This window comes from Rhodococcus sp. C3V (genome assembly GCF_029269915.1).
In the GTDB taxonomy this organism is placed as follows: Bacteria; Actinomycetota; Actinomycetes; order Mycobacteriales; family Mycobacteriaceae; genus Rhodococcus_F; species Rhodococcus_F qingshengii.
In genome coordinates, this window is sequence record NZ_JARJBE010000018.1 from 1 (window position 1) to 57671 (window position 57671).

The 57671-nt window shown below is 59.4% G+C and carries 46 protein-coding genes and 3 pseudogenes; 14 read left to right on the forward strand and 35 right to left on the reverse strand.

Going from position 1 to position 57671, the window contains the following annotated elements:
- Window positions 1–194: 194 nt before the first annotated feature.
- From P3G66_RS29020 to P3G66_RS29090, 16 genes are all read right to left on the reverse strand, one after another.
- Window positions 195–638, reverse strand: coding sequence for a nuclear transport factor 2 family protein (locus tag P3G66_RS29020; protein ID WP_276117477.1), 444 nt, complete (start codon window positions 636–638; stop codon window positions 195–197).
- A 51-nt stretch (window positions 639–689) separates the two neighbouring features.
- Entirely contained in the window at window positions 690–1448 is a 759-nt protein-coding gene (locus P3G66_RS29025; protein WP_276117478.1) for a response regulator transcription factor, read from the reverse strand.
- Window positions 1449–3199: 1751 nt separating this feature from the next.
- Window positions 3200–3358, reverse strand: coding sequence for a hypothetical protein (locus P3G66_RS29030; protein WP_276117479.1), 159 nt, complete (start codon window positions 3356–3358; stop codon window positions 3200–3202).
- 559 nt (window positions 3359–3917) lie between these two features.
- Complete coding sequence (locus P3G66_RS29035; protein WP_276117480.1) at window positions 3918–5384, reverse strand: DHA2 family efflux MFS transporter permease subunit; 1467 nt, start codon at window positions 5382–5384, stop codon at window positions 3918–3920.
- Between the two features lie 284 nt (window positions 5385–5668).
- On the reverse strand, window positions 5669–6562 hold the full coding sequence (locus P3G66_RS29040) for an alpha/beta fold hydrolase (protein ID WP_346349167.1): 894 nt from the start codon (window positions 6560–6562) through the stop codon (window positions 5669–5671).
- A gap of 212 nt (window positions 6563–6774) precedes the next feature.
- On the reverse strand, window positions 6775–8181 hold the full coding sequence (locus P3G66_RS29045; protein ID WP_346349170.1) for an acyl-CoA carboxylase subunit beta: 1407 nt from the start codon (window positions 8179–8181) through the stop codon (window positions 6775–6777).
- Entirely contained in the window at window positions 8127–8354 is a 228-nt protein-coding gene (locus P3G66_RS29050; RefSeq protein ID WP_276117481.1) for a carboxyl transferase domain-containing protein, read from the reverse strand. The genes P3G66_RS29045 and P3G66_RS29050 overlap by 55 nt, the downstream gene beginning before the upstream one ends.
- Window positions 8351–9292, reverse strand: a complete 942-nt coding sequence (locus tag P3G66_RS29055; protein ID WP_276117482.1) for an aromatase/cyclase — start codon at window positions 9290–9292, stop codon at window positions 8351–8353. The genes P3G66_RS29050 and P3G66_RS29055 overlap by 4 nt, the downstream gene beginning before the upstream one ends.
- A 35-nt stretch (window positions 9293–9327) precedes the next feature.
- Window positions 9328–10107: an SDR family NAD(P)-dependent oxidoreductase gene (locus P3G66_RS29060; RefSeq protein WP_276117483.1), complete on the reverse strand. Its 780-nt coding sequence runs from the start codon at window positions 10105–10107 to the stop codon at window positions 9328–9330.
- A 30-nt stretch (window positions 10108–10137) separates the two neighbouring features.
- On the reverse strand, window positions 10138–10401 hold the full coding sequence (locus P3G66_RS29065; protein WP_276117484.1) for an acyl carrier protein: 264 nt from the start codon (window positions 10399–10401) through the stop codon (window positions 10138–10140).
- Between the two features lie 75 nt (window positions 10402–10476).
- Entirely contained in the window at window positions 10477–11685 is a 1209-nt protein-coding gene (locus P3G66_RS29070; RefSeq protein WP_276117485.1) for a ketosynthase chain-length factor, read from the reverse strand.
- Window positions 11682–12956, reverse strand: a complete 1275-nt coding sequence (locus P3G66_RS29075) for a beta-ketoacyl-[acyl-carrier-protein] synthase family protein (RefSeq protein WP_276117486.1) — start codon at window positions 12954–12956, stop codon at window positions 11682–11684. The genes P3G66_RS29070 and P3G66_RS29075 overlap by 4 nt, the downstream gene beginning before the upstream one ends.
- 56 nt (window positions 12957–13012) lie before the next feature.
- Window positions 13013–14761 carry a biotin carboxylase N-terminal domain-containing protein gene (locus P3G66_RS29080; RefSeq protein WP_276117487.1) on the reverse strand — a complete coding sequence of 583 codons (1749 nt, stop codon included), beginning with the start codon at window positions 14759–14761 and terminating at the stop codon, window positions 13013–13015.
- Window positions 14762–14808: 47 nt separating this feature from the next.
- Window positions 14809–15003, reverse strand: a complete 195-nt coding sequence (locus tag P3G66_RS31980; protein WP_346349168.1) for a ferredoxin — start codon at window positions 15001–15003, stop codon at window positions 14809–14811.
- A gap of 7 nt (window positions 15004–15010) precedes the next feature.
- The gene (locus P3G66_RS29085; protein ID WP_276117488.1) at window positions 15011–16222 is read right to left on the reverse strand and encodes a cytochrome P450; all 1212 of its coding nucleotides are present in this window, start codon (window positions 16220–16222) and stop codon (window positions 15011–15013) included.
- Window positions 16212–16925: a TcmI family type II polyketide cyclase gene (locus tag P3G66_RS29090; RefSeq protein ID WP_276117489.1), complete on the reverse strand. Its 714-nt coding sequence runs from the start codon at window positions 16923–16925 to the stop codon at window positions 16212–16214. Before P3G66_RS29090 ends, P3G66_RS29085 begins: the two co-directional genes overlap by 11 nt.
- A 366-nt stretch (window positions 16926–17291) precedes the next feature.
- Here P3G66_RS29090 and P3G66_RS29095 point away from each other — a divergent pair, with 366 nt between their 5' ends.
- Window positions 17292–17891: a TetR family transcriptional regulator gene (locus P3G66_RS29095; protein WP_276117490.1), complete on the forward strand. Its 600-nt coding sequence runs from the start codon at window positions 17292–17294 to the stop codon at window positions 17889–17891.
- Between the two features lie 176 nt (window positions 17892–18067).
- Here P3G66_RS29095 and P3G66_RS29100 read toward each other — a convergent pair whose 3' ends face one another.
- Window positions 18068–18868 (reverse strand): sigma factor-like helix-turn-helix DNA-binding protein, encoded by an 801-nt coding sequence (locus tag P3G66_RS29100; protein WP_276117491.1) that lies wholly within the window; start codon window positions 18866–18868, stop codon window positions 18068–18070.
- Window positions 18869–19197: 329 nt separating this feature from the next.
- On the opposite strand from P3G66_RS29100, the gene P3G66_RS29105 reads away from it, so the two are divergent.
- On the forward strand, window positions 19198–20187 hold the full coding sequence (locus tag P3G66_RS29105; RefSeq protein ID WP_276117492.1) for an ABC transporter substrate-binding protein: 990 nt from the start codon (window positions 19198–19200) through the stop codon (window positions 20185–20187).
- Window positions 20188–20275: 88 nt separating this feature from the next.
- On the opposite strand, the pseudogene P3G66_RS29110 reads toward P3G66_RS29105, so the two are convergent.
- From P3G66_RS29110 to P3G66_RS29125, 4 genes and pseudogenes are all read right to left on the reverse strand, one after another.
- Window positions 20276–20445: pseudogene (locus tag P3G66_RS29110) on the reverse strand (IS110 family transposase); the annotation flags it as partial.
- Window positions 20446–20573: 128 nt separating this feature from the next.
- Window positions 20574–20912, reverse strand: a pseudogene (locus P3G66_RS31985) (DDE-type integrase/transposase/recombinase); the annotation flags it as partial.
- A 3-nt stretch (window positions 20913–20915) separates the two neighbouring features.
- The gene (locus P3G66_RS29120) at window positions 20916–21287 is read right to left on the reverse strand and encodes an IS3 family transposase (RefSeq protein ID WP_276117493.1); all 372 of its coding nucleotides are present in this window, start codon (window positions 21285–21287) and stop codon (window positions 20916–20918) included.
- 145 nt (window positions 21288–21432) lie between these two features.
- Window positions 21433–22326, reverse strand: a complete 894-nt coding sequence (locus P3G66_RS29125; protein ID WP_276117494.1) for a LysR family transcriptional regulator — start codon at window positions 22324–22326, stop codon at window positions 21433–21435.
- On the opposite strand from P3G66_RS29125, the gene P3G66_RS29130 reads away from it, so the two are divergent.
- From P3G66_RS29130 to P3G66_RS29155, 6 genes are all read left to right on the forward strand, one after another.
- Window positions 22312–23406, forward strand: coding sequence for an aldehyde dehydrogenase family protein (locus tag P3G66_RS29130; protein WP_276117495.1), 1095 nt, complete (start codon window positions 22312–22314; stop codon window positions 23404–23406). The genes P3G66_RS29125 and P3G66_RS29130 overlap by 15 nt on opposite strands.
- Window positions 23403–25127: a hypothetical protein gene (locus tag P3G66_RS29135; RefSeq protein WP_276117496.1), complete on the forward strand. Its 1725-nt coding sequence runs from the start codon at window positions 23403–23405 to the stop codon at window positions 25125–25127. Before P3G66_RS29130 ends, P3G66_RS29135 begins: the two co-directional genes overlap by 4 nt.
- On the forward strand, window positions 25127–26128 hold the full coding sequence (locus tag P3G66_RS29140; RefSeq protein ID WP_276117497.1) for a membrane dipeptidase: 1002 nt from the start codon (window positions 25127–25129) through the stop codon (window positions 26126–26128). The genes P3G66_RS29135 and P3G66_RS29140 overlap by 1 nt, the downstream gene beginning before the upstream one ends.
- Window positions 26125–27087, forward strand: a complete 963-nt coding sequence (locus P3G66_RS29145; RefSeq protein WP_276117532.1) for a hypothetical protein — start codon at window positions 26125–26127, stop codon at window positions 27085–27087. Before P3G66_RS29140 ends, P3G66_RS29145 begins: the two co-directional genes overlap by 4 nt.
- On the forward strand, window positions 26991–27302 hold the full coding sequence (locus P3G66_RS29150; protein WP_276117529.1) for a RidA family protein: 312 nt from the start codon (window positions 26991–26993) through the stop codon (window positions 27300–27302). Before P3G66_RS29145 ends, P3G66_RS29150 begins: the two co-directional genes overlap by 97 nt.
- Window positions 27303–27424: 122 nt before the next feature.
- The gene (locus P3G66_RS29155; protein ID WP_276117498.1) at window positions 27425–28573 is read left to right on the forward strand and encodes an MFS transporter; all 1149 of its coding nucleotides are present in this window, start codon (window positions 27425–27427) and stop codon (window positions 28571–28573) included.
- A gap of 1080 nt (window positions 28574–29653) precedes the next feature.
- Here P3G66_RS29155 and P3G66_RS29160 read toward each other — a convergent pair.
- From P3G66_RS29160 to P3G66_RS29180, 5 genes are all read right to left on the reverse strand, one after another.
- A complete protein-coding gene (locus tag P3G66_RS29160; RefSeq protein WP_276117499.1) occupies window positions 29654–30427 on the reverse strand; it encodes a GAF and ANTAR domain-containing protein in 774 nt (257 codons plus the stop codon).
- 1036 nt (window positions 30428–31463) lie between these two features.
- Window positions 31464–32027, reverse strand: coding sequence for a sigma factor-like helix-turn-helix DNA-binding protein (locus P3G66_RS29165; protein WP_276117501.1), 564 nt, complete (start codon window positions 32025–32027; stop codon window positions 31464–31466).
- Window positions 32028–32226: 199 nt separating this feature from the next.
- On the reverse strand, window positions 32227–33252 hold the full coding sequence (locus tag P3G66_RS29170) for a DICT sensory domain-containing protein (RefSeq protein WP_346349169.1): 1026 nt from the start codon (window positions 33250–33252) through the stop codon (window positions 32227–32229).
- Between the two features lie 1496 nt (window positions 33253–34748).
- Window positions 34749–35588 carry a siderophore-interacting protein gene (locus tag P3G66_RS29175; protein ID WP_276117503.1) on the reverse strand — a complete coding sequence of 280 codons (840 nt, stop codon included), beginning with the start codon at window positions 35586–35588 and terminating at the stop codon, window positions 34749–34751.
- Window positions 35589–36458, reverse strand: coding sequence for an ABC transporter substrate-binding protein (locus P3G66_RS29180; RefSeq protein ID WP_276117504.1), 870 nt, complete (start codon window positions 36456–36458; stop codon window positions 35589–35591).
- Window positions 36459–36771: 313 nt separating this feature from the next.
- Here P3G66_RS29180 and P3G66_RS29185 point away from each other — a divergent pair, with 313 nt between their 5' ends.
- Window positions 36772–37395 carry a TetR/AcrR family transcriptional regulator gene (locus P3G66_RS29185; RefSeq protein WP_276117505.1) on the forward strand — a complete coding sequence of 208 codons (624 nt, stop codon included), beginning with the start codon at window positions 36772–36774 and terminating at the stop codon, window positions 37393–37395.
- Between the two features lie 48 nt (window positions 37396–37443).
- On the opposite strand, the gene P3G66_RS29190 is transcribed toward P3G66_RS29185, so the two are convergent.
- The 3 genes and pseudogenes from P3G66_RS29190 to P3G66_RS29200 form a co-directional block, all read right to left on the reverse strand.
- Window positions 37444–38073: an MFS transporter gene (locus P3G66_RS29190; RefSeq protein WP_276117506.1), complete on the reverse strand. Its 630-nt coding sequence runs from the start codon at window positions 38071–38073 to the stop codon at window positions 37444–37446.
- 1219 nt (window positions 38074–39292) lie between these two features.
- Window positions 39293–40064 (reverse strand): annotated as a pseudogene (locus P3G66_RS29195) (SigB/SigF/SigG family RNA polymerase sigma factor).
- A gap of 91 nt (window positions 40065–40155) precedes the next feature.
- Window positions 40156–40392 (reverse strand): hypothetical protein, encoded by a 237-nt coding sequence (locus P3G66_RS29200; protein ID WP_276117507.1) that lies wholly within the window; start codon window positions 40390–40392, stop codon window positions 40156–40158.
- A 324-nt stretch (window positions 40393–40716) separates the two neighbouring features.
- On the opposite strand from P3G66_RS29200, the gene P3G66_RS29205 reads away from it, so the two are divergent.
- Window positions 40717–41070: a helix-turn-helix transcriptional regulator gene (locus tag P3G66_RS29205; protein ID WP_276117508.1), complete on the forward strand. Its 354-nt coding sequence runs from the start codon at window positions 40717–40719 to the stop codon at window positions 41068–41070.
- Here P3G66_RS29205 and P3G66_RS29210 read toward each other — a convergent pair.
- From P3G66_RS29210 to P3G66_RS29235, 6 genes are all read right to left on the reverse strand, one after another.
- Complete coding sequence (locus P3G66_RS29210) at window positions 41004–41420, reverse strand: hypothetical protein (RefSeq protein ID WP_276117509.1); 417 nt, start codon at window positions 41418–41420, stop codon at window positions 41004–41006. The genes P3G66_RS29205 and P3G66_RS29210 overlap by 67 nt on opposite strands.
- A gap of 138 nt (window positions 41421–41558) precedes the next feature.
- The gene (locus tag P3G66_RS29215; RefSeq protein ID WP_276117510.1) at window positions 41559–41861 is read right to left on the reverse strand and encodes a hypothetical protein; all 303 of its coding nucleotides are present in this window, start codon (window positions 41859–41861) and stop codon (window positions 41559–41561) included.
- 503 nt (window positions 41862–42364) lie between these two features.
- Entirely contained in the window at window positions 42365–43378 is a 1014-nt protein-coding gene (locus P3G66_RS29220; protein ID WP_276117511.1) for a hemolysin family protein, read from the reverse strand.
- Window positions 43375–44760 (reverse strand): hemolysin family protein, encoded by a 1386-nt coding sequence (locus P3G66_RS29225; RefSeq protein WP_276117512.1) that lies wholly within the window; start codon window positions 44758–44760, stop codon window positions 43375–43377. The genes P3G66_RS29220 and P3G66_RS29225 overlap by 4 nt, the downstream gene beginning before the upstream one ends.
- Before the next feature lie 655 nt (window positions 44761–45415).
- On the reverse strand, window positions 45416–46372 hold the full coding sequence (locus tag P3G66_RS29230) for a 3-oxoacyl-ACP reductase (protein ID WP_276117513.1): 957 nt from the start codon (window positions 46370–46372) through the stop codon (window positions 45416–45418).
- 589 nt (window positions 46373–46961) lie between these two features.
- Window positions 46962–47663, reverse strand: a complete 702-nt coding sequence (locus tag P3G66_RS29235; RefSeq protein ID WP_276117514.1) for a TetR/AcrR family transcriptional regulator — start codon at window positions 47661–47663, stop codon at window positions 46962–46964.
- A 386-nt stretch (window positions 47664–48049) separates the two neighbouring features.
- Here P3G66_RS29235 and P3G66_RS29240 point away from each other — a divergent pair, with 386 nt between their 5' ends.
- From P3G66_RS29240 to P3G66_RS29255, 4 genes are all read left to right on the forward strand, one after another.
- Window positions 48050–49615 carry an acyl-CoA synthetase gene (locus P3G66_RS29240; RefSeq protein WP_276117515.1) on the forward strand — a complete coding sequence of 522 codons (1566 nt, stop codon included), beginning with the start codon at window positions 48050–48052 and terminating at the stop codon, window positions 49613–49615.
- 160 nt (window positions 49616–49775) lie between these two features.
- On the forward strand, window positions 49776–51392 hold the full coding sequence (locus tag P3G66_RS29245; RefSeq protein ID WP_276117516.1) for an amidohydrolase: 1617 nt from the start codon (window positions 49776–49778) through the stop codon (window positions 51390–51392).
- A 687-nt stretch (window positions 51393–52079) separates the two neighbouring features.
- Window positions 52080–53027 (forward strand): phospholipase D family protein, encoded by a 948-nt coding sequence (locus tag P3G66_RS29250; protein ID WP_276117530.1) that lies wholly within the window; start codon window positions 52080–52082, stop codon window positions 53025–53027.
- Between the two features lie 721 nt (window positions 53028–53748).
- Entirely contained in the window at window positions 53749–54006 is a 258-nt protein-coding gene (locus P3G66_RS29255; RefSeq protein WP_029256882.1) for a hypothetical protein, read from the forward strand.
- Window positions 54007–57671 lie beyond the last annotated feature (3665 nt).

Sequence of the window (57671 nt, forward strand, 5' to 3'; positions counted from 1 at the left end):
GATCAGGGCGGAAGGATTCTCATAACTTGCGGCTCACTTGATGGGGGTCATGCCAGTATCGACAAGACCTATTTGCGTTATGTCTGTGAGCTTGGGCCGACCGGACTACACCGCCGTCGCCGTCATACACTGCGCCGCCACAGCCGACGAACCTTCACTGGCGTTTAGTCCGTGTGTCACTTTCGTAATTCGTCCTATTCAAACATCTGTTGGTCATTCCCCGACTCCCATAACTTTGTAATAACGATGCGGGACAGCCACCAGGATCCATCATCTGCACGCTCGGCTTCAAATTTATAGCGGGCGCCGAAGTCATAATGCTCGGATGGTTTGCCTTTCTGTACATGGATCGCAACTAGGTTCGCGAGAATGGTTGCCCTGTTCCCCGCCACATCAGGTACTACATCTGTGTATAGATGCTGGGTAGCTCCCCATACGGGTTTGTCCCCCATCCTGACCAAATTCTCAACGCCGTGAATTACCATGCGCTCATCAATTTCCATGACCACTTCCTCGGAAAGCAAGGAATACAATCCGGTGTAGTTCCCACTGTCAACGGTGAACCCGAACCTGGAAATCAGCTCTCTTAGCGCATCCTTGTCGACAAGCGCCTCATGGTGTGCTGAACTACTGGTCATAATAGAAGCCCTTCGAGCGAGTTGATTTTCGCGGACACCGCAATCATGAATTTATAACGCTAATTTGAACCCGACTCCCCGGATCGTAACTATCGTGTCGGAACTTCCCAGCTTACTGCGGAGGCTACTAATATGTGTATCGACCGTGCGTCCCGACCACGATTCTTTCCACACTTCTTGCATGATATATTCGCGCGTCACCACCCCACCGAAAGAGCGGGCTAGGATCAACAAGAGATCAAACTCTTTTCTGGTAACGGAAATTACTCGTCCGTCCATGACCACATCGCGGGAGTACCGGTCAATATGAAGCGGTCCGCAGTCCACAACGCTATCGGAAGGTCGCGCCAGATCAGGAGTAACTCTACGCATTACCGCTTCAAGTCGCGCGATGAGCTCACGGCGGCCGTAGGGTTTCGTAATGTAGTCGTCGGCGCCGGCCTGTAGCGCCAACACGCAATCCAGTTCTGTGTCGCGCGATGTGACAACGACAATAGGGGTGTCACAAGAAGATCGAATTAGCCGACAGACTTCTAGACCGTCGAGGTCAGGAAGGTCCAGATCCAGAACTATAAGGTCCGCATCGTGATGAACGGCGACCCCGTCCGCACCCGATGTACTGGACCGAACGCTGTGGCCACTTCTGGTGAGCGCCTCAGCCATACACGTGCTGTGCTGTCTGTCGCCGTCAATGATAAGGACACTCCAGCGCCCAATAAGAATTTCACCGCGCCCTGAATCGCCGATACCCCCCGGCCCTTCTCCGGCATCACGGCACTTCGCAACGGATAATACACACTCGGAAGTCACGACACGCCCCCCTTCCTGTCATGCACTCAAGGATTGCCTTACGATTTCTTGAACGCTAGTCTCGGGTCGGTATATCGATATCTGGTTTATTCGATTGCCATACCTGATCAAAAGTGAGGTGCGTCAAGCGCCACCCGTCGCGAGTGCGTGCAGCATTTCCGGTCATGTACGTACCAGAATAGTGGTTAGGACTTTTCACTATTTTGTCCGCAGCCTTCGGAATATGCACTGATAGCAGATTGGCTCTGATGGACGCGCGCTCTGCCACGACTTCGACTATTGGATTCGTGACGATGTGATGAGTCGCCGCCCAGAGCCCTAAGGAAGACGTCTGAAACTTAACTAGTCCATCTAGCCCGCGATGACGACTGACCGGATAGACAATCTCGACGTCGACACTGAAAAGTGACCTAGCCCACTCCTCCGTGATTTCATCGTAATCAATTCCAAGCATGTATCGCTCGATAAGTTGCTGAACCTCGAAGACTGCCTCCTGGGCTACACTCATATCTTATATCTAGTGTAGGAAACTATCATTCGCAACCGAAATTCGGACAAAGTGACTAAGCTCACAAGATGTTGTAATCCCTTGAAGCGCAACACTTTTCGGGAACAGGAAACCAATAAATGCGCATGGCTGAGTGGACATTCTTTAAGAAAAGAATGCCTTAATTTTGCGCTTCAGCGCGCTTTACTTTCGGGCCGTTCGAACAAAAACACAATTCGGAGCAGAGTCGCGGCCTTCTGCCGGCTACTCAAACTCGCCAGCGGCGACGGTGCGTTAGACAGCACTACAGTAGGCGATGCCACCACAAGTATGCAAGTCGACCAAAAATCGACTCACTCCACAATTGCACTCACACCGGATTGGCGGGGCCATCGAGGCGATACTCGGGATGCCGACATAGCTCAGTCACTACACCATGGGTCACCGCGTAGAACATCTTCTGCCCCAGCCTGTTTAGCCGCACGATTTCCGGAGGCAGGGCCTCGGATTGAGGGGACTTCACATGACGCGTGGCCGGTGCAACGTCAGCAAAACTAGTGCCATCGTGCGCGCACAGGAAGTGGTGGACATCCAGATTCAGCGCTAGCGCGATCCCCACGACGTTACGAAAGCTGGGGTTACGTATACGTCCACACCGTATGTGTGAGACTGCGGCCGTACTGAGTGGATACCCAAGAAGAGTCGCACGACAGGCGATCGCCTTGTTCGTATACGTTCGCCCTTCGCGAGCCTCGACTCCCGCAATCAGCTCGTTCAGCCGATCGGCAAGTATCGGATCGCAAGCCGTGCGGGCGACAGGCGGTGTTTCCTGCTGCGAGTGATCCACAATCCCACTCCATTCCGGGCACTCACCCTGCCTCAGCAACATCAGTACCTAAAGTCGTATTAACTACAATTATATAGTAACTACACGTTTAGGCGTGCGCAAAGATCCGGAGAGGTAGCCTGCCGGTCATCGCCCCAAGATCTACGACTCTCTCAGGGACACGCGATGCGTTCGAGGGGTTATTCGCCCCTTGCTGCCCGCTGGGGTCTGTGACGATTGCGCCTTCTTGGACTCTCGGTAGGCCGCTGCGCGAGCGTCACTTGCCAGGTGGATACGGGAGTAGGCGTTGCGCCAGTTGAAGGTGCGGGTTGAATCGTTCGACTTTCCGTTGGTCCACGACCTGTACCGCCGACTCGTTTTTGCCTGACGCTGATGCCTAGGGTTGCGGCGAAGAGCACTAAGCGGCAACAGAGGCACTCAGCTGTCTGCGAGCACTTGTTTGACGACGAGCCAAGGAGAGCGAAGAGGACGTTGGCGCAGATCGAAGAACCGTGCGACGGTCTTGAGTTCGCCGCAGAGAATCTCCGTATACGCCAACTGGCTGTGATGATCCCGCCCGTGGTGCGCTAACGCCACGGGCCTTCCTTGTCTGCGGGCTACCTATCGTGTACTCGAGCATGCGACGTCCCACTACTGACGGGGCTACGGCCGAGATTCTTCATGGTGCCGTGGACCGGATCACCTGGCTCAGGGTGTTCGTAGCGGTGAGGCGCGACCGCCCAACCCATCTCCTGATCCACATGTCGCCACTGGGGCATCAAAGATCGTTCAGGACGGTATCGGGGGTCAGTCGTGGGTCGGCAGGCCCGGCTACCCATCGGCGGGAAGCACAGGACGATGATGTGACGCTCGAGCGGACGTGATCGCCCCCGCGCCGCCCGCCCAGTGGTATCAACCATTTCTTCGCTGTCGTGCCGAACACTGGGATCGCTTGGCAGCGTGTCGGCGCGTCAGCCCTGATCCACGATCGCGCCGAAGCAAGATTCAATCGTGGGCTGCCAGTGTTGTTTCTCGGATGAAATGTGATCAGTCGATGAACTAGTTCTGCGCGAGGCGGCAGTCTTGCACGAAGCCTGACCCGGGTCGGGCACTGAGTGCACAGGATGTCGGCGCTGTATATCTAGCCGCCGCAACGCTATTTCACGGAGCCGGCTGGTTGTTTTGTTGTAGCGGGGCTCGACGTCTTCGCGCGCGGCAGCAGCATGGCCAAGACAACCGGCAGCACAGTGAATGCGATAGTCCACCAGAATGCTGTTCCGAATGCCTGTGCAGTGCCGAGATCAGTCTGCGGTGCGCTCGCCGTGGCGCGAGCAAGGATCACTGCTATGACTGTAGTTCCGAAAGGGGCGCCAATACGCTGAACAATATTGAATGCCGTGGTACCCCGGGCAAGTTGATCCTTTGGAAGGCCCATCATGGCAACAGCATTGAGGGAGGGCGTACTAGCTCCGATACCGACGCCGCGGACGAAGAGAGCGACAATCAATAGCCATGTCATATCGCGCAACTCGGGGAACGCGAAGGGCAAGGTTCCGATCGCCATCAGTATGAAGCCCGCGATGACCTTCGTACGGGCGGATATGTTCTTGGTCAGCTTTTTGCCCCCGACGATTAGTGCTGCCGCGCCGAGACCTTGGGGAACTAGGAACAAGCCTGCCTCGACGATCGAGGAACCATGGACGGCCTGAAAGTACAAGGGCAGCAGAAGCATACCGGCGAACATCGTGAACCCGGATAAGACGCTGAGTCCGTTGGCCACGCTGAAACCACGGTCCGAGTAGAGGCGGACGTCAATGAGGGCTCTGGTGCCGTCGTGTAGCGACCAGCCGATAAATCCGAGGATTCCGATGACACCGAACGCAAGCGGTACCCAAACATTTGCAGGCGCGAGGCCGTGGTCGGCGGTGATGTTGCTCAGTGCGTATACCAGGGCGGCCAGTGACGGCGCGAGTAGCACGAGTCCGACCACGTCGAGTGACCTTTTCTGTGTTGCCCGGTCCCGGGGCGGGAGTATGAGTTGAGCCAAAATTAGCCCCACTACACAGAAGGGGATATTTACGAGGAAAAGCCATCTCCAGTTGGCGCCTTGCACCAGCACGCCGCCGATCACAGGCCCTAGGATGGGCCCGACCTGCACGAGCAGTGAAAAGCTTCCCATCGCTGTCATTAGCCTGGCTGGGCCGGCGACCTGCGTCATGAGTGTCATCAGCACGGGGATGATCAGACCGGCGCCGAGGCCCTGGACAATTCGGAACACAATGAGAGAGTTAAGGTTCCACGCCAGCCCGCAGGCAATTGAACCGGCAAGGAAGGTCGAAAGAGCGATCATCCAGGTGGTGCGACCGCCGAGTCGATCGATCATCCACCCCGACAGCGGAACGATTGCGGCCATCGCCAGCAGAAAACCTGTGATCACCCATTGGGTGTGAGTAAGGCTTGCCCCGAACACCTGCGACAGGTGGTCCACAGCGACGTTGACGATCGTCGAGTCGAGGATGCTGGCGATTGCACCAATTCCTAGAGCCAGGATTGTCAGATTGAGGCTTCGACTACTTGCTTCTTGCGGTGCACTGGGTGCGGCTGTCTGAACGGTCGAGCCCATCAGTGGCCTCCTTCATTCTTGAGTGCGGCATCGCCCACAATCTTCATTCTTGAGTGCGGCATCACCGACAATATCCGTAGTGACTACAATAATGCAATAACTACAGAATTTTGCGCGGGATGCGTATCTCGATGGATTCCGCTCGTGGGATCGGGCCGACAAGGGTGCGACCGGCGAGGTGGTGCGCAGAATTTTGACCCGCTGCCAGACAGGCAGGCCTGGCTTCAGAATGGTCGGATGGCCGCTCCTGAAGCGCGGGCCTGATAGTGGGTTTGGGGGTTTGGTCAGGCTGCAGCGCATTCATCAGCGAAGGCGAGCGCCTTGAGGTGATAAGCACGGGCGGACCACCCTAGGCTGATGTTGTGACCGGCCTGGCGATGGTGCTCGATTTCAACACGAGGAGAAGCAACGAGCAACTCACGTATCTCGCCGATTGCTCTCTCGTCATGCTGCCACCATCCCTCGTGCTCGGCGAAGGTCATACGAACTGGAACACTAAGCCGCGCAGCGATATCGGGTAGCCTCATCGCCCAGCTCGCGGTCTCGTTCAGTTCTCGTGCAGGCGCGAGAGTGACGATTTCCTTGGACGTCGTGAAGGTGTGGGGTGGGTATAGGCGAAGCGGACCCCAGTTGCGTTGCGGCGAGATAGCGGAGTATCCAGAATCGGCGAACCGGTATCCGCACCCCGATATCTCGATTCCCAACAGGTTCGGCACCAGCTGACGTGCACCCATCACCAGCGCGATTTTGCCGCCGAAGGAGTGCGCGACGAGCACTATCCCCCGGCCTTTCGACCGGGACGACAAAAAGTGTTGTACGCCATCCGATATGACATCGGCCTGTTCGTCGATAAGTAGTCCGTCGCTGAATTGGATGGCCGACGCTCCATAGCCTGGGCGGTCGACGCAGAGGACGTTGTAACCCAACTGGGCGGCGAGTGCCATTAACGACTGCCCTGGCAACAAGCGTCCGTGGAAGTATCGCGCGGTCATCCCCGCCCCGTGAAGCGCGACGATAGTTGCGCGGGGCGGACCGGTCGGAGCAACGAACAAAGCGGAAAGTACGCCGGCACTGGTCTGCAGGTGTACACGCTCAACCTCCGCCTCAGATGATGAAACAACAATCCTCTCAGAGCCCGGGGATAGCGGCATGCCAGTGGCTGGGTCGGTAATTGTCATCGCGGATCGCCCACTTGGCGCCAAGTGACCGGCCGACTCACTTCTCCCGAACGCCAGCGGATTTGGCCGACTTCGGCGTACGGACTGCCGTCCGTCGCGGTGCGTACGCTGCGCCGGCGCGATATAACTGCAAACAGGGCAGCAGAGTCCTCAGGTGAGAGCTCGGCACCGATCTGTGAATATGGGCAAGCTGGCATCTCTTGAGGTCCCTTCTACTGCGGCGGGTTTCCGTGTTTACGGGCTGGGAGATCTGTATGTTTGGTACGCAACATGTTCAGGGCGCGGATCACCAGCGGCCGAGTCTCGCCAGGCTCAATGACATCGTCGACCAGTCCCCGTTCGGCGGAGTAGTACGGATGCATAAGGTCGGCGTGATATTGATCGACCAGGCGTTGGCGTTCGGCGGTTGAGTCCTTCGCCGCTGCAATCTGTTTGCGAAACACCACGTTCGCAGCGCCCTCCGCCCCCATCACGGCTATCTCGTTGGACGGCCATGCCAGGGCGACATCGGCGCCCACACTTCGAGAATCCATCACGATGTAAGCGCCGCCATACGCCTTTCGTAGCACTACTGAAACCCTTGGCACCGTGGCATTGCAGTAGACGTACAGCAACTTCGCGCCACGACGAATGATGCCGCTGTGCTCCTGGTCGACACCTGGAAGGAAACCAGGGACATCGACCAGAGTCACCAGCGGGATGTTGAAGGCATCGCACATCTGGACGAATCGGGCGGCCTTCTCGCTAGCGTCGATATTCAGTGCGCCGGCCAGCACCTGCGGTTGGTTGGCGACGAAGCCGACCACGTGTCCGTCCATACGGCCCAGAGCGACGACGATATTTGCCGCCCAATGTTCATGGATTTCCATGAACTCGCCGTTATCAACGATCTCGGAGAGCACAGCGCGTATGTCGTACGGAACAGACCCACTGTCCGGCACGAGCTCGGCGAGTCGTTCGCTGGTACGGTGCGGCGAATCGCCACTAGGAACGCGCGGTGACCGTTCACGATTGTTTTGGGGCAGCATCGCCAGCAGGAAGCGCACATCATCAAGTGCCGTCTGCTCATCTTCGTAGTCAAAGTGAGATACACCAGACTTAGTTGCGTGAATCGCGGCACCGCCCAACTCTTCGGCGGTTACGCTTTGGCCCGTCACAGCAGCAACTACATCGGGTCCGGTAATGAACATTTGCGAAGTATCCCGGACCATGAAGACGAAGTCAGTGAGCGCGGGGGAATACGCTGCGCCACCTGCACAGGGCCCCAGCATTACGCTGATCTGCGGTATCACTCCGGACGCCTTGGTGTTCCGGACGAAAATCCCGCCGTATCCGGCAAGGGCGGTGACGCCCTCTTGGATGCGGGCGCCGGCCCCGTCATTGAGAGAGACCAGAGGTGCGCCAGCAGAGATGGCCAGGTCCATAACCTTGTGAATTTTGGCGGCATGCGCCTCACCTAGTGCACCGCCAAAGATGCGGAAGTCATGGGCATAGACGAAGACAGTCCTGCCGTGGACAGTGCCCCAGCCTGCTACGACGCCGTCGGTATGTGGTCGCCGGGTCTCTAGTCCAAAACCCTGCGCTCTGTGACGGCGTAAACCTCTAGTTCCGTAAATGATTCGGGATCTAAGAGCAAATCTATCCGCTCACGGGCGGTGAGCTTGCCCTTGCCGTGCTGGCGCTCAGTTGCTTCGGCATCACCATCTCGCACTACCTCCTTGAGTAGACGCAACTTCTCAAGCCTGCTGACGCCAGTGTCCGCTACCCCAGCCGGGGTGTTGGCAATAGTCATCGGTCCCCCTCCGCGTGAGCCTTGGCGTGGGCAAGCGTCGCAAGGCTGTTGGTACTCAAGGCATGGTGGACATACTGCTTTGCGGTCTCGATGTCGGTGCCGACACCGAGCACATCTTCGATGGCTTGAGCCCTGATGACGGCAGTGTGCTGTGACGACGCGACGACCTCGTCTGCCTCTTGTTCAAATAGCCATACACCGGTATGCAGCTCCATCAGGGCAGGCAAAGTGCTTTGCTTGTAGGCAATCTTGCTGCGCGGCACAACGACCCGAAGCGACTTGGTCGTGTGAGTCGATCCGTCAGGACTACGCGTGTCCATTTCGAGTGACTGCACCCCCGGAGTCGGCTCACCAAGGCGCACGGTGACTACGTGGGGGAGCCGGTCGGGCCACAGATGTGCGTCGTTCACGAAGTCGAACACGTCGTCAACAGAGCCGCGAATCCGAACGGTGTCGACGAAAGTTATGGTCCGTGATGCGGCGAGCACGTCCCGCTCGATATTGAATTTGAGCGAAGCGAGTTCCGCGCGCGAGTTCGTGTCGACGGCCTCGTCGATCCAGGCCGATGCACTCGTGTCGTCCGCAGTGTAGTCGTGAAGTAAGCGCACCCGCGACGAGCCGTTAGGCAGCGACTCAATGATCCAGCTCCCACCCATGGAGGCAATCGGACTCTGGCTGCGTTCTTGCCGGAAGTCAATCCGCGTATTGGCCGCGTCCAACACGCGCCGCGAGGTCCAGTTTTTGACATCGTCAACAGCCGTCGCCCAGATTTCGATCAGCTCCTCGTGATCTGACTTGGAGATGCGTTCTACGTGCAGGGTTGGTGGAAAAATCCTGGGCCAGTTGGTGACATCGGCGATGAGGGTGTAGATCTGTGCGGCTGGGGCGTCTATGTCGATCGCGTGCTCCGCGTGACGGCGCGTTAATTCTGCGGTCATGGCAGTCCTCTCGAAGAAGGGATCAAAACTCAGGCTCAGAAGTTGCCCAGGCCTCCACAGACATTGAGGGCCTGCGACGTTATCGACGCAGCCGCGTCGGTCGCTAGGTAACCGACCAGGCCGGCGACCTCGTCGGCGGTGCTGTATCGACCGAGGGGTATTTTCGCTTCGAACTTCTCCAACACCTCGTTTTCGGTAATTTCGTAGAGGTTGGCGTAGTTTCTCCGAACCTGCTGTGCCATTGGCGTTTCCACGTAGCCAGGGCAGACCGCATTGACGGTAATTCCGGTGGGGGCAAGTTCGTTGCCGAGTGCCTTCGTGAAGCCGACGACACCGTGCTTCGACGCCGAATAAGGGGCGCCAAGGACGACGCCCTGTTTGCCTGCCGTTGACGCGATGTTGATGATGCGTCCCCACGACTTGTCCCGCATGCCACCAACATTGAGGACGGCATGGGTCAACCGGAATACGCCGTTGAGGTTGGTATCGATGACGTTGTCCCACACATCTTGGGAGAGGTTGGCAGTGACGCCTCCCCCGCTGATGCCGGCACTGTTCAGCAGAACGTCGACGGGGCCGAACGTAGCGACGGCGCTTGCAACGAAGTTGCGAACTGAATCCCCGTCACGGACGTCAACCTCATATCCGGCGACAGAATATCCTTTCTCGCACAGGTCCTTCACTGCCGAGGACACGTTCTCGGCAGTGCGCGCGCCAATGTAGATTTTGGCACCTTGGGTGCCGAATAGTTCTGCGGCCGCTAGTCCAATACCACTAGTGCCACCGGCAATCAACACGACTTTCTCGTCGGTCATGGTTCCTCCGTGCTCGTCGATAGTTTCAGGTCAGGCGGCGGTGGTGTCCAAAGAGCGGACGAGATCGATGAACATTCTCGGCGTCAGGGCGTCGAGAAGCGCTGATTCATCGAGCGATACGCTGTACTCGCGCTCCACTCGTCCAGCAGTTTCCAGGATTGCCAGAGAGTCGTAGCCGAGCGCCTCGAACTCGGTGTCGAGAATGTCGTCGTTAAGGTCGACTGCGTCGTCGACGCCCGAGCCCTCGGTGAGAATGCGGCGAAGATCGTGAATTCCGAACTCGCTTGCGTTCATGGTTTTACCTCTTCATTCGTTGTGGGTGCCGGGACTGGCGCAAATAGGATGAATCGGGCTGTCGCCCAAAAACTCTCAGCGCGGTGCGGTAAGAACGACAGCAGAATTGAATCCCCGATAGCCTCGCGCTATGACGAGGGCGTTGTGCAACCGCGCTGCGCGTGGTTGGCACACGAGGTCAAGGCCGTAGGTATGGTCCGGCTCGACGTTGATCGTTGGCGGGATCGTGCTGTCACCGATCGCTAATAGTGCCGTTGCCACATCAAGTGGTCCGCCACCGGCGCAAAGGCGACCGTACGCTGCTTTGGGTGCAGTGACAGGTACGCGTCTTTTTCCGAAGATGTCAATGATGGCGTCGGCTTCCGCGCGGTCAAGTTCGGGGATGCCTGCCGCGTCGGCGAAAATGACGTCGATGTCGTCCGCCGCGACGTCAGCGTCGGTCAACGCGTTCGAGATCGCCCTGCGCAATCCATCCTTCCGTGGTGGGCCATCGCCCGGATCGAATGTCGCGCCGTAGCCGGAGATAACGCCATATACTTCACGACCGCGCTGGCGAGCGGAGTCTACTGATTCGAGGACGAACATCGATCCGCCTTCGCCCGGCACGTGTCCAGAGGCGTCTCGGTCGAAGGGAAGGTAGGCCCGGTCGGGATCGCCGCAGGTACTGAGCAGTCCGCTGGATTGGATTCCTACCAGTCCCCAGGCGCAGAGCGTCGAGTCAACTGCACCGGTAAGCGCGGTCGTCGTCCCCTTTCGGATCTGCCTACGGGCTTGAGCTATGGCGTCGAGGCCTCCCGCCGCATCCGAGACGACTACGCCGCTGGGGCCTTTTAGGCCGTTGCGGATCGAAATCTGTCCGGTGTTAACCGCGTAGAACCACGCAAACGACTGGTAAGCGCTGACGTACTGTCCGCCTTTACTCCATAACGCTTGGAGTTCACGCTCCGCAAATCCGAAACCGCCCGCGGAGCTGGCCGTAGAGACTCCGATGGTAAACGGATCGAGGGTGGACAGATCGAGATCAGCATCCTGCAAGGCCCAATCTGCTGCCACGAGCGATAGGCGAGTGACTCGATCGGTCTGCGGCTTGAGGCGGCCCGGCAGCAACTGCTCCGGGGCGAAGTCGCGAATTTCGCCGGCGAGGTGGTTCGGATACCGAGTGGTGTCGAAAGTTGTGATCGGGCCGATGCCGCTCTTCCCGATACGGGTCGATGCCCAGTAGTCATGTTTGCCGACCCCGGTGGGAGCCAACACCCCTAGACCAGTCACTCCCACCGCAGTCATCGTGTAACCGCCTTGTCAGGCGCGGCCAGAACCATTGCGCTTTGGAAGCCGCCGAAACCGCTACCCACCGTAAGCGCCACATCGACAACATGATCTCGTGCGGTTACGGGAACATAGTCCAGGTCACATAGTGGATCTGCAGTGTGCAGATTTGCGGTCGGTGGTACGACATTGTGTTTGATTGCCAAAGCGGTGGCGGCTATCTCGATCGACCCGATGGCCCCGAGCGAGTGTCCGACCATTGATTTTATTGAACTGATCGGGGTGCTGTATGCATGTTCGCCTAGGCTGCGTTTGAATGCAGCCGTCTCGTGGCGGTCATTTTGCTTGGTGCCAGACCCATGCGCATTGATGTAGTCAATGACGGTGCCGTCGAGTCTGGCTTCATCGAGAGCACCTGTAATGGCTTCGGCCATCTCCAGTCCGTGCGCACGCAGACCCGTCATATGGTAGGCGTTGCTGCGAGTGGCATAGCCGGCAATCTCGGCATAAATTTGTGCTCCTCGGGCCTTCGCTGCTTCGTAGTCTTCGAGGACGAACATGGCCGATCCTTCGCCGAGAACGAAGCCGTTGCGGGTGTCGTCGAACGGCCGTGAGGCGGTCTCCGGCTCCTCGGTTTGTGGGGTGGTTGCCTTGATGGCGTCGAAGCAAGCCATCGTGATTGGAGAGATTGGAGCATCGGCCGCGCCCGCGATCATGACGTCAGCGGTACCTTCACGGATGAGGTCGACGGCGTAACCCACTGAGTCGAGGCCTGATGTGCAGCCAGCTGAGACAACGGTTGAGGGTCCTCGCGCGCCTGCAGACTCCGCTACCTCGGCGGCGAATGAACTGGGTACGAAGTAGTCGTAGAAGAACTGGTCGGCATAGCGATGGTCGGCACAGTCGAGGGAACCGGAGTCGGTCTGAATGCGGTACTCCTGATCAAGCCGCGTGGTGGCGCCGACTGCACTGCCGACGGCAACCCCAATACGGAACGGGTCGATGGTGTCGACGTCGAGTCCGCTGTCGCGTAGGGCTCCGCGTGCGGTTAACAGCGCGAATTGCGCTGCCCGATCCATCCGCCGCTCTTCTCGGGCGGATATGCCATGTTCGGTGACTGATATGTCGATCTCAGCCGCGACCTGAGATCGAAACGGCGTGGGGTCGAAGAAGGAGATCCGACGCGTGGCAGTTCGTCCGGCCGTCAGTAACGACCAGAATTCGGCGGAACCAACACCGCCGGGTGCGAGCACCTCAAGTCCAGTAATGACTACACGTCGTCTGCTCATTATGTTCCTTCCCGTATTTGTCAGGCAAAACCAGGTAAAGGTGGAGATTCAGCGCATTAATCGCTGGGATCGATTCGGCAGAGCACGCTGCCTCCGCTAATCGTGCTGCCGGTGCGCACGTCCATTCCGGCAATCACGCCGGGGCGGTGAGCTTTTAGGGGTTGCTCCATTTTCATCGCCTCGATGACCGCAACGAGGTCACCTTCAGCGACTGTGTCACCATTTACGACAGCGACTTTCACGACTGTCCCGAGCATCGGTGCGATCAGCGCATCAGCCGATACTGCGCGCACTGTTGTTGATGATGACCGCGGACGACGTGCAGGCGCGCGTCGGTCGACCGAAGCATCCACGGGAATAGTGACCTCGACGCGTCTCCCGTTGACCTCGACGACCAGGGTTTCACTGTCGGGAGCGCTTCCGAGCGCCGTGGACAGTTGTTGGGGCGCAATTGTTTCGGTGAATTCGTCCTCGATCCACCGAGTGTGTACACGCATTGGTGCATTCACGAAGTCTGGTTCAGTGACGATGGCGCGGTGAAATGGGAGCACGGTCGGCACGCCGTCGACGGCGAACTCATGAAGCGCACGCCGCGCACGCCGTAACGCAGTCGCTCGGTCTGGTCCAGAGACGATCAGCTTTGCCAGCAGCGAGTCCCAAGCAGCTCCCAGTTCGTCTCCGACGACGACGCCAGAGTCAATACGTACGCCAGGACCCGACGGTATGTCGAATCTCGTGATGCGCCCTGGTCCTGGCAGGAAACTGCGGCCAGGATCCTCAGCATTGATTCGGAACTCAAACGCATGTCCGTGCGGAGGGGGGTCGGTGTATCCAAGAGGTTCACCCTCCGCGATGCGTAGCTGCTCGTCGACTAGGTCGATGCCGGTGACCTCTTCGGTGACAGGATGTTCAACCTGTAGTCGAGTATTGACTTCCAGGAAGGACAGCGAGCCATCAGATCCGACAAGAAACTCGCAAGTGCCGGCCCCGACGTAACCAGCACGTCGAAGGATGGCTTTGGACGCTGTAGTGATGCGTTCGTTCTGCTCCGCGGTCAGGAACGGCGCCGGCGCCTCCTCAACAAGCTTCTGATGCCGACGTTGCAGCGAACAATCACGTGTCGAGACGACCACTACGTTGGAGTGTTCATCTGCTAAGCACTGAGTTTCGACATGGCGTGGCTTGTCGAGGTAACGCTCTACGAAGCATTCGCCCCGTCCAAAGGTGGCAACCGCCTCGCGGCGAGCAGAGTCGAATAGCTCCGGGATGTCTCCAATTTCCCACGCCACCTTCAGCCCACGTCCTCCCCCGCCGAACGCTGCCTTAATCGCGACTGGAAGGCCGTGTGCATTCGCGAACGCCACAACGTCGTCGGCACACTCGACTGGATCGGCAGTACCAGGTACAAGTGGGGCACCCACTTCGGCAGCAATCTTGCGTGCGGCGACCTTGTCACCCAGCGCCCGGATTGCATTGGGCGATGGGCCGATCCACACAAGCCCCGCGTCGAGAACTGCCTGGGCAAAATCTGCGTTCTCCGAGAGGAAACCATAGCCTGGGTGGACTGAATCTGCCCCTGATGCGGCCGCGGCCTCAATGATCTTGTCGACAGCAAGATAGCTGTCGGACGGCGTAGAGCCGCCAAGCGAATATGCTTCATCGGCAAGCGTGACGTGGCGAGATGCACTGTCCGGCTTCGCGTAGATCGCGACCGACCGGATTCCGCGATCGCGGCACGTACGAATGATGCGTACTGCAATTTCTCCACGGTTCGCTATAAGGAGTTTCGTAATCTTGGACGACACTTGACGGCTCCATGAGAATGTTTAGCGCGAACGAACGGAATGTTCCCTTACTCGTATGCAAGCTTTAATGCCTGAGCTGGACATACGTAGGAGGCACGTTCAGCAGAGTTCAATTTTCCTTCTCCAAGATTGGCATGGAGGATTTTTACGAGCCCATTTTCGTCCTGATCAAATAGGCTTGGGTCGGTGCGCACACATTGCCCCGCACCGATGCATACTCTGTGATCTGCGATGATCCTCATAGTCCCTTTACCACCTCACCGGGAGTTCGTAGAGTCCATATACCAGCGCATCGCTTTTGAATGAGAGCTGCGATTCGTCTACAGCCAACTCCAGGGAAGGAATTCTTCTGAATATAGTCTCGAAAACAATTTGAAGCTCCAACCGCCCAAGATTTTGACCAAGACATTGATGAGGCCCGTAGCCGAAGGCCACGTGATGCCTTGTGTCCCGGTTGATATTTATGTTCTCAGGATTCTCGAATGCTGCGGGGTCACGATTTGCGGAAAATGTTGATGCAATTACAGCTTCACCCTTCATGACGAGAACGTCTCCGACCTGAACATCTGCGGTGGCTAAACGGTGCGCACCGAAGTCAGGAATCGTGTAAAACCGCAGCATCTCGTCGACAAAGGACGCGATCTTTTTGGGGCTCGATTTTATCTCACTAAGCATAGCGGGGTTAGACAGAGCGGTGTAGACGCCAAGGTTGATCATGTTCGCCGTCGTCTCGTGGCCGGCGAGCAATACGAGTAGCGCCAGGCTGGCGAGTTGAGGTCGGTCGATTTCACCGTCGTCGCGAAGTTGCAACTCGATCTGGCGGCTCAGCAAATCATCACCTGGGTTATCGAGCTTCTCTTCGATGAGCTTGTCCATGTAGTTTCTCAGTTTGACCGAGATGGCGATACGTCCCTGTTCATCGGTGGTCCGGCGCAGTAGTACGTCCGCCAGCTCCATGAAGTACTCATGACCCTCGTAGGGCATGCCCAGGATCTCTGACACGACCAAAGACGGAACCGGCAGCGAGAACGCCTGGTTGAGGTCAACGGGCTGTGGCAGGAGAAGCATGTCGTCGATAAATCCGTCGACGATTTCCTGTATGCGAGGTTTCATCGCGGCAACGCGTCGGACTGAGAATTCGCTGATCACTGGCCGCCGAGCAGCTGCGTGCTCGGCGCCGTCGAGAATGATCATGAACGGTGCATGCTTTGCGAGAGCAGCATTCTGCCCTGCGACAACAACGGGGAAGTCCTTATTCCGGCGGTCGGAACTTAGGTTGGGATTGGACATGACGGCTCGGACGTCGTCGTAGCGAGTGACCAACCAGGCCTTCCTTCCATCTGGCAGCACGACTTGGCTTACAGGTTCTTCGTCTCGCAACCGGGTGTATACCGGGGGGATGGCGTACGGGCATTCACGTTGAATCGGAAAGCGAACCTCGTCGTGCGTGTCAGATGTCATTGAGAAGCTCCGTTTCCGTTATGGAAGGTGTCGTTGCTGACCAGTGATAGAAGCGGGTCGCCATGGCGTCTGACGGCGAGCGCCATGTGTCCGGGTCGAAGACCTTGATATAGGGATTTAGGTCTTGACTTATTCGCACGAAGCGTGGGTCGGACTTCGCATCCTCGATACGCGACCCGCCGCGATGGTCATCGAAGTCTTGGACATGGAAATACAGCCCGTCGAGCGAAAACAGCTGACGCCGACGCGTTCCCATACGCTCGGGCAATTCTGTCGTTCGATCGAACTCCGAGAAAAGTCCCTCCACCGTCGATATATCTTCGGCAGCCAGCCTGGCGACGATGATCGTGCTGTGCATCGCCGCCGGCGAGGCGCCGAGGCTTCCCAGCCACTTATAGAACACTGATGCCGATGAATCCGCTGGAGAACTCCATGTTTCAGAATTCAGCGGGGTTACATATGGCGACAGATCTGCTGCGAGTTGACCCATCCTAGGATCCAACTTTACTGTCGCCAATGCCGATTCATCCGCGTCGTCTTCAAAATCGTAGACGTGCACTTGAATATCGTTATAGATAAACAGTTGTCGACGGACCAATCCGATCGCGGCGGGAATTTCTGTGCCGTCGAATTCGGCGAAAATTTCTGCCACACGATCCACAGAGTCGGGTTTCATCCTGGATGCGGTCACCATCGTGCCCATATAAAGCGATCCTCTCGAAGCGTCAGCGGGTTATGACATAGAGCCGATATTGCTTACGCGTGCTCGTACACAGAAAAAGAGTCACATAGCAGCATCACAAGTATCTACACATGATGCGAAAATCTTTCAGGACGTGAAGCTAACCGTGGCTGGTTCGCCTCACAACAGTGCAAAGTTCATGTCAAGATTTCCTGACGGAATGCTGTAAATCCGATACGCGGGGACTTCAGGTTGCTGGGTCACTGCAGGTGTATGCGATTCTTTTGGCGCCAAATCGGAATAATTACAAAAAAAGAGTCACTGTTTTAATGATCGTGCTGTATACTTGCAGTCGACTATCGTGTGGCGACTGGAGGAGTGTGCGTGATGACGGGGCTGCGCGAGAAGAAGAAGGCTCAGACCCGCAAACGCCTGGCCGACGCGGCGCTCTCACTGTTCTGCGAGCGAGGGTTCGACAACGTCACGGTCGCAGAGGTCGCGAGCTCAGTGGACGCTGCTGTCAGCACGCTTTTCTCTTATTTTCCCAGCAAGGAGTCTCTGGTCTTCGACGAGGACGACAGCTACGAGCAGGCGCTGGTTACGGCCGTTCGCGAACGTGACCAAAACGCGTCAATTCTGGACGCACTCGAGGGATTCTTCCTCGCGGTACCCCACCGCGGCAGCGACGAGGCCGCCGCGGCTTTTGTCGGTCTGGTGAATTCCACTCCAGCACTCCTGGACTACGCATCGAGGATGCAACGGCGGTGGGAAGCGTCTCTCGCCGCAGCCCTTGCCGACGCTGCCGGACTGCCACAGGGCGATATTTTGGCAACAGTCTTGGCACGGTACGTGCTAGACGCTGACTTCGTTGTCACCTACGGATCAGAACCGCGATCGACGTTAAGGACGATATTCGCCCGACTGCGAGAAGGTTGGTCGGATTTCGGAACGCCCGCCGAAGCATCAGCCATGCGCGTCACTACTTAGCGCGATTCCTGGGGCACCTATTTTCGCATCCGCCGTACCCTTCGGTGCGGATGTTGCGACAAAGCCTTGCGGGAGCGGCGGTTTCGCTCATCTGGCTGCCTTCCTGAGAGTCGGTGGAGTCACTCTCCTGTCACCATGTCGAGTGCTTCTGCCTCTTTCCGCAACCTCGAACAGGTCTATTCGTTTCCCGCTGTTGGCAATGTGAGCGTCACGGCAACGATGTAAAAACGATCGGCCGTGATGTCGATCCGATGAATCTGCCCGTCGGGGTCGAATGAGATGGTCATCAGGACAAGTAGACGCCCGAACGGGGCGATCGCGACGCCTGGTTCGCCATCGATGAGCACCACTGCTGCCTTCTTCGCGCGCGTGGTGAACTGCCGAGTCTCGTCCGCAACCTCTGCGAACCCACGGATGACCCTCGACGCTCCGGGCGCAACGAGAATTGGATCTACTGTTCGGATCACGTCCGGTGCAAGAAGTTCGAGCAAGGTGGGGATATCGCTTCCGCGTGAGGCGGCGAGGAACACCTTCACGATCTTGGTGTGTTCCGGTATTTGTGAGGACGCAGGGGTGGGTGCGGCGTGAATTTTGGTGCAGGCTCGGCTCGCCAACTTCTTACTTGTCGCCGCAGTGCGATCCAGGATGTTCCCGATTTCGTCGAAGGGCATGGCGAATACGTCGTGCATCGCGAACGCAACCCGCTCGGCCGGGGACAGACGTTCGAGGACCACCAGGAGTGCGCGACTGACAGACTCAGCGAGAAGCACTTCCGCGTCCGGGCCGCTTGTTTCGCCTTCGAGAGGAAGAGCGTCGCCCACCAAGGTTTCGCGGCGCCGGTGACGCGCTTTGAGCGTATCGAGTGCTGTTCGCGTGGTGATCGTGGTGAGCCAACCTGCAAGATTGGCGATCGCACCCGTATCCGATGAGGCAACCTTCAACCGCACGGCCTGGATTACGTCTTCCGCGTCAGGCATGGAGCCGACGAACCTGGAAAGCCACGGACATCAAGTGCGGGCGAAGTTCGTCGAATCGTCGGGCGAGGGTCTCACTGTCCATGAGTCACCTTTTGGGGAGCGGCAGTCGTCAAAGGAATGACCAAGTCCTTTGTCTACCGAAAGCGCATTGCACTTCGGATACACGCTTTCTTCGAGAGGAAAGGCAGTCAGACAAGAGTTTCACAATGGATCATGTGGCTCTATCGGCATAGTTCTTGTCCGATTCGGCGGCGTGGCCGGAGCAGCTTCTGTGTGAGAATTAGGATACCTAATTAATTCGTCGAAATTGCGGACCACGAGGAAAACAGATGAGCTGCACCACCGAGACATATGACCGCGCATGGAATGCGATCGTCGACGACCTGACTCGCCGCCAGTTCGGGATGGGAACAGCCACCGCCGGCATCGCCGCGTTCCTCGCTTCATGTAGTTCAGCGCAAACCTCCGAAGAACGTGACGCGCGGGAAACACGCACAGTGACCACCCCCGACGGGACCTTCGAGATTCCGGCAGCTCCGACTCGGGTCATCGCCATCGATTCCCGTCTCGACCTGGAACCGGCAGTAGCGCTCGAACTGCCCATCGTCGGATACACCTACGCCCCGGCAACACCTTGGGTGCCGGTCGATTCCGCCGCCCCATTCCTCGACGGTGCACCCAACTTGGAACGACTGCTCGCGCTGGCACCAGATCTGATCATCTGCTCGACCGGGTATGCGGAATCGCTGCCCTACTCCGATCTAGCGACCATAGCCCCGGTTCTGACAACGGACTTCACTCTCGACTGGCGCGCAAACCTCGACAGGTTGGCTGGATGGTTGGGACGGACAGCAACATTGGACAAACTGATCGGCGACTACGACACACTCATCGGCGACATCCGCACCCGTCACCGCGCGATGATCGAATCCACGAAAGTCGCCAGCATCTCCTATCTGCCCGACACGAGCATGCTCTACATCACGAGCATCCGGACCTCGCTCAAAGGTGACAAGCCGAGCGATATGTCCCTCTTCGACATCGGTGGAACATCGTTGACCGTTCCCGGAATCGACGGGCAAGGCGGAATCACCGCCGAGAGCATCGACCTCCTCAACGAATGCGACGGCTTCATGGTCACCGAAGAGCCAGACAGCGCCGCATACCGGGCGCTAGCAGAAAACCCTCTCTGGCAACGACTCCCCGCAGTGCAAGCAGGACACGTCACCACACTCGGCGGATCAACCTATTACGGATCGCTCTACACCAACACCTACGTCGCACGCGGATGGGACGCGCTATACACCAAGATGTCGTGAACATTGAAGACGTAACACACCCTGCGATTATCCTGGGCGAGGCTTATGCCACGGCCGCAGGTAACGGGGCCTGATAGAGGGCCCCGTCTCACAGCACATCGCCCACAACACATTGAATCTCCGTCTCGCCAACGCAAGGATAGCCTGCGTATGACGTTTCCCCTCGGCTCGGTTGCGATCGTAGAAAACCTGCGACTGGGCACTGTGCCGGATCTTGCGCTGCGCCGACAGATAGAACGCACGCAACAGCCTTCGGTCACACGCTCTCAACACCCGACCACGGAAACGACTCCAATGGCGAACCACCGCTGAAGCTTGGGACGAACACCTACGATCAATTCAACAGCAACGTGTTGCTTCGACCAGTTGAATCCACCTTGCGATCCGCGGTCGTTGTGGTAAATGAGCCCGGACAGGTCGATAATCTCTTCTCGGCGTCGGGTCCAGATTGCGTGCTCGAACGCGTCGAGCACCCATGGTGTCGTCATCGTCGTCGCGGTGCACCACCCGAGGATTCGGCGTGAATACGCGTCGATGACGAACGCAACGTACACCCAACCCGACCACGTCGAAACGTATGTAAAGTCAGCTACCCACAACATGTTTGGCGCGACCGGGTTGAACTTTCGCTGCACCAGATCGTCCGCACGGCGGCCTTGTGGATCGGCGATGGTGGTGCGCTTGATTTTCCCTCTTCGCGCCCCTTCGAGCCCGACTACACGCATCAATCACTGGACCGTGCACCGTGCCAGGTCGATACCCTCTCGACGCATTTCCAGCCACACCTTGCGGGCGCCGCGGACCGAGTAGTTCTCGGCATGCACACAGCTGATCTCGACCTCCAGTTCTTCGTCGCGCACGGCCCGGCGAGATGCGGCGCGGCCGCGGGCTTCGTAGTAGCTGGACGGCGCGATTGAACAGCCGTGCTCGGTGAGCACCCTGCAGATCGGCTCGACGCCGTACTCGCTTTTGTATCGGTTGATGTAGTCGATGATCACTTTGTTGCTGCGGCCCTGCTCCGCCGCGAAGAAAGCCGATGCCGACTTCAGAATATCGTTGGCACGCTTGAGTTCCCGATTCTCAGCGCGAATCTTGCGCATCTCCGCCACCATTTCGCTCGATCAACCAGCATCGACCAACCGGACACAAATTCGGGCGCACGTTGATCGTCTTATGTTGTCACCCAGAGGTGTTGGTGCGGTGATTGACGAGAATTTGACTTTTCGCAGCATTTTTCGTGAAACCTCACAGATGTGTTGCATCGAATGCGGTAGCCATGTCGAGGAAGTCACAGAGCGTTCGGGACGGGGGCCGATCCCCGCGGTACACCACGGATACGGTCGAGACCGCCTCTGGATCGGCGAGTTCGACATACCTCAGCTCAGACAATCCAAGTGCACGCAGGCTAGCCGGCACGATGGTGACTCCGGTATTGGCCGCCGCAAGTCCGAGCAGCGTGGTGAATTGCACCGCTTCCTGTGCGGCTTCGAGACGGAATCCGGCGTGGTGGCACAGTGCTGCGATGTGATCGTAAAGCCTCGAGACCTCACTCCGAGGAAACGTCAGGAAGGCCTCCTCGGAGAGTTCCGCTAAGTGAACCGATGATCTGTCTGCAAACCGATGCGACTCGTGCACGGCGAGAATCAGTCGCTCGCGCAGAAGCGGCCGCAGAATCAGGCCCGGGGCGCGGTCGACCTCTCGTACGAGACCCACATCGAGAACCCCCTCGGCCACCGCGCGCAGCTGCGGATCGGTGGTCGACTCAGTCAGGTCCACGTGCACTCCGGGATGCACCTGCCGCAGCACCCGCACTATCGCCGGCACGATCCGCAACGCTGCAGAGCTGACAAACCCGATGCGCAGCAGGCCAGCTTGGCCGTGCACCACCCGATCCACGGCCGCACGCGCAGTGTCCGCGTCATTGAGGACGCGTCGCCCCTCCGCCAACAGCGTGCGACCGGCTTCGGTGAGCTCGACCCGCCTGGTCGTTCGCTCGAACAGCGTTGCGTGCAGTTCTCGCTCGAACTTGGTGATCTGCTGGCTCAACGCCGGCTGCGCTATGTGCAGCCGTTCCGCTGCCCGTCTGAAGTTCAGCTCTTCGGCCACGGCCACGAAGTATCGCAATTGGCGGAGTTCCACTCGAGCAACCCGGACGAGTTGATTCGCAGCGTCCGCCGTCCGCTCGGCGTCGTCGCCGCCATCACCCCGTGGAACTTTCCACTCCAGATCCCCGCGTGGAAGCTGGCACCGGCATTGCTCTGCGGAAATGCTGTCGTGTGGAAGCCCGCCAGTGACACAGTCGCCGTCGCCGCGGCCTTCGCCGAAGTACTCGCCGACGCCGGCGTCCCGGCAGGCGTGGTGAACATGATCCTCGGCCCCGGCCACCTCGGCGCCGAACTCGTCGCACGCCCCGAGATCAGCGGCGTCACCTTCACCGGCTCGGTTCCCGTGGGCCGGTCCATTGCGGCCGCAGCCGTGCCGCGAGGCGCGAAGGTGCAGCTCGAGCTCGGCGGGCACAACGCCGCCATCGTCATGCCCGATGTCGATCCCGCAGCCACCGCAGCGATGTTGGTAGCCAGCGCAATGGGCACTACCGGACAGAAGTGCACCGCGACCCGGCGCATCATCGCGGTCGGGTCCGCCTACGACGACTTGTCAGCGGAGCTGATCACACGAGTGTGTGCACTGCAGGTCGGCGACGGCATGAACGACTCGATGAGTGTGGGAACGCTGGTCTCCGCTCGCGCGGCCAAAGAAGTATCGGCGGCGGTCGCTCAGGCCGAGGCCGAGGGCGCGCAGGTGCTCGCCCGTGCAGCGATCCCCGACAACTCCGCTGCGTACAGCGCTCCGACGCTGCTTGCCGGAACCACCGATCTGACCATCTGCTCGGAAGAGGTGTTCGGGCCCGTCACCACCTTGTTGCGGGCGGCAGACATCGACGAGGCGATCACCATTGCCAACAGCACCGCGTTCGGGCTGACCGCAGCAGTGTTCACCTGCGATGAGCGAGTGGTCCGACGATGCGTGAACGAACTCGAGGCCGGCCTGATCAAGGTCAATGCCCCCAACACCGGATCCGAGCTGCACGCCCCGTTCGGTGGTCTGAAGGATTCGTCCTTCCCTGCTCCGCGTGAGCAAAACGGCGCCACCAGCGCTGAGTTCTTCACCTGGAGCAAGACCGCATACGTGCGCACCGGAACCCCCCGGTCGAACTCATGAATATCCGCCCGACAGCGCTGCTCACCCGCGCTCAGGAAAGTGCCCGTGGCGCGGACGTCGCCCTCGACCCCGCCGAGCTCGGCACCTCGCGGTACACCCGGCACAGCTTCGCCAGAAGCTTCCTTCGCACGGCCGCCGAGCAGCGGTGGCAGGTTGGCGTCGAACGTTGGAATCTCGACGACAAGGGATGCGGCACTGCCGTGTTCCGCATCGCGGCGCAGGACCATACCTTCCATTTCGTACTGTTCTCGAAGACCTTGGCCGAATCGGAGCGAACGGATCGGGTGATCGCCAAGTCCTGGGATCTCACTGCCGCTCTCGTCGACGGTGAGATCGACGATCGGCACGTGCAGAAACTGAGCGAGCAGGTACCTCGCCAGGAGCAGGGACGAGCCGACGAACACACACTGATCTGGACACGTGCGAACAGAAGCAGCAGGTATTTCAACTACGTCGTGGACCGACTGGCGTCGGGTGCGCAGCCGGACATCGAGGCGATGGGCGACTCATCCTACGTGCTTCGATCGACCGCCTTCTACAGCAACGGCAAGTTCGGACTCGCCGATTTCGATCGATTCGACAACGACCACCCCTTGCATCTTCCATATCGGGCACACATGCTCGCAGCCTGGTTGCTTCGCGAATTCAGTTTCCGGCTCGTGGAGCATTGCGCTGCAGCACGCAACCCCCAGGCCGCCACTCTCTCGGGTGACTGGCGTCGATTCTTCGGTCTCGGCAACGCAACCGGTCTGGGCATGGTGCCGTACGTTGTCAACCACCCCCAGGTGCTCGACGCATGGTGCGCCGCACGTGAGCTTCCGCTGTCCTATTGCCTCGCGGTCAAGACCGAACCGTCCTGCCCCGGCGTGCGGCGGGTGGCTCAGCTCCTCGAACGGGCTCGCAGGCATTACGGCGAGCAGACTTCGATGGTGACCGAGCCATTCATCGCGGGCCCGCAACTCGCCGAGCAACTTGGCCGTATGTCCGAGCTGGTCGACGAATACGCCACGGCGGGAACCGTTCTCGGAACTTCGACCGATACCGCCTGGCGGGCACTACATGACGCTGCCGCTTCGATCGGCGCCGAGTGTCGCAGCGTAATGGACTCCATCATCGTCGAGGACCATCCCGAAATCGACGGCGACATCGAGAGGCTACTGCGTTGCGATCAGGTACAGAGCGTACATGCGGCGCAGACCTGCGGTCAGTTGCTCGAGTCGTTGCAGAACAACTACCACTGGGTGCGGCGCTACGATTTCAGCGACCCGGCACAGCAAGCCAACTTCTGGTTCTCCTCGGCAGATAACGAGGAGCCGCGACGCGGACGCCGTGGGACAGATCCCGGCGAGAACGTCGAGCACCCGATCGACATCGCCCGGGCGGTGGCCCGACTCTGGGACGATCTTGCCCTGAGCGACTCCGACACCACCGTCGCGGAGTTTCTCCTCGAATACCCCTGGAACCGCGGGGCTGTGGGCCGGGTGCAAGCACTGACAGGTCTCCCGTATTCCGAATGTCGTACCAACCTTTTGGCGGATGACTTCGTTCCACTCAATATCCAGCGTTTTCAACTGGCGCAGTACGGGATGGAGAACTACAGCCCGCAGTCCACCGATTGGCTGCGCGTCGTTCTCTACTCCGGTGCCCCACGCACCGAAGATGTCGCCCGCGGCATCGACGACGACTGGATCTTCAACTGCAAGCCCGGAAAGGACATCTGATGAGCACACTTGCGCATTCGGATCTGCTCGTCATCGACGGGCTGCAAATCAACAACTGGGACCGCAAGGTACTACAGGAATGCCACGAAGGCGGTGTCACCGCCATCAACGCGACCTGCGCGGTATGGGATGGTCCGGCCGAAACCCTTCGCGCGATTGCCGAATGGTATGAACTGGCCGCAGCGAACTCCGACATTGTCGTGCTCGCCGACAGTACCGAACACATTGCGCAGGCCAAGCGTGACAGACGGGTAGCAGTGATGCTGGGCTTCCAGAACACCTCCCCGTTCGGCGACGACTACCGCATGGTGGAGATCTTCCACAAGCTAGGTGTTCGAATTGCACAGCTAACGTACAACATTCAGAACCTGGTCGGCGGCTCCTGCTACGACGAACACGATTCCGGGCTCACCACATTCGGCAAAATAATCATCTCGGAGATGAATCGGGTCGGGATGCTCGTCGATCTCTCACACGTGGGAAACCGGACCTGCCTCGACGCCATCGACAATTCCGCGAGACCCGTAGCGATCACCCACTCGAACCCGACGTCCTTCGTGGACACGGCTCGAAACAAGCCCAACGAGATGATCGACGCTCTCGCCGCGCGCGACGGTGTCATTGGATGTTGCCTGTACCCCAACGTACTCGGCGGCGAACACACCACACGCGAAGAGTTCTGCACCATGGTTGCGCGGCTCGTCGACCGGATAGGCCCGGACCACGTCGCCATCGGAAGTGACTGCACGTGCAACTGGGACGAGAAGTTCGTCGGCTGGCTACGCAACGGACGATGGCGCCCGGCAGCGTCGAATCCGGTTCCACCGACATGGCCGGCGTGGCCACAGTGGTTCGCCGGCCCGGCCGACTTCCCCTCTCTGACAGAGGGACTACAAGAAACCGGACTGGACGACGGAACCATCGTGAAGATTCTCGGAACGAACTGGCTGCGCCTGTTCGAGGACTCAATGAAGCCCCGCACTGCGGAGGAGACACCATGAGCGAGATCGCGTTGGAACTGCCCACTGTCGCTGGCATCACTCCACTGCGTCCGATTCGGGTTACCTTGCGCGAGATACGCGAAGTTTCGTGGCGTGCCTTGTTGTCATCCGGGCTCAGTGCCGGTGAAGCAGCAACCGCCGCCGATCTCGTCACGGCCATGGAGCTCCACGAAGGTACCGGACTGCGGGCTCTCGACGAGCAGCTTCGTAGCGGAGCTCCGGGGCGTGTGTCGATCAACGTGACGCGTGACGCGGTCATCAGGCTCGACGATCCTGCAGAACGCAATTGCATACTTCTGGCACCGCTGGCGGTCGACCTGGCGCTGGCAACCGGTAAGCCGGTGATGACCGCATCGAACAAGCTCGACGCTGCCTACGAGTGGTATTGCGTCGACGCGTTCACTACGGATCAGCCTGCTGTAGCACTGCTCGAGGTCAGCGCCCATGCGGCGATCGGCAGCGCGTCCACCATCGGAGGTGCAACTCTGCAGAGGTCGATCGACATGGCCGCTCTGATCGCTGCCGATCCTTCACTGGCGCAGAGTATTTCAGCGGTGTCGGCGCTCGACGGCGGGGTGCTCGTGCACCCTCTCGCGCAGGCGCCCGGCGCTGCGTGCGTGCGTCGAGGTGAGCACCCTCGACGCACGCACGCAGCGTCGACGCGCGGCACTCTCACTCGGCATCTTCATAGAAGCACATGTATGGCGTCAGGCCCTCGATGCATCCCACAACTTCCTGGTGAAAGAGGACAACCATGCCTGAATCCACATCCCTCGAACCCATGTCACTGGAACCCGCCCTGCACGAGCATCCGTTGGGCCCCGGAAAGCCATACGCGGGCGCCGCGGTCCACGCGGGCACCATCTGGGCGTGCGGCCAGGTACCTACCACTCGCGAGGGCGAGACACCGCCGTCGCTCGGTGATCAGGTGCGCCTGGCACTCGACAACCTCGAGCTGACTCTCCGCAACGCAGGCGGTGGCTTGAATACGCTGCTCAAAATCACCGTGTTCATTGCCGATCTCGACGATTTCGACGAGTACAACACCGCGTACCTGTCGCGGTTGAGCAAGGTTCGGCTTCCGCCGCGTACCACCGTGCAGGTAGCGAGGTTTCGAGGCTCCAAACTCATCGAAATCGACGCCGTAGCAGCCGTATCCGCCATCGCTGATTGATACGCACCACGCAATGAACATTCGACGATAGATACTTCTGCTCAGCGGGTGTCGTTTCGTAGCGTGATCAGCACCACCCCCTGCGACTCTCCCCCGCCAGATAATTCGGATGGATCCTCGACATGACAATTCGCACACCACGCACTACTGCGCCAACGACTAACACTCTCGACTCGGCACACTTGAACGGTTTCCACGTCAAACTCGCCCTGTTCTCCTCCGGAGGACCATTCCTCGACGGCTACATCCTGAGCATCATCGGCATCGCCATGGTTCAGATTCAGTCGCAGTGGGATATGAGCGCGCTGTGGGCCGGTCTCATCGGGTCATCAGCCCTGGTCGGTGTATTCATCGGCGGAGCAGTGTTCGGCGCGGTCACCGATCACATCGGCCGGAAGCTGATGTACATGATCGACCTCTCGGTGATCATCGTCTGCTCTGTTGCGCAATTCTTCGTTCAAGACGAAATGCAACTGTTCATACTTCGGCTCATCATCGGTATCGCGGTAGGCGCCGACTACCCCATCGCGACCGCGCTGGTCACCGAATTCTCTCCAAAGGCATGGCGCGCCAAACTGGTCGGAGGTTTGAACGCGATGTGGTTCGTCGGCGCCACCGCGGCTGCATTCGTCGGCTACGCCCTGCTGAGCAATTCTGACGGCTGGCGTTGGATGCTCTTCTCCTCGGCAATCCCGGCCATCATCATCGTGATCGCCCGCACCAGCATCCCCGAATCTCCGCGGTGGTTGCTGAGCAAGGGCCGCACCGACGAAGCGTTGGCGGTTCTGCGCCAAACCGTAGGCCCGACAGCAACATTCGAAGACATGCCAGAAGAGGAAGAGGCCGGAAAAACCACTATCCGCAAGCTCATCCGCGGCGGCTACCTCAACCGCATCATCTTCATCTCGATCTTCTGGACCTGCACCATCGTCACCCTGTTCGCCATCTACGCATTCGGCCCCCAAATTCTCGAACTCTTCAACCTCGGCTCGGGCAATGCCGCTCACATCGGCTACGGGCTGATCAACGTGTTCTTCCTGATCGGCAACATCGTTGCCCTTCTACTCGTCGACCGCATGGGACGTCGTCCGGTGTTGATCGGCGGCTTCGCACTCTCCGCATTGGGCCAACGGCCACCAATACCGCTTCCGGTCTTTCCACTGCTGGGCTGCGCTGGAGGCGTCGTGAATGGTCGCGTCCTCGGATTTCATCGAGGTCGATCGAATGTGAAGAGGTACAACAAGATGTTTGCCTTCTGCTCATTAGCTTGACTTACGGTCGGTTACATCCGATTTCGCGGCGAAAAAGTTACACGCTCGGCGACATGACGTGACGTGACCCGCACATCTGAGTTCGCCCTCTCGTGCATCTACGCTTCGACATCGCATTCCCGCGTGTTCATCGCGCCTCAGCATTCGTTCTCTGTGGTCGTCGTGTGAGGTTGAGATGTCGGCGCCGCAACACATCAACCTACTGCGCCACTACTGTCCAGTAGTCGATGCCGACCCACGATCAGCACTCGGCCATAACTGCCCATCGGGCGTCGAACCCTCATCGCCCGACGCCCGATGCACTCGTTCTCCAATCTCACTACCCCGTTCTGATACGCGTAGGGATAGAGCCCGTCGGGTTTCGAGAGAGCGAAACCCGACGGGCAGTGTGTGCACCGCGGCCCGGCAGAGGTCAGGTACAACACAGGTGACCCACCGGTAACGAAGTTTGGGGGTTCGGCTACCGGTGGATCGCTCAGTTCCTACCCGGCATCACCTCGAGGCAAACATGTCCTTCGCACAGGTTCGCTGAATCGCGACCGGAAGGCTGACGATACTTATCGGCGCGAAGGTATCTGGCATGCTCGTCGCCTGTTTCCAGATCGTCGTCACCCATCGACGCGAACCCGCCACATGGACCGCTGATACCGGTCTCGATCTTCCCGGATTGAGAGCTGCCGACAACAAGCGGCATGTTGTGTTCGCCGCCGAGCCCAATATCGTATCCGCCCGTCTTCGCTCGCACGACCGATACCTTTGCGGCACTGAACGATCAGGGATTGTCCGACTTCGGTCCTCATCTTGCACGACGTGACGACACGCGAACCCGGCCCGTCCATCAGTAGTCGAGCGGATCGCCGAGTACGTCGCAGCGCCGCTGTCGCACTTCTACAGCCCCGCTGTTCCTTGCAGCGATGACGTGTACGCGGATCGAAACCACGATCACAATGGATCTAAGAAAAGAACGACAGCCTTCGCCGCCACTTTCTTGACGCTCACGGATTGACGACGCCGGGGCTTGGATTCCACACAGTTAAGCAGGCAACGAGGGCTCGTCAGGCCGTCGGGCTTTTCCCGCAACTAGAATCCCGTTTGTCCGCTCAACGCTCGGATGATCTCGGCGGCCACGGTGGTGACACGAATGTTCTGACGCTGCGATTGAGCTGCCAACATCTCGAATGCTTGGTCCTCGGTGATCGCGTGCACGACCATCAGCATTCCTTTCGCCTGTTCGATGTGCCCGCGCGATTTCATCGCTGCCCGCAGACCGGCGATCTCCACTCTCCATTCTTCTCCCCGCCTGGACTTCCACACCGCGCCCTCCACTGCTGCGATGAATACCTGCAGTAACACCCCGTCGATCTCAGCGAAGCCATGGTCGACGAAGCTGTACAGGCTCAGTACCCCGACCTGAACTTCATCGATGGATAGTGGGACGGAGAGATAACTGGAGACACCCATGCTTTCCGCGCAACGCGCGAAGTCAGGCCATTTACTGGCTACGTCCCCGCTGTTGACCCGCATTCGCTGACCAGTGCGCGCGGATTCCACGCCGGGCCCCTCATCCACTCGGTGTTGATCGAGTTCGATCTCGAGAACGCGAGCGTCCGTGCACGCTACCGTCTGTGGCGTCGTGCCTCGCTCGGGGATGAGCGCAACCCCTGCCATATCGACGGTGGGGATTGTTGCGACCATCTGCTCACAGAATGTCTGAATCTGCCCCTCGGGTGCATTCGTGTTCCGCACCAGTGCACTGAATCTGTCCAGCGCCTCGAAGATGTCGTCGGTGACCGGCTGCGCAGAAGATGTGGTGCTGGAGGTGTGAGGTTTGTGCGCCTCAGGTGAATCGTCCACTTTCGGTCCCATCCCGCACAGAACTGCGGGTGAGCATCCTGCGCGTACTCGTCGTCGCGCGGCGCTTTTTTCACCGAGATGCCTATTCTACTCCAGACGTGAACAGATGCGGGGGCGGGGCCGGCACCGACGCGCACATCGGAACCGATCTGAACCGCTTGCGAGACATCCATCGAAAATCGGCCCGCCCCCGGAATTTCCGTCGTCCAGGAGGCGGCCATTCGGGCCCGCCGCACTCGATGATTCGAACGGGCACACATACCGCCGAGCTCTAGCGCGGTACGCGTTCATGGTGGCCCACCGACGGTGTTGTGAGCATCCGGTCGGTGGGCCGTGCGTGCCAGCGACGACGAAGAGGTTGGCACGCAGTATCTGTAAGTCCGGAGCCGGATTCGTCGGGAACGCTGATCAAGCGTGCACTCTCGTGAAGCCTATCGCCCCAACACAAACGGCGCCCGTATGTGGACGAATGACGGTTCTCGGACTTTGTGCCCCGCCCACTGATTATCGAAACACAACTCCGGCATGTACCGACACCACCGAACGATCGTCGTATCCAACAGTGGTCTGCGTCGGTCCACCGGCCCACGGACAACCGGGGGTCTACACCGCCAACGAAACTTTCGAGGAAACCTGACTAAGGTGGTCGAGCCACTGTGCATGGCACCAGTCTTCAGTCTCCGGTAGCGCCGGGCCACCATACTGATCGAGGACCTGATCCGGGCGTCGAGTCAACATAGGGTCGGTCACACGCTCAGCGATCTCGGAATCTTCCCAGCCACACGAACAGTGCGCCCGCCAGCCAATTGTCTCGCTGTCTGCAACAAAAGTACCGTCCGCCAGACCCAGCCCACGGACACTGAATGACACGGCAGCACGGTTTCCTGTCACAATCGTGACAGGCGATCCTTCATGCGCATAATCGCTACTCTCCCAGCACATTCGATCCTCTCTCTGTCGCGGAACATCCGAACTGTCACGATACGAAACAGTCAACTTCTACTCAGAAATACTCGCAAGCCGACCGGCCAAAGTGTCACGGACGAGCCCGCGGTATCCCTGAACGCGCCGCTGCGGTGTGATCGAAAGATAGGGCAGACGCCGTTCTGAGGTAGTGAAGGTGCACCGCCAACAACGCTGATTTCATTCTCGATCGCACCACTTCTACCGGGATGTCGTCTGCCTGAGCGATCTGCCGAAATGTCATGGCACGGTAGTAACTCCGGTAGAGATCGCGCCTTTCCCGATGTTCTGCTGTCGGCCAGAACGGTTGCAACGTTACATCGCTGTCACCGGTGCGAGATTCCTGACCGTCAGCGGAGCCTCCTGCAACCGAAAGGACGTTTTCGCGCGTGTGACTTCTCATTTCTGTCACTGCCAGCCGATGAGCAAGCAGAAGTACCCATGCCGTCGGCGAAAGACATTCGACTCGATATCGACTGGCAGTCCCCCAGACCTCGGCATAAGTCCGGCGTGTGACCTCTTCACTGCGGCGCTGATCGTCGATCATATGAATAATCAGCCCGTACACCCGATCACAGGTGCGATCGTAGAATTCGGCGAACGAATCTCGGTTACCCGATGCCACCGCAATCAGCACCCGGACCAGGTAGCTGTCAGTCTCTGCTGCCACCATCGAGTTCACCGCACTCTAGGATCCGGTGGACTCATACGATAGTCCGAGGGCAACCTCCGCGCGGACTCCGTCCAGCGCACCGGGCAACGGCTGAGACCACCGCGGCCGGCGTGCGCGGCCGAAGTATCGACCAGCGAATCGCTTGTCCAGCAACTATTGTCGATCACGAGTTCGAGCTCGGGTAGCGGCGGAGGATGGCATGTGCTGCCTGCGTAACCGCGGAGCGTTCATACGTTTGTACGAAATCGAAGGTCCGCTCGTAGTCGGGGCCGTTGTCGTGGAGGTCGCGCGCGGACAGCAAGGCAGCGTGATGCGGACCTAATGCCACCACGGTCCACTCGTTGACCAGATCGTCTTCGGGATCGAGGGGAGCATGCTGCACGTTGCCGTCGAGCATCACGGACATGCCAACTCCGTAGACGCCCGCAAAACCCACCGCCTCAGCAAGGTGACGCCACCGAGATGAAGTGGCTGCAGTGAAGTGCTCAGCTTGCTGGAAGGTCCCCAGGACAACCATCGACGAACTCGCATCACGTGCTTGGATCTCGAGGGCTTTGCTGAGCTGAATCAACAACCGCTTCGTGCCGCGACGAACCTGTCCACTAGCGGAGACGATCGAGTACGGAGTGCCTTCGTCCGGAATCGTTGTTGTCCACACCGGTTCACCGGGCATCTCCACCACCGGTTCGGACAACAACGAACTCGCATCGTCGACGGCCGGGTACAGGTCACCGGTACCGTATGTGGCGCCAATGGTAATTGCCGCCAAGCGAGCGGATTCCGTGTCGACGCCCTCCGCGAGGATGACGGCATGTGTCCGCTCGACGTAGGCGCTGAGTGCATGCACGACCGCCCCCACCTCGAAAGTTGCTTGCTCGACAAGCATTTCACGAGCAGTGATGATGATATCGGGCTCGATGAGCGGCAGCAGCGTTGCCGAGTGCCTGTCGAGGCCGACGCCGTCGAGAGCGATCAGGTGGCGGTTCGCGCGGGCAGAGTGTATCCGCGGCAGGTAGCGGTGGGGATCGGCAAGGACGGTCGCACTATCGACGGTGACGACGATCCGCTGCAAACTGGTTGCCTCCCCGCCTTCGTCTGCGGCCTCGAGAGCTAGACGTGACCCGGAATCAATCGCTACCACGAGAGGGAGAATGTCGGCGACGTTTCCGGCGAGGGTCGTACGCGACATCGACACTTTGTGATGATCGAATTCTGATTGTTGCTGCATCAATTGTGCGGCATGGCGCAGTGCAGAAGCAGCATGCAATGGAGAACTCTCGGGTCCGCATAGTTGCAGTTCAACACCCGCGAGGGCGTGGTCGTCAAGGCGGCGAATCGGAGCGAACCGCATACTTACCTCCAGGCCGATTGCCTCGGAGAACAACGCCTTTGGAAAGCTCGATGCCTCTGTGTTGGTGGTGAGGTCATGTGCCATGAAGTGGCTCCCTCATGAGAGTTGGGGGCCACGTGGCGTTTGGTGACCGAACGCGTCAATGGCGGCGCCGGCTGCTCGACACTGAAACCCTACCCCAGGCAATCCCCGACGGCACGACGTCACACGGATCCGACGAGCGCCAAGCGGCGTAGTGAACGTCACCCGGCGGGGCGTTTACCTCACGAAGATGTCTCGCGACCGTTCAGTGCAACACGTCATCATGAAGCCGCCCATTGCGCCGAGCCGGCGCTAGAAAGCTCACGATCAGGTGCGATGCGAGGAGGGTCAGGTGCCAACTCGGTCAACGATAGTCGGCGCACCGTCCACGATCAGTTCGGGTGCCCCATGAACGCCGAAGATCATCGACGCCGCGGCAGTCGGTGTGAAAGCCGAATTCTGTTGTCGGAGCGCGCTGCCGCATCGAGGACCGCGTTCTCAATCCCCGACGGCATAAGGGTGACTCCGGAGAGTTTGATGTAGACATCGGTGCCCAGCCGAACTAGCCGGCCGAGCGTGCCTCCGATGCCTTGCCCATGTCTAACCTAACTCCCCGTCAGACGCAGCACCGCGCATTGAGTCCGTACAACTCAATATCAATTCTGTAGCGATGACTCTGTAGCGATGACCGGAGGGACCCTCCCCGATTAATCGATAACACTTGCAGGTGAAATTCGTTCACCAAGAAAGGTCATCAAAACCTAACGTCTGGAGAAAGCCATGATTTTCGTCTGCTGGCGTCGGCGAACACGAACAGCAGCACCCAAAAACCCGATTGCTCACCGCTCTCCCACGAACTGTGACACCTCGACATTTCGCCACCCCATACCCTTCAACGAAAGTCTCCGATATGGATCTTGCTTCGTTCCGCTCAGGAGTCGGGTTGCACCGCCGTACTCCGGACGTGTTTCGACGGCTCTTCCCCGGCGACGCAGGGAGACAGCTGTAACCAGCACTGCTGGTTGGGGAGTTCGAGTGCGGTCCATCCGCTCCTAGACCATCGATACCTGCCGATGAACTTTGCATGTTGGGGTGTCTTCACGGCCATTGCGGACTTCATGTGAGTACGTGCACATACGAACCAACGCCAAGTGGGTACACAGCGCGGCGCTGGTGAACGGCATTGGTGTCGCGGCGTTCGACATGCCCATGGAACTCTCGGCCGGCGCCCACATCCGCAGGTGGATGAGAGGGGCAGTGCGTGGTCGAATTGCACGCTGGGCACGAACTGTTCGAAAGACGCACTGTCTCGATCATTCGTACTCCGCACCCTCCGGGGTCTGCTCCAAGAAGGTCAGTCGTTCCAGGATGCCCGGATCCGTCATGTCGTGGCCCTCTTCCATGAGTTCCTGGAAAAGTGCGACCGACCGGTTGTAACTGTTCGTCCATGTTTCGGTACTGGACCAATATGCGCCGGCTTTGAGGTCGGTCAGGCTGACATGGCGATCGAGTATCACGGCTCTAAACTGTTGCGCGTATTCAGTTTCGGTGGCGACCCACCCTTGCCACCTGCCGGATGGCAACGACAGTAGTTTCACCTCGTTGAGCAAGGACTCGTGATCGGTGAGCCACCGCACATCCCAGTGAATCTGCGTACGGAGCAGGCCACGATCACCGTCCTGCGGTAGAGCCAACAAAGCTGTGACGGAGTCTGATTGATCGAGGCTGTCGAAAATGGTTGCCACAGCCGGAGCGGCGCTGGCGTCGCCCACGAACAGATAGCCGTCCACGTCGTCGGAGCGGTAGAACTCTGGACGCCGACCGGTGAACGAGACGCGCCGACCGGTATCCAGGCTCGACAGCCAACGTGCGCCGAGACCGATACCGTGGTCGTAAATGTCGAGTACCACCGTCAACTCGTCCGCGTCGAAGCCGCGAATCGTGTACACACGGTGCTCTCCCGGGATGAGATGAAGTTTGAGTGCATCTGCCGGCCGCGGATCGTGGTACTTCTCGAAGTCTTCGCTCCTCAACGTGACACGCACATAGCTGGCTCCCACGCGTGAGATGTCCGCAACCTCAGCTTCACCCTCGAAGGGCACCTCCGTCGGACTGGCAAGCAGTTGGTGCAACGCCTGGCGGATCGATGTCATTTACTCGCCTCGGTCGAGAGCTACGACAATTGGGGTCAACCGATCCAGAAGGTATTCGGAGGTCGCGGGGTTCGGAAAGAGCAGAGTGCTCGACAGTTCCTGATCGATCACCTCGAGGTTTCCTCGGGTCGTCAAAGCCAGACTCGCCACCGTGGGGAGCCCTCGAAATTCTTCTTCGGATCCTTCCCCGTATGTGCTGATCAACGCTACGTCGGCACTGTCGAGGACTCCGAAGTTCTCGGGCGAGAACTTCACGAACGCGGAGCTCGGGTCAGCGGTTGCTGCCGTGGCCACCTCGTCCGCGACCTTCAGCCCCAGGCGGGACAGGAATTCGACCGACGGATTGGTTGGTTGCCCGAGCAGATACAAAACGCCGCCCGCGTATTGGCCGTACGCGTAGGTTTTTCCGTTCAGGGCCTGGTGAGTGGTTCGGAATTGCCCGATTGCTTCGTTCGACCGGGCGGTCAGTTCTCTGGCTCGATCGCCTTTTCCGAGGGCGATGCCGATCAACTCCGTCAGCTCTTCGCCGGAATCTTGCAGCAATGCAGTCTTGTAGGAGACAACTGGTGCGATGCGACTGAGCACGTCATACGATTTGTCGTACTCAGCTTGCGCAGTCGTGGCGAGGATGACGTCGGGATTCAGTGCAGCGATCGCCTCGATGTCCGGTTTCGTCGAGTCCAAGGCGAGCACGGAGTCCGGAAGCGTTGTCCCTGTCCAGTTGCCGTCCGCAGAAGACGGATTACGCACTGCTCCAACGATGTCGGCACCTAACGCCGACGCGATCTGTGTATCTGCCGAGCCTAAGGTCACCACTCGCGTGGGAGCGGAATCGATGGTGACTGTTCCGTGCGCATGGATCACACTCACGGGAAATGTTGAGGAGGAATCGATTTCGCTCGGTTGGGTGGAAGCTTCGCCTCCACTTCCACAGCCCGCCACGACCGCTGCCGTGGCAACGGCAGCGAAGAGAACCCACAGCCGACGAGCCCGGGTGGGCGGCCGCGTCGGTGACACTTTGATCCCGTTTTCAATTACATCCATGGTCATTCGCTGAGGGTACCCTATTAATGAGGAATGCTCATAAACTATGGTACGGCTACGACGAGCACAAATGCTTCGACGAACAACGCCGGCTGTGGCCAGTGACAAGCATGGCGTGTATCTTGCATAGACTGGTTTCGTGGGTTCACCGCCGAGCAGACCTGGGAAACGCCCCGTGGGGCGTCCCCGCAGACTCGACATCGACACTCTTCTCGCTACTGCTCGCCACTTGGGGCTCGAGACTTTCACGATGTCCCAGGTCTCGGATCATCTCCAGGTCAGCGAAGGCACGATCTACAACTATGTACGGAGCAGGGAAGAGCTTCGAGGACGTGCTGCAGCGCAGGCAATGGAAAGTATCGACACCGCCCAGACAGCTCTCGACGACTGGGTCGATTACCTGATCGCAGTCAATGGTCAGCTACGCGAGATCGCCCAAGCCCATCCCGGAGTCAGTGTCTACTACCTGCACGGCCCGTACCGACCTCAGACCCTCGTTTATTTCAATCAGGTCATTTCCGGACTCGTCAGCAGGATGCCGGGCGCCGATGCCGACCTCGGTTTCGTGTTGGCCTCTCATGCCTCCAATACCACTCTGTCCTTTCTGTCTCTTGCTGACGAGCACGTGTTCCGTCGTGTGCTGACTGCGACGCTTCCGGCTCTGCACCATGCCTTGCACGGATCCGCTCCCACCGGGGTGAGCTGGGACAGTGTTGTGGAATCCGTTTCGCTCTCGATGGAAACCGAAGATTGCCGGGAATAGTCGGGTGTGAGGACCCGTGATAGCGCCGCACACGTCTCTAATTCGCCCTCAACTGAGTTCGCCTCTGTTCCTGGATGGAACCCCCGCCCGCGCCGTGCTGAGAGGCGCCGCGGCGATGGCGAGCAGCGCGTAGGTGTAGCTTCCAGTCTCGGTCTCGACGGCACCGGTGACATACGGGCCCACGAAACCGCTGAGGTTGCTCACCGAATTGATCAGTCCGATGCCAGTGGCCGCAGCGGCGCCGGTCAACGATAGAGCTGGAATGCGCCAGAACTGCGGCATGGCGGTGTAAATGCCAGAGATGCTGACACATACAGCGATGATGAACAGCACACCGTTCTGGGTGAACGTCGCGCAAACCAACCCGACGGCACCGAACGCCATGGGGATGGTGGTGGAGAAAACCGCCGACCGCCGCAATGCAATCCGCGACCACAGCACCATGACCACGATCGCCGCCACCGACGGTAAGGCCGCGAGAAGGACACTCGAGACGTTCGCCGCCGATCCGATAGTGGAAGAAAGGTTTTCGGTCATGGTCGGCAAGAAGAACGCCAACGGGTAGAGACCGAACACGATTGCGAAAAAGGCGACCGCGAGCGCCCATGTACGGCCGTTGGTCAACGCCTCACGCATACCGGTCATGGCGCCGTGGTCGACCTGAGAGCGCCTCGGCATCCAAAACCTCCTCCAGATAAGACTTTTCCTCCGAGGTCAACCATTCAGGAGCTCGGTGTCTCACAATTTTTCCTCTTGCCAATGCAAGCCGATTGCACACGAAGTGACCGAACCAGGTCAGAGCTTCGCGGCCGTCCCAGTTGAACCGCGCGCGCCCGATTTACCAACGCTGAGGACACGCGGTTTCGGGGCAGTCCGCTCCGGGCCGCACGCCGAACGGAGCGCGCCGATCGCGACGCGCGCCCAAGTGCCCACCGACGCTGAGCGTGACCGCAGCTCGGTGGGCGGCGCGCACGAACTGTCGGGGACGAACGCGCAGTCCTGGCGATCCACCGGGGAACAGGTGGGGGTTCATCCCGGCGGACCCGAATCACTATTGCCCCGTGCGTTTACTTTGCAAACATAGGTGGTCCGCTCAGTCGCTCGTCAGTAACGACCGAGCGGACCTTGCGCGCGCCTGTGGAATCGGTGGCACGCGATCACGCGCCCCCTCGGGTTCACGTGGTGACGTTTGCCCGAAGGTCCGATCCGATGCTGCCCGCGACTTCAGGGTGCTAAACATCAACGCCGCGCGGCTGTGGCCGATTAGTTGTTGCAGGGGGTATGGGGCAGCAATCAACCGATTACGATCGCAGGTTCATAGGCGCAGAGCACCACACGTTACTCATCTCCGTTGCCGAGAACGACCCAGTTGTTTCCGATTCGTGCCGCGAACACGATCATTACTCGGAAATGATGCAGCGCAGTGGCGACGACGCGAACACCGCCTACACAGCGGCAGGGATCAAGGTGAGGCTTTCGAACGCACCCGAGCTGACTTCAGGGTGGGAAGCACGATCAATCACCGACGACGGAGTTTCGAGGAAAACTCCACGGCTCGCTGATCCCCACACGTGTGCCCGTTGCGTGCCTGAAATTCGCTTCGGGAAGAAGCGAGGCCCGTTGAAGTACAGACATAGCACCACAACCGCGCCGGTATCTAGTGTTGCGGACGGCAACACTACGTCGCCACCGCAGTACCACCTATTATCCCAGCGAATTGTCCACTCGCACAACGTGATACGATATTGAACGCTCGGATCCGTGCTCTCCGGCCGCGTTCAGGCTGCAGCGACTGGATAAAGCGAAGGGCTCGCGATTCGCATGTTTTCGGCATTGCCGAAAGATCACAGCTTCGCGGCTCTCTCGCCGCAGTTCTCAGGCGAGCTCGTACGCTAGCTCATGCTGCGACCGTGCCCGGTTTGAGTGCAAAGGAGGGGGAGGTTCGGAGTTTTTCGAGTGTTTGGGCGAGGAGTCTTGAGACGTGCATCTGGGATAGGCCGATCTTCTCCGCGATCTCCGCCTGGGTCAGCTCCCCGAAGAACCGGTAAATCAGGATGGTGCGTTCACGTTCGGGCAGAGCGAGGAGCGCCGGCCGGAGCGTTTCGTGGTTGTCGATGCCGTCGAGTGCAGAGTCGAACTCCCCCAACGTATCTGCGATCGATCGCCCGTCGCCGATAGTGGCTGCATCGAGAGAAGCCGCGTGATAGGAATCGCCGGCGGCGACAATCTCCGGCGGGTTCGACTCCGAGCTCTTTCGCCAGCTCCGGCACCGCCGGCTCACGCCCGAGATCGTGCGTCAGTGCGGAGCGCGCTTTGGTGAGAGCAAGATAGTTTTCCTGCAACGAGCGCGGAACACGCACGTCCCAGCCACGATCCCGGAAGTGCTTGCGCACCTCCCCCATCATCGTCGGGACCGCAAAAGCGAGGAAGTCTTTGCCCTTGGCAAGATCAAACCGGTTCACCGCACTGACCAGACCAACGCTGGCGGCTTGAACGAGGTCCTCGTGCGCCTGTCCGCGGCCGCGGTACCGCAAGGCGATATGGCGGGCCAGCGGCAAACACGTCTCGATGATCTGCCTGCGCAGACGCTCGCAGCGTGCGTCGTCTCCCGGCAGAGACGCCAACTCTTCGAACATGACCGCAACCTGTGCATACTCTGCATCATTCATGTGCCTGCTCACAGGACTACCAACTTCTGTCGGTTGGTCGATGCTCGTACGCCTCGCACTGCGTGCACCATCGTCTCCTTCACGTTCATGTTCAGGCGTTGATCGCCTGCAGGACTACGCGGAATGCGGCGGCTGAGGCTAGGGCGAATACCACTCCGGTCAGCGGTCCTACAACGACGGAACCTACTCCGCCCAGGATCCCGGCGATCACGATCAGTAGGACGAGATCGATCGTCACCTGCCGCCACCACCTCCGCGGGGCCTCAGCCGTGATGGTCGGCGACCGCCGCTGCACACGGACGCCTGTGGGGGTCATGGCAGTAGTCATTCGCGCTCCCGAAGTCCAAGTCCTGACACACGCTGCTGTTCGATCCGATGCCGTAAATCTATATCAGCTAATGCAGATAAGCGACAATTCAAACGGCAGAGAATGTGGTATCCAGGCCTCCGCGAGCGAGCTACACCCAATCCACCTGCGCACTGAGGCATATTTTCGCCCTTTCCCAGGTAGCGACACCCAAGCCGTGACGACTAGAGATCACCACAAAATCTAACGTCATGGCTATCATATTTGTGACACCACAGCGCGAAGACATGGTGACAAGCCGTGTTAAAGTCGAGTGATATCCGGTTGGGCTGAAGGAGAAGTGCTGTGGCAGTGGACGAAGCAGCGCGCGCCCACCGCGGGGTGTACGGAATCTCTGTGATGTCGGAACTGTCCGGCGTCGGCCCGCAAACCTTGAGACTCTACGAACGTCGCGGACTGCTCGCCCCATCTCGTACCGGCGGAGGAACCCGCCGCTACAGCGAAGCAGACCTCGCCAGACTGCGACGAATCAGCGCGCTGATCAGCGACGGCATCAACCTGACCGGGATCGGTGTCATCCTCGACCTGGAAACCCAGAACGCGATCCTGGCCGAACGAATCGCGCAGCTAACTCAAATACCTGCAGAGGGGCCCTCTTCTGAAAGCGTCCCGGCCGGTGATCGCTCGTCGGTGCGATGAATCGCGCCGAAATCCGCATCCGCAGTGATCACATGCCCCTCTAATTCGAGTCGGTCGATCGCCGCATCGAAAGCATCAATGAGCCACGGCTTCTGAACCTGCGCGAGCAGCGTTTCCCTACCGCCGTCACCGGTCTGCACGATCCGCACCATCCACGTTCCGCTCGCGTCGGGTTCGTCCCACAAACCTCGCGGAGAATTGGTGGCCAGGACATAGCGGCCGTACTCGAGATCCACCCGAATGGCGTAGTGCTCGTCCACATTCACCACAGCAGCGGGCCGTTGCGACGCCGCAGCCATAGCGACCAGCGCATCGTCGTACATATCCGAGAACTTCTTCGTCAGAGGCATTGCCGTCCCTACTCATTCGAGGCCGCCATGCAGCACGCACAGCGGAAAGAGAGTCCGTTGCCACTGCCTATGACGAAGAACTGACATCCACCCTAACCCCACGGGGCGCAAATCACGGGAAAGCATTCCACTCCGCGATCACCTACTGTCAGGCCGGAAGCCAGTAGAGGACCGCACTCTGTCGAACTGCAGACCGATCTCGTAGCGTAGCTCCTCATCGCTGACGCCGGGGTCCCCGAAGACGATCGCATGCACCGGAGTCCCGCCGATGACAACCTTGTCCACGACACCGACAACCGAACCGTCGCCGCGACAAGCGATCTCCCGCCCTGCCTGGATCACCTGCTCGATCACCGACTCCCGGTCAAACCCTGCACCGCCGCGATAGCGGTGGACGCCGGTTTCCTCGTCCCTCACCGATATGAACCAGTCCACCTGCATCTTCCCTACATTCCTCCCCTGCACCCCTCAGCTACTTCTACCGCGTGGTGAGCGTATTCACCACTTCGTCAGCACGCATGTCACTCGAATGCTGCGCTGCTGAGACTGGGTGACCAACACCACGAACGCCGATCCGCCCTGATACCGTGCCACGAGCATTACCTTGGCCTGCTCGATCCGCGCGGGACGTCATCGCATTCTGCAACCCTACGACCCCGGCGCGCCACTGCTCCGCACGGCACGCATTCCAGATCGGGGTACCGAGTCCATATCTTCAGTCAATTCCCGTAATCGGGAACGTTCGCGAACACGAACCATCCTGATGTATTTTCGCCGACAAAACCCCTTCACATCTATCCAGGGCGCCGATTCCAACGAAACATTCCCTCGGTGCCCGTGGAGCGACGACGCTGCCCGCTCTGTGACACACCGAGCCCTTGCAGATGCGGGGTGCGGTCGAACGGCATCTTCAAGTGTTCGGAAAGACTCGACGCCGTCCAAAGTCACATGGCTGGTTCGGACCGCGGGAACAAGCGCGAGAGAACATCGGAGAGGGTGATGATGCCGACCGTTGTTCGTTCGTCTGTGACTACGGCGAGGTGATTTCGGCTCTCTCTCATCGAGGCGAGTGCGAGGTGGACGGGGGTATCGGACGCAAGGGTGAACGCCGGTCGCATGATGTCCTCGGCGCGGGTGTGGTCGGGTTGGAGCAGGGTGTCGCGAACGTGCACGATCCCGAGCGGAACACCGTTGTCGCGAACGAGGATTCGTAGGTGCCCTGATTGTTTCGATACCGATCGAACGTGGTTCATGGTCGCGGATGTGGTGACGGAGGTCGGAGCTTTGTTGCTCGGAAGCAGATCGCGGACGGTCAGGGTCTGCATGTCGAGGGCGCCGGAGAGTTGCGCGGAGTACCCGGCGTCGAGGGCTCCGACGTTGGTGGAGTGCTCGACCAGGTGCCGCAAGGCGTCGGGGTCCTGTCCACTGCCGACGTGATCGACCGGTTGCACACCGACTTTGACCAGAAGCCAGTTGGCCATCGAGTTCAGCGATTGCAATAGAGGTCGGGTGAGCCACATGAATCCGCGCATCGGGATGGCGAGCAGTGTGGCTGATTTCTCGGGGTGGGCGATCGCCCAGGATTTCGGTGCCATTTCGCCGACGACCAGATGCAGGAAAGTCACGATGATCAGCGCGAGAACGAACCCGGAGACGTCGGCGATCCACAGCGGCATACCCCAATTCGAGAAGGCAGGCGTGAGCCAGTGGTGGACGGCGGGTTTGGTGATCGCGCCGAGTGCGAGGGTGCAGACGGTGATGCCGAGTTGGGAGCCGGCGAGGAGCACGGTTAGTTCGGAAGCACTGCGCAGTGCAGCTCGGGCGGAGCGGCTGTTGGGGGCGGCGTCTTCGAGGCGGTGCCGTTTGGCGGAAATGAGGGCGAATTCGACGGCGACGAAGAAGGCGCTCGATGCGATGAGGCCGACGGTGATCGCAATGACGATCCAGGGATTGCTCATCGGTTCTCCTCCGCGGCTTCTGTCTCGGCTACCTCGGTGAGGTCGAGTTGTAGTCGTAGTGATGCCGGGACGTGCCGCTCGACGGACAGGACATCGATGACCAGTGAATGTCGGGGTTGTTCGCCGTCGGAAATCAGGTCGGCGGGATCAGGTGGCAATTCGACGCGGATTCGGGTTCCTTCGGGCGGAAGTTCGCCATGATGAGCGATGGTGAAGCCGGCGATCGTCTCGTAGTCACCGCTCGGGAGGTCGTGTCCGATGGTGCGTTCGATCTCGTCGAGGTGCACGCCACCGTCGACGGTCCACGATCCGTCCTCGCTGGGTAGTTCGAGTGGCAGATCGGGGTCGTGTTCGTCGGTGATTTCGCCGACGAGTTCTTCGGCGATGTCCTCGAGGGTGATAATTCCGGCGAATCCACCGTATTCGTCGATGACGCAGGCAAGTTGGTTCTTGCTGTCGGTGAGTTCGGCCAGGGCCTTCGGCAGAGGAAGTGTCGTCGGGAGGATCAGGGCGGAGCGGGTGAGTGCGCGCACAGTCAGATCAGTGGTCGGCGTCAGGCCGAGAACATCCTGAAGGTGGATGACGCCGACGATGTCCTCGGAATCTGCCCCCACGACGGGATATCTGGAGTGCCCTCGCCCCATGAGAGTCATGACGTGGTCGAGGGAGTCGTCAGCGCGGACGGTGTCGACATGGGTGCGCGGGATCATCGCGTGCTCCACCGGACGAGTGGGGAAATCGAGAATGCGATCGAGCATCGTCGACAACTCGGGCGGCAGAGTCCCAGTTTCGCGGGACTCGGCGACGATGTGCTCGAGGTCGCGGGCGGAGGCGGAGTGTTCGACGTCGTGCACCGGCTCGATCTTCAGGGCGCGAAGCAGCAGGTTCGACGCTTGGTCGAAGATCCAGATCAGCCAGCCGAACAGTTTGAGATAGAGGGTGGTCGAGCGAGCTAGCCACCGGGCCACCAGTTCGGGACGGGCGATGGCCAGGTTCTTCGGAAAGAGCTCACCGAGGAGCATCTGGACCAGAGTGGAGAACAGCAAAGCGAAGACAGCACCGATCGCGAGCCCGACGGCGGTGGGAATGCCGATGCCACCGAAGATCGTTCCCAGCGATTCACCGATGAGAGGTTCGGCGATGTAACCGACGAGCAGACCGGTGACCGTGATACCCAGCTGGGCGCCGGAGAGCATGAACGAGGTGCGTCGCGTCACCGCCAGAGCCCGCTGCGCCCCCGAATCGCCGGCCTGGGCGAGTGAATTGAGCCGGGATCGGTCCACGGCCATGTAGGCGAACTCTTGGGCAACGAAGTAGCCGGTCACTGCGGTGATCAGCAGAACGACCAGCACGCCGAGCAGCAGTGTCAGGGCGATCATCATGAGCCGGACACCTCGCCATCACATGCGTTCACGTAGTGGGGTGTGTCCGGCCTGGGTCTGTGGCTGTCCATGGGTCTCTCTGTCGATGCGAAAGAAGCTTTGTTCTTTACTCTACGTTTACCCTGCCGGAAAAGTTCCCACCGCTGAACGGTTTCCTCCGAGAAGCGACATCGGTAGCCGCGTCCGCGGGACCACGAGAGAACACACTGCCGTCATAGTTCATCTCCGTTCATCTCCGATCCGGTGGCCCGACCGTCCCTCGGGGTTTCTCAACAGTGCAGGGTTAAAGTCCTCACGATTGGTCGGCACCACGCAATATGCAGAGCATAACTGCGCTCCGGCTCAAAGGTTTCGAACCACGACAGCCCTCGAACAGTAGATGCGACAAGCGGACATGAAACCGAGAACGATTGCACCGCAGACTCTTCGAGATTGTAAGCCACCATCCCGCCTGAAACATCACGCAGCGTTCACCAAAGAGCCCAGCGAACTCAGTATGCCGTTCTCACCCTACGGGTGAAGCGACCCAGCTGCTGAGAAAGCGCGGATGGCCCGCCGAACGAATTGCGAAAGATGTTGGACTCCGGAAAGCGCGGGCACTATTACACCGACTTCCGCCGCACCATTACCTACCACTCACCCACTTTGTCGGCCTCTACACCAACGAGCTGATCAGGCGGTTTTCGGTGCCCGCGACTGCAAGTGCAAGCTTTTCGAGGCCGGCGATGCTGTAGGCAGCGTAGGTCTCGTACGGCCCACGGCCGGAGAAGTAAGACGAGAGCTGGCCACCGAGCTCTTCGACGGTGAACGCGGATCCGGCTGCGTCGAAACGATTCTCGACCTTGGGTGCTTCCATCAACGCCACCATCTTGCCGTAGACGACGAAGACCTGTCCGTTGATCTCGTCGGAATCGGGGGATGCGAGGTAGCTGACCAGGGTCGCGACGCGCTCGGGTGCAAGCGGATCGAGGCCGACGACGCCGGTGTTGTTCTCGCCGAAGGCTTCTGCCGTCATGGCGGTGCGCGCACGAGGGCAGATCGCGTTCGTGCGGACGCCATAACGGGAGAGACCTGCAGCGCTCGAGAGCGTCAGAGCGGTGATGCCGGCCTTGGCTGCCGAGTAGTTGGGCTGTCCGGCGCTGCCGAAGAGGAAAGCCTCGGAAGAGGTGTTGATGATGCGGCCGTAGACCGGTGCGTCGGCTGCCTTGCTGGCCGCGCGCCAGTGGACGGCGGCTGCGTGCGAGGTGGCGGCGTGGCCCTTGAGGTGCACACGGATGACGTCGTCCCAATCGGATTCGGTCAGGTTGAAGATCACCTTGTCGCGCAGGATGCCTGCATTGTTGACGAGGATGTCGAAGGATCCGAAGTTCTTGACAGCCTCTTCGATGATGCGCCCGCCGAGCGACCAGTCGGAGACGTCGCCGGTGATCGCGAGTGCCTGTCCACCTGCGGCCTTGATCTCGTCGACCACGTCGTTGGCCGCTGCACCCATGTCGTTGACGATGACGGCTGCACCGGCAGCCGCGAGTCCGAGTGCTTCGGCGCGACCCAGGCCGGCGCCGGCGCCGGTGACGGCGGCAACTTTGCCTTCCAAGCTCAGTGATTGCGTCATGTCGTGCTCCTTAGAATCCAGTTCATCCAGCGCGTCCACGGCCGAGGACCATGTGTCTACGTAAAACACCTTCGACGAAAGTGCCATCACCAACTTGCTCCGTACCGCGAGGACTACAAAAACGATGCGTAACGACCGAATCTGAGGATGGTTCGGGCACGACTTCGCCGGAGTGGCTTGCGTGCGGCGGGTCGGCTAATCCTCATCCCGTCTACCTCCTCGGGCTCGGCGGGAATGACGACCACTTGCCAAGAACTGTAATCTAGTTCTAGTATCCGGACATGGCAAATCTTGCGACATTCCCAGCAACGGGACACGCGCTACCCACACTTGCCCAGGCCCCGTCCATCCGCGAACGCGCATCAGTTTTACGAAGCAGTCAGCGAAACGGCTTACTGGCCCGTCACATACCAATCGATAGTGGACTCAAACTCCAACCATCTGCGTGACATCTCGAATCAATGACGTTTCCGAACAGTCATCTGAGACGAAGTAAACGTGCACAGGCCGGTTCGAGTTCACGGAACTCTTCAGGTGTGACCACAACCGATTCGGGCGCGATCTCCAGATGTTCGGATTCACCCAAGTATTACTCGTTGACCGCCTCACGCGGCCCTGCTGAAGCAATCGATCGTGACGAAAAGATCATGTCCACCATGCGATCAACCAACCGGTGCACCTCACTGATCTCCCGGCGGCCCAGACCGTACAACTCCATCTCGTGTGCCAACACCGATGTCGAGATCCGGATGATGTCAGCCGCATCGTCGGGTTCGAGATCGGACAATACCGCTCGATACGAGCGAACAGCCTGATCGGAGAACCCGAGGAAGAGTCCGAGCACTGTGGGATCTGTCGACTGCCGCAGCACGCTTTGCAATCGAAGGAAGGTCGGGAACTCATGGAGCCTGTCGACCGTGTAGTGAAGCCTGCTTCGAATCCGTTCGGCCGGAACAAGATTCATATCGGCTTTTTCGCCCCTCTTGATCGGATCGGCCGCCGACCAGTCGGCCATCACAGCCGCGTAGAGATGCTCTTTGGATGTGAAGTACCGATAGACCGTCCCGAGGGCGACACCCGAACGCTCTGCCACATCGCGAATTTGAATATTTTCGAATTCATTGGACAACAACAACTCCGACGCCGCGTCGACAACACGCTGGCGTCGCTGCTGCTGCGCCTTCGGCAAGGCCGAGGGATGGAGCTCCGCCACCTTCTCCGGGACCCCTCGTTGCACATCCACACCTTTCATGTCGCGCCCGCCCCTGCTCAGGACTACCACGCTGGTCACCTCAATCCTACTGACATCATCGCGAACGCCACGGAAGCTCGACACAAGAGGCACCCCTTGCACACAAAAGAGAGTTGCACAGAACTTTCGAACAACGCTCCCGATCGAGGATGGAGGCTCCCCGATCGAGGCCATGCTTCTGCACCAATCAGCGTGCCCAGCAGCTACTTCGGAGTCTCCAGTCCACGACCAAGGAACCAGGACCGAGCAGAAATTATTGCAAGTCGAGACAGCATAACCATTGCACGAATAAGGAAACGGACTTAAATTGGACTGACTCGTCAGAACAATCCTCTCACCTCCGGTGAAGTATCCCGTTGTGAGATTCACGGTTGCGAACAGCTCCCATGACAGTCATCGATCAGCACCAATCGAGAGAGACGACAATGTATCCCGGCACATATGCATCCTCAGCTCCCGACCGCCCCGCAGTGATCCGCAGCGGCAGTGGCCGTGGCGACATCGTGACGTATCGGGAGTTGGAGGATCGTTCCAACCAGCTCGCGCAACTGTGGTGGTCCCTGGGGATCCGACCCGGTGATCATGTGGCGATTCTTGCCGAGAACCACACTCGATATTTCGAGGTGTACTGGGCAGCAATGCGATCGGGGCTATATCTCACGTGCGTCAACAGACATTCGACGCCGGAAGAAATAGCCTACGTGGTCAACGACTGTGCAGCGCAGTGCCTGGTAACCACCCATTTGTTGGCTGAATGCGTATCCGATGCTGTGACCAGGCTGGTCGGGACGCCGCTGCGTTTCATGATGGACGGCGTTGTCGACGGATTCGAATCGTACGAAACTGCAATGGAGAATCGGCCCATCACGCCGCTCGAGCACCAACCCCGCGGCGACGTCATGCTCTACTCCTCGGGGACCACCGGCACCCCGAAGGGAATTCGCCGCGCTCTGACCGGACTTGAAATCGACGATCCCAGAGGAATGGGAACCGGGTATTTTGCCAGTGAATTATTGTGCATCAACGAATCGTCGGTGTACCTGGTTCCAGCACCGATGTACCATTCGGCGGCACTGCAATGGTCGGCCGGTGCACAGGCGCTCGGTGCAACAGTCGTGTTGATGGACAGATTCGACGCACGCGAATTTTTGAGTTCGATAGCACGCCATTCGGTGACCCATACACAGGTGGTACCGACGATGTTCGTCCGGCTCTTGCAACTGCCCGAATCTGAGCGGGCCGAATATGATCTGTCGAGTCTGCGCTCAGTTTTGCATGCGGCGGCGCCGTGCCCTCCTTCCGTCAAGAACGACATGATCGCATGGTTCGGCCCCATCGTGTCCGAGCTGTATTCGGGCACGGAAGGTTTGGGGATCACCTTCATCACAGCCCCGGAATGGCTCGAACGCCCCGGATCAGTTGGGCGCGCAGTCCTCGGCATCCCGCACATCTGCGACGACCACGGCGAGCCCCTTGCCGCAGGAGAAGTCGGAACCGTGTACTTCGAACGTGACACGATGCCGTTCGAATACCACAACGACGCCGAGAAAACGACGGACTCTCAGCACCCGAAGCGGTCCGGGTGGTCCACCATCGGCAATGTCGGATACCTGGACACCGATGGATATCTCTATCTGACGGACCGGAAAGCCTTCATGATCATCTCCGGTGGAGTTAACGTCTATCCCGCAGAAATCGAAGCATGTCTCATGTCGCACCCGCAGGTGGCGGACGTTGCAGTCTTCGGGCTACCGGATCCCGAGATGGGCGAATGCGTGCACGCCGTGGTCGAACCACATTCTTTCCTTGCCGGCGATGACGATCTCGTCATCGAGCTCAGAACATACTTGCGCGAACGGCTTGCAGGATACAAAGTGCCCCGCTCCATCGAATTCGCACGCGAATTACCTCGATTGGAATCGGGGAAAGTCAAGAAAAACGACCTCCGCGCGGCATGTCTCGGCAGCACGACAATGACGACACTGCGGTAGCACCCTCTCCCCGGAAGGGGACTACACATCGATCACGCCACCAGGTCCCGAGACGGCAGCGTCGATCGAAAAACTTTGGAGAACCACCATGCAACAACATCTCTCGCGCGTGACGCCAATCCCCGCGAAACGGATGTATATCAACGGAACAGTGCGAACGATGGCCGACGACACCCGCAGCGATCCGGTCCCGACCGCATTTGCTGTCACCGACGGTGTATTCGTAGCAGTCGGCAGTGATGACGACGTGCGTCAATACCTCGACCCCGACACCGAGATCGTCAATCTGTGTGGACGGACTGTACTGCCGGGATTCATCGAAACCCATCTGCACCCGCACATGCTCGAAACCGATATGGCAGTCGTCGACGCCGGCATCAAGACAAGTCCGACCATCGACATCCTGCTGTCTGCGCTCCGCGAGCGCGCAGACAGCACCGATATGAACACCGCCGTGATCGCCGCAGGTTTCGACGACAGTCTGGTAGCGGAGGATCGCGGACTCACCACCGCAGATCTCGATCAAGTCAGCATCGAGCGACCTGTCATCGTGCGACATCTGTCCGGGCACGGCGTGTACGTCAACTCTTTCGTTCTGCACGAGCAGTCCATCGACAAAACGACCCCCGATCCCGTGGGCGGCGTGATCGTGCGGGATTCCGATGGCAACCCCAGCGGCGAGTTTCGGGAAATCCCCGCGATGAATCTCGTGGTGCGCCCGGACCAGACGATGCAGGCCGATGCTTTACTCGACGACGCACTACGGCGCGCATTGGAAACGATGTCGGCTGTAGGGGTGACCAGCTTTCACGACATGTTCGTCGCACCGGTCATGGTGAACTCCTATCGCCGCTTGCTCGCGGCGAACGAGCTGACCGCGCGGGCGCGGCTGTACGTGGGCTTCGGAGCCGCAACATCCGCCGAGGCGAGTGAAGAAAATGCCGACTTGTTCGACACACCTGATGACGACATGTTGACGGTAGGGGGCGTGAAGATCATCTCGGACGGCTCGATCCAGTTGCATACCGGTGCACTCACCGAGCCCTATTCCGATCTCGAGGACTGCAGTTGTGGCGGCATGGCGATCCCCGAGGCGAACTTGAACGAGATGGTCGCTCATCATCATTCGCGGGGCCGACAGGTTGCGATACACACCAATGGCGATCTGGCCATCGATCGAGCCCTCGATGCAATCGAGAATGCTGCCTCTTCAGGTCCAGAGGCCTGTCGAACCCTTGTCCACCGCCTCGAACACGTCCAAACCCTTCGCGAGGATCAAATCCATCGCATCGCCAGGCTGGGGGTTGCGGTCTCCGTCTTCGTCAATCACGTCTACTACTGGGGAGACCGGCACCACGATCGCTATCTCGGCCATGAGCGCGGCAACCGGATCAGCCCAATCGCGTCGATCAACCGGGCCGCGGTTCCCTTCGCTCTGCATTGCGACAGCCCCGTCACACCCGTCGACCCACTTTTCACCATGGGCACCGCCGTCAATCGCCTCACCCGCAGTGGACGCGTCCTCGGACCGGCCGAAGGTGTCAAGCCGTGGGTTGCATTGTCCGGGTACACATTCTCGGCTGCTCGACTGAGCGACGAGACAGCAGTGAAAGGCCGTATCACCCCGGGACTCTTCGCCGATTTCGTGATCCTCGATGACGCCCCTCTGACCGTCGATCCCACTTCCATCAAATCCATTTCAGTACTCGCCACCGTGGTCGGTGGGCGGGTTGTCCACTCCTCGGAGTTCGATCCGCACTCGGAGGCATCGGCATGAGTCGTAGTTCCCGCCGCGGAAGTCGCAGATTGGCTGCGGCTGCGCTGGCGATCATCGCAAGTATGTTCCCGGCGTCATACGGCGCATCGGCTCGAGAAATCGTTGCCGTAATCACCACCGATGATCTCGCGGGCGATCACAGCGATACGGCCTTCAAGCAAAGACACACACCCCGACTGGTCCAAGCCCGAGTTGTAAAGTAATTACGCGGGTTTCGGGTGATCCGCTCCGGACCGTAGGGCGAACGGAGCGGACCGAGCGCGCACAAGTGCCCACCGATGCTGAGCGTGACCGCAGCGGTGGGCGGCGCGCACGAACTGTCAGGGACGAGCGCGCAGTCTTGACGGGCCACCGCGCCCACCCTCACCTGGACCGGATCGCTTACAGCGGAGGACTTCCCGGTGAACTGTGCATCGCACGCTGTTAGAACGGGTGGCAGACGCGGTCCCTGGCACGTCCGACCCTACTTACTGCCACTGTCCCGTATCGGACCCGCCGGGCGAATCGACAGCGTTGCAGTAGAACTGGGGTATTACGTCGTCTGGCCCGGCGGGCGTGATTGCCACACCGTTCTTCTAACTCCACGACAAATACCCGGACGATGCTTTTGCTCCGGAGGTGACGCAGATCAACGGCAGCGACTCAGGTGCCAGAAATCGGACCCGATTCGCGCTACGGTTCTGGGTTATGGGGACAAGCTTCCACGGACCGAACCCGTGGCCACACATCACTCGCGCGATCCGCACACGCGGTCCGCGCTATGCCGCTGTCCCCTATCTTGGACACCTTGCGCCCGAACTACTTCCACTTCGTAGTGGAGACCTTCTTGTAGTCAATGCTTCTACCGCGGCGGTACGCGCCCACGCCACCTCTCCAGTCGTTCTTTCGCACTACCTCAGCAAGGGCGTTCGCATCCTCTCGTCGTCAACCCTGCACGCCAAGGTCATTGTGACGAACCAACGAGCTGTAATCGGCTCGGCGAATGCTTCCGAAAACTCCATATTCACCCATGAAGCGGTCATCATTTCCGATGATCCCCAAGTGGTCGCCGACAGTCGCGCATTCATCAACAATATCGATGAAACCACCGCGGTAGACCAGATATTCATCGACAATGCCGAACGCGAGTGGGCAAGCGGGCGAGCCGTACCCATCCCCGGCATCACCGGACGAACGCAGATCCTCGACAACGACTTTCTTCCAACTCCGACCAACAGAGTATTCATCAGGCAAGACAGCGACTACGAGAGCCATCCTCTCGTGCCCACCACACCCGTAAAAAGTACTCAACCGCAGAATTTTTCGGTCAACCCCACCGTGAGATACCGACTCGAAACGCTCAGAAGCGGGAAGCCACGCAGCATTACACGCGGGGACGTAATCATCCGCATCTCCAGGGATAATGAATTGCTGCTACCACCCGCTGTCGTGATATCCAATCAGGAAAGAACACCTCTCTCCCCCAGAGCATTTCACTGCTTTCTCCGCGTTCGCAACGACCTGCAACCGCTTCCTGTTGCAGACGCCGAAAAGCATCTCTCCGTCGTCGGACATCCCAGCACACAACTGAGGTCCAACCATTCCGTTCGCTCCTCTAGCCTTCGGGCCGAACTCCTGGCGCTGTGGAGCCTTTGACACCGAGGAACGAATGTTGACGAGGTGCGCAACATCCTTCGAGCGCAGGAGTCCTTCGCTCCCGATATGTCGATTCGAACACCGCCCTAGCGGAAGTCGAGTAGCACGCGACTCTGCTGCCCCACCTGTCGAACGAAATCCTTTGCGTAACTGCGATGAAGAGCGCCAACTCTGACATCACACGCAGACCAACCTCGCCTCAACCGGAATCACGTCACGACTCGCCCGCGAACACGAAGTGCAAAGTTCTCCCCGTTCGGGGCCCACGTTCGGCGACAGGCCATCTCGAGTCGCCTTTCCGGATCTCCTCCGACGCTCCTCTTACACATGCAAGGTCTACGGGGCCCTCTCCGGCGTCACACGACAGTGCACTGCACAAGCCAGCATCTCACACATGGGCCGCCCACCCCTCGTGTAATCACACATGATTGCACCAGACATTTCACAGCAGGGAGCTAAGCATCTCCATCCGCACCTGAAGTTCGATCCGACTCCGACACGAGAACGCCATTGAACGAACCAACGCCGACCCACCCAGGATCCGCCTTCGGTGGAGCCTTAGAAACGCCCCGTCGAGTTCGTCGTTGTACGGGCCGGCGGCGGCCTGCGATGCGGACCGCCGCGAAATCCCACAGAACTCCATGGCAACATCAACCACACGCGACACACCGAACAAGCGCGCCTACCCGTATCAGTTACAGATTGGTTCTAGTCTTTCCTCATGGCACAGCACAACAAGGGACCTCGCGGACACATCGCGACTCGTGCTCCCCTCAAGCAGCACAAGGTGTACGAGGATCGGGCCGCCGAACTCGGAATCCCTGCTGGGGACTACTCCGTGCTCATACTGGCCATCACACACGGACTGGACATACCGGACTACATCAGCGACAAGCTGCATCCGGAGCAGCTAAGACTTCTCGAAGTCGAAGCGGCCGGATCGTTGCGTCGCATCGAGCAGCTTGCGGTCGGCGCATGAACTATCCCTAGACAGCGAACAACCCCCAGGGCTTGGCGGCATCGGGGGCTGTCCGTTTATGCGGTTGTGGAAGCTTCCCAGCTTCCTGACCACCACTAACCCAGTGAAGGAAGAGGCGGTGACCACCACTACCTCGAAAGGAAGAGGCGGTGCTTACTCGATGATATCGCAGAAACGCAATTCCGCCATACCCGCGGACGTGTTCTCGGTGTCATTTCTGGCACGTCCAGATCACATTTCAGCTTTTGCGACGCCAGGATCACACCTCGGCATCCCGAATGTCCCATCCGAGCAGACCAGCACCGTACCCACAGCGGTACCGATGTGCGGCCGCCGGATCGAACAGACCTCTCGAACGACCGCGGCCGCAACGCACGTACTGCGGATCCGCAGACAGGGAGGGCGCCCCTAGCCGGCAGCGAGCGAAGTACCCCGATTCCTAACTAAACAGCGCAGACCTCTTGAAAAGTACAAAGGCCCCCGAAGGGGGTGATTGGGAGCGGACCGCATCGCGGCGAAATAGGACTGGCAGGTCCTTGACGTCGACTGAGAACTGGCAGGTTCTCCGACATCTGTTCTCGAACATTCTCGAGAGGTGAGCTTCGAAAGTTGGTGCTTTCTCTGCTCGTACTGCATCCCCTGGAAGGGACTTACCTATGGCAGGTATGTCTCAGGGTAGCGCATACCCTGAATACACCCCAACTCATTCCATATCACCAACCGTCGGCGTGTCGCGCATCGGCACCCGATCCGCTGTCCTTCAATCGACAGAAGTCGACGAATGGCAAGCAGCAGTCAACGGCGCTCTCACACGCGTGGCTCGTATCGAAGCCGCTGCACGACAACTCAACGAGAGCACTGACCAGCGTGGACGCTCTTGGTCCCTACCCGTCGAACCAAAGGAACAAGCACGCGTTCCGGTCTGGACGTCACGCAGGGAATGGCTCCGCCAGTTCCGGCACCACACCACCACTCCGGCCGGCAAGGCATTGTGCGCGCGCAACCTGATCAAGCCCGACAAGGCTTACGTCGTGGCACAAGCTCACGCGTATTTCGCCGAATCCCACACAGGCCGCGGGGTCTGCGCAGCAAAATCAACAATCGCTGCCCGGGCCAAAGTCAGTGAATCCTCGGTCAACCGCACCAGGAGAGTGCTCATCGCTCTTGGAATGGGCATCGAACACGTCCGGGGGCGGAACCTTAGAACCCTGGAATTTTTCGCTGCCGAGGCCCACCACGGGGGTCAACAGCACCGCGCTGCATCGACTTGGTCACTGTCATCTCCTCGAACGGTCGTAGCAACGACACCACCTCGAAACGTCGCCAAGACACGGCTGCCTCGTGCCTCCGAAAGGGTTCCCCGCCGCAGGGATCGCAGCCCTCATAAGGACGGCGTCAACCGAGTCAACCGGCCCCACAACGGTCGACCAGGGCCGATAGGAGCTGACACCCTATCTAGTGTTGGTTTTTTATCTTCTGAAGTTCTTCCGTTAGGAAGAACTCACCAACGCGTACACGCGCGAACTGTGCCCACACCAAAAAAACGAAGCACCTCCCGGAGCTCACCAAGACCTCTGGCACTTCAAAGGACTGCGGCTGAACTCGTCAGCCATGCCCCGGCCCTCAGACCACCCGGACATATCGGGGCGATCTGTGACCTTCTCCGCGATGTCGAAATCGATACGACGCGGTGGACTGGCCGTGACATCGCACTGACACTCTCCCGAGACACAGCAGACCGAGGATGGATCTGGCCGACGAGATCCAGCCTGAGTTCGCCGTTGGGGTACCTCAAACGAAGGCTCGACGGCATCGACTGGACAGGAGAATCCCCCAGCGAACAGCGCAAGGCGGCTGACCTGGCGAGAAAGAGGGAACAACAACTACTTGAAAACTCACACGTGCACCGCACGAAAATGGCAGCGGGCCCGGACCACCGCGCGAAGATTCTCGCCAGCATTCGTGCGCACTTGAGGAAGATTCAGCGTTGAGGCTTGAACGGCCCATTCCAGGGCTGCAATGCGCATCCAGGACCGGCGCAGGGCAGAAGGGCGACATGAACGCTCGCGAGAAGGATTTGAGCTTGGATTCAGCCCGTGCTGCCCCGGCCTGAAGACACATGAGTAGTTGCATGTGCACCGAGAATCAGGAGGACGGTATTTGGGTCTATGCACTGCTCTCGACCCCTATTTTCGAAAAAACTGATGCCGCCCAAACAGTGAATAGTGGACCCTCGGGTCTCGCATGGTCATGTCGAGAATGGGCGTCGGATCCAGTTCTGCATCTGGGGGGTGATCGAACGACTGCCGTCCCACAATGTCGACGCGTCCGTACACGGGATGGACTGTTTTGCCTCCCTCGATGCTTTGATGCGGTGCGTCTGACCCCGCAACTCGATTTTCGCAGGTAGAGGCTATTTTGCCCGGAAGAAGCGCCTTGCGATCACTGCACGTGACGCACGCGTTGCGAGGCATTCTGATCGCGCATGCCATACACGCAATGCGTGCGTTGCAAGGCGTGCATGGCATGTATGGCACTACTGTCGCGGAAACTGCGGGTCACCTTAGTGGCGTTCATATTCGCGGACGCTGCGGAGTGGGCATCCTGCATGGGATCCTTGTAAACCTCGGACGCACTTTTCCATCGCCACCGCTCCCCCACTCGGTCGAAAGAATGCGTGTTTGGGCGTCGCGAACTACGTGCCGCTGCGTGTGATTACCCGCTACGCGAAACTTCTGGTCTCAAAGCAGCGAAAATCGCCCCTGGCAGTACTGAATTTGCCTACCCTGTTCCCTCACCTCGTTTCGTCACAGTGACGATTAATTGATGAATTGATGCCTGCCTTGATTCGCTTCGATGAGCACTCCTCGACCGAACTTCGTCCCAATCGGATTTCTGAATGTCGCTTGCCCTGTACCTCCGGATTCACACACTCGACGTGCATTTCGCGCGGAAGTTTTGTTGGGCACGCGCCCCGCGGTGCCTGAGATGGTTCAACAATGGTGTTCGCGAGTCAGATGACCACGCCGCTTGGCAGTGAAATCAGCTGTAGCTGCAACTCTCAATGGACTTAGGTTTCCCTCCCGCCTCCAGAAATGGGGGATCCAGTGTGGTTGCTCCCACCTCCCCCGCGTGCCGGACTCCACCTTGAGAGCACTCATGCAGTTCATCTGTTCGCTTCTTGCGGCCTTGGTCCTCGGAGTCCGATGAGATGAAATGGATTTCGGCTCCGAACGGCGGCATGTGCAGCTGTCGGCATACCAGCGCCGGCGGGAGGTGTCAGGGGGTATCTGAAGTGGCAATCCGTTCTCTCCCGTCTCCGAAGTGTGGCCTGTGGTGCGGATAGCTGAAATTTTCCCCCTCGCGACTGCTGAACAATCCGTGCCGCTCACGCCCGAAATTGCCGAATCTTCCCTGATTTCGGGCCTTGAGTCGGTTAGCAGCCGGGGAATTTTTGTTCGATCACCTCGACAATCTCACGGCAGCCATCTGCGGCTCGGTCGAATTCGCTGTTTGTGACATTTCGTGGGCGGGAGATTGCGGCAGTCAAGCTGCTCTGAGCCGGCCGGAATTTTCCACTAATGCCTGCTGCTCGTGGCGAATTCTCTTTATCGTGCGATCCTGACAAAGCTTTGACCTGCAATTTTGCGCGTGCATGCGCTGCG

What these genes read in the sequence shown, in the direction of transcription:
- P3G66_RS29020 (WP_276117477.1), bottom strand. Translation starts at nt 638, where the DNA reads ATGACCAGTAGTTCAGCACACCATGAGGCGCTTGTCGACAAGGATGCG.
- P3G66_RS29035 (WP_276117480.1), bottom strand. Translation starts at nt 5,384, where the DNA reads ATGGGCTCGACCGTTCAGACAGCCGCACCCAGTGCACCGCAAGAAGCA.
- P3G66_RS29040 (WP_346349167.1), bottom strand. Translation starts at nt 6,562, where the DNA reads ATGACAATTACCGACCCAGCCACTGGCATGCCGCTATCCCCGGGCTCT.
- P3G66_RS29050 (WP_276117481.1), bottom strand. Translation starts at nt 8,354, where the DNA reads ATGACTATTGCCAACACCCCGGCTGGGGTAGCGGACACTGGCGTCAGC.
- P3G66_RS29055 (WP_276117482.1), bottom strand. Translation starts at nt 9,292, where the DNA reads ATGACCGCAGAATTAACGCGCCGTCACGCGGAGCACGCGATCGACATA.
- P3G66_RS29060 (WP_276117483.1), bottom strand. Translation starts at nt 10,107, where the DNA reads ATGACCGACGAGAAAGTCGTGTTGATTGCCGGTGGCACTAGTGGTATT.
- P3G66_RS29065 (WP_276117484.1), bottom strand. Translation starts at nt 10,401, where the DNA reads ATGAACGCAAGCGAGTTCGGAATTCACGATCTTCGCCGCATTCTCACC.
- P3G66_RS29070 (WP_276117485.1), bottom strand. Translation starts at nt 11,685, where the DNA reads ATGACTGCGGTGGGAGTGACTGGTCTAGGGGTGTTGGCTCCCACCGGG.
- P3G66_RS29075 (WP_276117486.1), bottom strand. Translation starts at nt 12,956, where the DNA reads ATGAGCAGACGACGTGTAGTCATTACTGGACTTGAGGTGCTCGCACCC.
- P3G66_RS31980 (WP_346349168.1), bottom strand. Translation starts at nt 15,003, where the DNA reads ATGAGGATCATCGCAGATCACAGAGTATGCATCGGTGCGGGGCAATGT.
- P3G66_RS29085 (WP_276117488.1), bottom strand. Translation starts at nt 16,222, where the DNA reads ATGACATCTGACACGCACGACGAGGTTCGCTTTCCGATTCAACGTGAA.
- P3G66_RS29090 (WP_276117489.1), bottom strand. Translation starts at nt 16,925, where the DNA reads ATGGGCACGATGGTGACCGCATCCAGGATGAAACCCGACTCTGTGGAT.
- P3G66_RS29095 (WP_276117490.1), top strand. Translation starts at nt 17,292, where the DNA reads ATGACGGGGCTGCGCGAGAAGAAGAAGGCTCAGACCCGCAAACGCCTG.
- P3G66_RS29100 (WP_276117491.1), bottom strand. Translation starts at nt 18,868, where the DNA reads ATGCCTGACGCGGAAGACGTAATCCAGGCCGTGCGGTTGAAGGTTGCC.
- P3G66_RS29105 (WP_276117492.1), top strand. Translation starts at nt 19,198, where the DNA reads ATGAGCTGCACCACCGAGACATATGACCGCGCATGGAATGCGATCGTC.
- P3G66_RS29120 (WP_276117493.1), bottom strand. Translation starts at nt 21,287, where the DNA reads ATGCGCAAGATTCGCGCTGAGAATCGGGAACTCAAGCGTGCCAACGAT.
- P3G66_RS29135 (WP_276117496.1), top strand. Translation starts at nt 23,403, where the DNA reads ATGAATATCCGCCCGACAGCGCTGCTCACCCGCGCTCAGGAAAGTGCC.
- P3G66_RS29140 (WP_276117497.1), top strand. Translation starts at nt 25,127, where the DNA reads ATGAGCACACTTGCGCATTCGGATCTGCTCGTCATCGACGGGCTGCAA.
- P3G66_RS29145 (WP_276117532.1), top strand. Translation starts at nt 26,125, where the DNA reads ATGAGCGAGATCGCGTTGGAACTGCCCACTGTCGCTGGCATCACTCCA.
- P3G66_RS29155 (WP_276117498.1), top strand. Translation starts at nt 27,425, where the DNA reads ATGACAATTCGCACACCACGCACTACTGCGCCAACGACTAACACTCTC.
- P3G66_RS29170 (WP_346349169.1), bottom strand. Translation starts at nt 33,252, where the DNA reads ATGTCGCGTACGACCCTCGCCGGAAACGTCGCCGACATTCTCCCTCTC.
- P3G66_RS29175 (WP_276117503.1), bottom strand. Translation starts at nt 35,588, where the DNA reads ATGACATCGATCCGCCAGGCGTTGCACCAACTGCTTGCCAGTCCGACG.
- P3G66_RS29190 (WP_276117506.1), bottom strand. Translation starts at nt 38,073, where the DNA reads ATGCCGAGGCGCTCTCAGGTCGACCACGGCGCCATGACCGGTATGCGT.
- P3G66_RS29200 (WP_276117507.1), bottom strand. Translation starts at nt 40,392, where the DNA reads ATGACTACTGCCATGACCCCCACAGGCGTCCGTGTGCAGCGGCGGTCG.
- P3G66_RS29210 (WP_276117509.1), bottom strand. Translation starts at nt 41,420, where the DNA reads ATGCCTCTGACGAAGAAGTTCTCGGATATGTACGACGATGCGCTGGTC.
- P3G66_RS29215 (WP_276117510.1), bottom strand. Translation starts at nt 41,861, where the DNA reads ATGCAGGTGGACTGGTTCATATCGGTGAGGGACGAGGAAACCGGCGTC.
- P3G66_RS29220 (WP_276117511.1), bottom strand. Translation starts at nt 43,378, where the DNA reads ATGAGCAATCCCTGGATCGTCATTGCGATCACCGTCGGCCTCATCGCA.
- P3G66_RS29225 (WP_276117512.1), bottom strand. Translation starts at nt 44,760, where the DNA reads ATGATGATCGCCCTGACACTGCTGCTCGGCGTGCTGGTCGTTCTGCTG.
- P3G66_RS29230 (WP_276117513.1), bottom strand. Translation starts at nt 46,372, where the DNA reads ATGACGCAATCACTGAGCTTGGAAGGCAAAGTTGCCGCCGTCACCGGC.
- P3G66_RS29240 (WP_276117515.1), top strand. Translation starts at nt 48,050, where the DNA reads ATGTATCCCGGCACATATGCATCCTCAGCTCCCGACCGCCCCGCAGTG.
- P3G66_RS29245 (WP_276117516.1), top strand. Translation starts at nt 49,776, where the DNA reads ATGGCCGACGACACCCGCAGCGATCCGGTCCCGACCGCATTTGCTGTC.
- P3G66_RS29250 (WP_276117530.1), top strand. Translation starts at nt 52,080, where the DNA reads ATGGGGACAAGCTTCCACGGACCGAACCCGTGGCCACACATCACTCGC.
- P3G66_RS29255 (WP_029256882.1), top strand. Translation starts at nt 53,749, where the DNA reads ATGGCACAGCACAACAAGGGACCTCGCGGACACATCGCGACTCGTGCT.